The following is a 57,671-nucleotide window of genomic DNA, read 5'->3' as shown; positions in this document are numbered from 1 at the left end:
TTATGCAGGCAAAAAAACTGGCCCTGTGGCAACGTCCTGAATGCACCCTGAGCGGCGCGAAATGAAGTTTTAAAATTAACAAAGGGCGGGAAGTTGCTCAATCAATAAACCGTAAAACAACAACTTTAAGAGAATCCGCAGAAACCGGCGCGGATGGCTCACGCGTGCGGGTAGCCGGACTGCTAATCTGCTATTATCGCCAGGTTTTTTACTCCGCCGATCCTGTGACACTATGTTAAAAATGAAATTTCTGCTGCCGGTGCTGATTTTGCTGAGCGCAGCCGTATGGTGGCTGATGCCACATTATGATGATGAAGATAAAGCTTATTATATTGCTGTATTCTGTACGCTGACCCACGACGGGCGCGATAACAGCCCGCAGGCGATGCAACAGATTATTGAAGGCGGTAACTCCGATTACGCGCTGCAGAAAATCCGCTTCCAGCCTGGCCTGGCAACCCATCTACAGCAGGTGTGGCAGGATCTGGCCTTGCCGCAGCAGCAGCAGGCGCGTCAGGAGGCGCTGCGCTGCCGGCAGATCATGTCAGCCGTGATGCTGCCGGGTAAGCCAGTGGCATAAAAGCGATTGCGCTTCTCTGCGGCCGGCGCGAAGCGTATTGCCGGCCGATCACAGCGGGTCTTCATCCGGAGAGCCCGGTTTACCCTCCATACGCCGGCAAATCGCACAGGGGTCGTCACTGTTGCGGATATGCGCTTCCGCTTCGTGACTCAACCTGCGCCTGCGGCACTGCAGCGGCGTGCAACCCAGCGTCTGCTTAAACGAACGGGTCAGCGACTGCTGGCTTTCAAAATGGTATTTCAGCGCCAGGCGAATAATCGGCGTGTCGCTGTATTTAAGATCCGCAATACAGTGGGTCAGTTTTTTCCGGCGAATATAACGCGCCAGCGTTTCACTATAATAGCGGGCAAATAATTTCTGCAGATACCATTTCGAATATCCTGATTTCTGTGCAATATCGTCGATGCTCAGGCGCTGCTCCAGATTATCGGTGATCCACTCTTTTATTATGGCGATAACTTGCTGATTATATTTCTGCTTCATGCCGATGTTTTCCCTTCACTCGTTATTATGAAGGTTAATTAAACGGCATAAAATAGCGGCATGCTAAATTATTTTTCTGCTTTTGATTAATATATTCTCATATCAAGAATGGTCTTGTTTTTATATAAATACTTTACCGTTATTTCTGGAAATAACAGAATAAAAGCAGCGTTATTTATTTAAATTTCGATCAGAAAAAGCGGTTCACGTGCTCACGATTATTGTGTAAATCAGCAGCCCGGCGATAGCGACCGCCAGGCTGAAGAGTGCTTATCAGAGCACTTTCTGCTCGGCGAGATCCAGCGCAAAGTAGCTGAATATCAGGTCGGCACCGGCACGCTTAATGGCGCCCAGACTTTCCAGTACGACATTACGCTCGTCAATCGCACCCGCCTGCGCGGCGAACTTGATCATCGCATATTCACCGCTCACCTGGTAGGCAGCCAGCGGCAGCGTGGTGCGTTCGCGAATATCACGCAGAATGTCGAGATAGGCGCCGGCAGGTTTAACCATCAGCGAATCCGCCCCTTCGGCTTCATCCAGCAGGGATTCGCGGATCGCTTCACGCCGGTTCATCGGGTTCATCTGATAGGTCTTGCGATCGCCTTTCAGCGCCGTGCCAGCGGCCTCACGGAACGGGCCGTAGAACGAAGAGGCAAACTTAGTGGAGTAGGACATAATCGCCGTATCCGTAAAGCCCGCCCCATCCAGCGCCTGACGAATCGCCTTAACCTGACCATCCATTGCCGCTGAAGGGGCAATGAAGTCAGCACCCGCCTGCGCGGCTACTACCGCCTGCCTGCCCAGATTGATCAGCGTCTGGTCATTATCCACGCCGTGATCGCACAGCACACCGCAGTGGCCGTGGCTGGTGTATTCACAGAAGCAGGTGTCGGACATCACGATCATCTCCGGCACGGTATCTTTACAGATACGCGCCATACGCGCGACCAGGCCATTCTCCTGCCATGCATCGCTGCCGGTGGCGTCGGTATGATGCGAAATACCGAAGGTCATTACCGAGCGGATACCCGCTTTGGCAATACGCTCAATTTCATACGCGAGACGTTTTTCCGGAATTCGCATCACGCCTGGCATAGCGTTGATCGGCACATAGTCATCCACCTCTTCTTCAACAAAGATCGGCAGCGCCAGATCGTTGATGCTAAGGCCGGATTCCTGGAACATTGCGCGCATAGAGGCGCTTTTACGCAGCCTTCTCGGGCGCTGGATCAGATTAAATTCAGACATGTTCACACAACTTTTTTGGATGAAAATAGTGACTACAGTTTACTCTTTTTCACGTCGGGTAATGAAGAATGTGTGCTGCTGAGAGGCGGAGACGGGAGATAAAAAAGTCCCGCCGGGCGGCGGGACTGGTGAATATTACTCTTTAATAACCGGATGCTGATCGACCAGGTTGCGGCGTTTAGCCTCAAGGCGTGCGATCTCGGCATCAATATCTTCAATCTTCTGTTCGATGTTGTCGTGATGCTCCTGCAGGATCTCACGGGCTTCATCCAGGTCAGATGCCGCAGGCGTGGCGCCACGCAGCGGTTTGTTCGCCGTCTCTTTCATATAGAGACCGGTGATCAGACCCACGACAGCAACCACCATCAGATAGTAGGCAGGCATATAGAGGTTATTGCTGGCTTCTACTGCCCAGGCGGTAATAGTTGGCGTCAGACCGGCCACCAGAACCGAGATGTTGAATGCACTGGCCAGCGCGCTGTAGCGGATATGCGTCGGGAACATCGCCGGCAGCGAAGAGGCCATCACGCCGGTAAAGGCGTTGAGGATCACCGCCAGCAGCAGCAGGCCGGCAAAAATCAGGCCCAGCACGTTACTGTTAATCAGCGTAAACGCCGGGATCGCACAGAAGAACAGCGCAATACTGCCGAGGATAACAAACGGACGACGGCCGAAGCGGTCGCTCAGCATGCCCATGATCGGCTGTACAAACAGCATACCCATCATGATGGCGATGATAATCAGCACCCCATGATCTTCTGAGTAGTGCAGGTTATGTGACAGGTAGCTCGGCATGTAAGTCAGCAGCATGTAGTAGGTCACGTTGGTGGCAAGCACCAGACCGATACAGGCCAGCAGGCTTTTCCAGTGTTTGGTGGCGATCTCTTTGAACGACACTTTCGGGCCATCGCGCAGGCCGTCACGGTCACCCTGCTCCAGACCATCAACGTGCTGCTGGAAAGCCGGGGTCTCTTCCAGCGCATGGCGCAGATAGAGGCCAATCAGGCCCAGCGGCAGCGCCAGGAAGAACGGCACGCGCCAGCCCCACTCAAGGAAGTTAGCTTCGCCGACGATAGTCGAGAGCAGCACCACAACGCCTGCACCCAGCACGAAACCGGCGATAGAGCCGAAGTCGAGCCAGCTGCCCATAAAGCCGCGTTTACGGTCCGGGGAGTACTCTGCGACAAAAATCGATGCGCCGGTATACTCGCCGCCGACCGAGAAGCCCTGGGCCATTTTGGCCAGCAGCAGCAGAATCGGTGCCCAGATGCCGATAGAGGCGTAAGAGGGGATCAGGCCGATACAGAAGGTACTGACCGACATAATAACAATGGTGATAGAGAGAATTTTCTGGCGGCCATACTTATCGCCCAGCATGCCGAAGAACAGACCACCCAGCGGACGGATCAGGAACGGAACCGAAAAGGTACCCAGCGCCGCGATCATCTGCACGCCCGGAGAGGCATCCGGGAAAAAGACTTTACCCAGCGCATAGGCAACAAAGCCATAGACACCAAAGTCGAACCACTCCATCGCATTACCCAGCGATGCCGCAGTAATAGCCTTGCGTAAGCGGGCGTCATCGATAATGGTGACGTCATCCAGCCCGATAGGTTTTACACGCTTCCTACGTAATTTCATGATGTTACCCTGTATTGGAATTCGAAAAATCCTCAACGCCGCCGGCTGTCTGCTATCAACTCAGTCCGCGGCGTTGAGAAAATTAAAGCATAGCCGTGAAAACGGGTTTTTCCCTGGCCAGCCATAGCAATAATTACACGGGTAATTATTGCGACCCGCGACAGAGTATACCGTTTTTGTGTGATATTTGTCATGTTTTAGCCAGTAAGTGGTTACTTTTTAGCTAATTATATGGTCGTAAAGCGGTGTCAGAGAGGTAAAAAATATTTTACTTTTTTTGACATAACCCGCATGTCATGCGGGCTGTGGTGAGGTCAGCGCGGTGCAGAGACGATACCGGTCAGCGGCTCACTGCCATGCTCTTCCAGCCAGCGCAGAAAGGTCTGACTGGCGACAGGACGGGCATAATAATAGCCCTGAATAAACGTGACCTGACGCTGCTGCAGATAGGCGAGCTGCAGCGCGGTTTCCACCCCTTCGCCCAGCACCTCCAGCTTCAGTTTATGGCAGAGATTAATAATTGCATCCAGCACCGGCGTTTCGATCTCCAGCCCTTCAATGGCATTGATAAAGCCGCGATCGATCTTCAGGTAGTCGAGCGGGAAGGTCATCAGATAAGAGAGGGAGCAGTGCCCGGTGCCGAAATCGTCAATGGCAACTTTCATGCCCTGCGCCTGCAGAAAACGCAGCTTGCGCGCCACCGCTTCGCCATCCTGGATCAGGCTGCGCTCGGTAAGTTCAAGCGTGAGCAGCATCTGATTATCTTGGATAGCGTGCGCAAATTGCATGATATCCTCAGTAAACTCTGCATGTTGCAGATGATCTGCCGCCAGATTAAACCCGAGATGAAAGCCTGGCATTACCGGCCAGCGGGCGATATCTTCACTCATCAGATCCAGCAGATGGCGGGTCAGTTCCACAATTACCCCTTCCGACTCCGCATGAGCAATAAAGATATCGGGCCGCACCATTTCACCGTTAGGCAGCTGCCAGCGCAGCAGCGCTTCCGCGCCGGAACAGCGCGCCAGAGTGTTGCTGTAGACCGGCTGATAGTGAACCGAAAACTGACGATTACGCATAGCACGGCGGATCTCATCTGCCCAGGAGATACGCCGGCGCAGCCAGTTTGCCGTCAGTATCATCAGCATGATTGAGAAGATGGCGGCCATCGGCAGAAAGATAAACAGTGCCTGACGCCAGGCGGCGATCAGCTCTGCCGGTGGCACCGTTACGCTGACGCGGATAGGGTAACGCTGCGACTCACTCTGCAGCAGGGTGCTCTGCATATAGTGTTCAGCTGGCGTTTTATGGTTGCCGCTGGCGATAATCGCGCCTTCGCTGAACTGCAGGCTCATCTGATAGCCGCGGGATGCTCCGATGGCATGCATAAAGTCCATCAGATACTGGCCATCAATAACGGCCCAGAAGCCGCTGCTGTCCGGTAGCTGACGCGCGAAAATCACCGCCGGACGATGCGGTACGCCCGAGGTACCTGGCAGCGAGAGGCTCCATGCAGCTTTACCGGTTACCGGCAGCGTACGCATCATCATCGTTTCAAGCGTACTGTTGTGTGTGCCGTAAGCTGAGGAGCAGGTAATCGTATTACCCTGTGACGTTCCCACCGAGCGAAAATAGGCGTTGAGCGTGCCGATACGCTGCAGGTGTTTTTCAATATCCCCGCAGGGAAGCTGATGATATTGCTGCAGTTCAGCGATTATATTCCAGGCGTTGTCGCTCATTTTCTCGGCCTGAGCCAGCAGAATATTGGCTGTTGCCTCCTGCTGCTGCCTGACCATGTGGCGCGCTTCAATCGCCGTGCAGACGATGCCCAGCACCAGCGGCAGCAGTCCGGCGCAGATAATATAGAGCCAGCCAAAATCACGACGTTTTCTTCGCAGAGGCACCAGACTCTCCTCGGTGGGGTTAGGCATTCATCAGCCGCGCCAGCAGCATAGCATCTTCTTTACGCTCTGCAGGGCTGCGAATCGTCCGCGATGCCGCCCGCTGGCGTTAACGCTCGCTGTCCGTTGCGCTTATCGCCTGCTTTTCCCCGCTCAATTTGCGTTTATCCAGCGGATAAATCGTTTTTTTGCGGTTAAAAGCAGCGATAAAGAGGTATTGATCGCTAATAGCAAACGGTGGCGAGACCGGATGCTATTTGATCTGCCGCTGCGGCTCGCGTCGTTTCAGGCGCGGCCTGCCGGTACCAAGCATGATCGCCAGCCGGCTGCCGCCTGGCGTAGTTTCCATCAGAATTTTTGTGACGCTGGTCAGCGGCACCGACAGCAGCATGCCGACCGGCCCCAGCAGCCAGCCCCAGAAAATCAGCGACAGAAAAACCACCAGTGTGGACAGGCCCAGCCCGCGCCCCATGAGACGCGGTTCCAGCATATTGCCAAATACCATATGGATTGCGCTGAACAAAAACGCGACCAGCATCGCATCGTAAATATCATTCAGCACCAGCGCCTGAATAAACGGCGGGATGCCGGCGATAATCGGGCCGATATTGGGGATAAAATTAAGTATGAAAGCCACCACGCCCCAGAAGAGCGCAAACTTCACGTCCAGCAGCAGCAGAACCAGCCATACAGAAAAACCGGTTATCAGGCTTACCAGCGTTTTCAGAGCCAGATAATGGGTGACGCCTTTTAGCGCTTTATGCAGGCCCGCAATACGGATCTGCGGGTTTGTCAGGGCGTTACGCATTTTATAGGGCAGATGGTGCACTTCAAACAGCATAAATACTACCGTCAGGATCAGCAGCACAATATTGGTCATCGCGCCGGAAAACTGCGCCAGTACCGTGGTCGCCATGTTCATGATCAGATTCGGGTCAAAGTGCTGCGCCAGCGTTTCGGTTGAAATATTAATATGAAAACCCGCCGCCAGATGCTGGATAACTGTCAGCTTCTGCTCCAGCATGGTGCGGATCTGCGGATAGGTATCGCTGAATTCACCGACTGAGCTTGCCAGCACAGCGACCAGCAGCAGCATCATAATAAAGATAACGGTAATCACCAGTGAGATAGCTACGCCGCGGCGTAACCCACGCCGCATCAGCGAGCTGACCAGCGGGTTCAGCACGATGGCCAGAAAACTGGCGAGCAGAAAGGGGACGAGTATGTCTGACGCAGCGCGGATGCCTGCCAGAATAATGACTAACATCGCCAGCTTGACCAGAATGTTCTGGCCAATTCTCTCCTGTGGCTTTTCGTTCATTGCTGCTCCTGCGGGGAATTTTTCTGATCCAAGTGTAGCTGAAGGCGGGTAAGAGATTGTTTATACACGTGCAGGCCGGGCTGGCGCCAGGGCACAGCGCCAGAAACCGGGCCGCGATCCAGGGCGTTCAGCAGATGCATGCCCTCTGAAAAGGCGTATAGTTAATTTTCTGTTATCAAATGCCTGTTGTGAGCGCGTTTATCTATGCCTGACCTGCCTGCTGCTGCGGAACAGAGCCGTCTCCGGCTGAATCTGCAGATTCTTTCTATTGTGAAGTTTAATTTTGCCACCTATCTGACCATCGGGCTGCCGCTGGCGGTGCTGCCTGGGTTCGTTCATGACAATCTGGGGTATAGCGCTTTCTGGGCCGGGGTGGTGATCAGCCTGCAGTATATCGCCACGCTGCTCAGCCGGCCGTATGCCGGACGTTTTGCCGATAGCTGGGGGCCCAAGCGCGTGGTGGTGGTGGGGCTGGCAGGCAGCCTGCTGAGCGGTCTCTGTATGCTCTTCTCCGCTCTGGCGCAGGAGCAGGCGCTACTTAGCCTGACGCTGCTCTGCCTGGGGCGCATAATTCTTGGCGTCGGTCAGAGCTTTTGCGGCACCGGGACGTCGCTGTGGGGCGTGGCGAAAGCGGGTTCTCTGCATATCGGACGCGTCATCTCCTGGAACGGCATTGTCACCTACGGTGCCATGGCGCTGGGTGCGCCGCTGGGCGTTGCGCTGTTTCGCAGCGGCGGGCTGCTGCAGCTTTCGGGGGTTATTGTGGCCATTAGTCTGCTGGCGATGGTGATGGCGCTGCCGCGTGCGGCGGTTAAAGGCAGTAAAGCGCGCCCGCTGCCGTTCCGTGCGGTCCTGGGAAAAATATATGGCTATGGTGTGCTGCTGGCGATGGGGTCAGCCGGATTTGGCGTGATTGCGACCTTTATTACCCTGTTCTACCGTGAACGTGGCTGGGAAGGGGCCGCTTTTGCCCTGACGCTGTTCAGCAGCGCGTTCGTGGGCATGCGCCTGCTGTTTCCGGATGCGATTAACAAATGGGGTGGGTTGCGCGTCGCCAGCGTCTGCTTTGCCATTGAAGCGGCGGGCCTGTTTCTGGTCGCAGGTGCGGTTGAACCGTGGATGGCGAAACTGGGGGCCTTTCTGACCGGCGCAGGCTTTTCTCTGGTATTTCCGGCTATCGGCGTCGTTGCGGTCAAAGCGGTGCCGCAGCAGAATCAGGGCAGTGCGCTGGCAACCTATACCGCCTTTATGGATCTGGCGCTGGGCATCACGGGGCCCCTTGCTGGCCTGATTATGAGCTATGCCGGCGTGTCGCTGGTCTATCTGCTGACGGCGCTGCTGGTCTGTGTCGCGCTGGGCTGCACGCTGTATATGCTGAAATCCCGTCAGCCGGACAGCGCGGACACGCCATAAAAAAAAGGCCCCGACCGGGGCCAGCAACGGCAAAAGTATCCCTGAGGGACACGGATAAGGATCGCTGAGCACCTCGTGCAGGCAGAGATACTGATGGAAAAGAGGAGAACATTTGTTTCAAAATAAGTAAATAATGAAATGTAAAACAGTAGATCTGCCTCGCAAAAATGTGCCAGCAATGTTATCTGCAGTATGCAAAAATTTGGCTGATGAGACTAATCAGCGCCGCGTCAGCCAGAAAAAATGCGATCCAGCCCGCTAAAAGAAAATCTTCCAAAAAAGATTATTTGAAAAATTTATTTCATTGTAATAGCTTCATAGCACGCTTTTCATCTCACCTGCCCGGGTAGCCTGACGCAAACCCTTTGCTGCCTGCAGGGCTCTTTACATCAATGAGGCATCGACATGACTATTATTGGAAACTTTATCGGTGGCAGCATCACGCACAGCGCCAGTAATGAAACCATCCCGGTTTACGATCCGGCAACCGGCAAAGTGGTGCGTGAGCTGACGCAAAGCACCGCTGCAGAAGTTGAGCAGGCGATTGCGGTCGCGCACGCTGCCTTTCCGGAATGGTCGAAAACCGCGCCGTTGCGTCGTGCGCGCGTCATGTTTAATTTCAAAGCGCTGATGGAAAAGCACCGTGATGAGCTGGCAGCGCTGATCGTCTCAGAACATGGCAAGGTCTGGTCAGATGCGCTTGGTGAGCTGACGCGCGGTATTGAGGTGATTGAGTTTGCCTGCGGCATTCCGCACCTGCTGAAAGGCGAAAATTCGCCGGGCGTAGGCACCGGCGTTGACAGCTACTCACTGATGCAACCGGTGGGCGTGGTGGCAGGCATTACACCATTTAACTTCCCGGCGATGGTGCCGCTCTGGATGTTCCCGATCGCACTGGCGTGCGGAAATACCTTTATTCTCAAACCACCGGCTCTGGATCCGTCCGCATCGGTGCGTATGGCGGAGCTGCTGAAAGAAGCGGGCCTGCCGGATGGCGTATTCAACGTTGTGCACTCATCTAATGATGACGCAGAGCAGCTGTATAAAGATCCGCGCATCGCGGCCGTCAGCTTTGTCGGCTCGTCCGGCGTTGCGGAGCACATCTATAAAACGGCCAGCGCGCACGGCAAACGCGTACAGGCGTTTGGCGCAGCGAAAAACCACGCTATCGTCATGCCGGATGCCGATCTGGATGCCACCGTCAATGCCATCATGGGCGGTGCGTTTGGCTCAGCGGGCGAGCGCTGCATGGCGCTGCCGGTGGTGGTTGCCGTCGGCGATGATACCGCGGACAAACTGATCGCCCGCCTGATGCCGCTGATCAAAGCGCTGCGCGTGGGGCCCGGCATACAGCAGGGCGCAGAAGAGAATGAGATGGGACCGGTGGTCTCTGCCGCGCATCAGAAAAAAGTGCTCGGCTACATTGATAAAGGTGAGCAGGAGGGAGCGAAGCTGGTGGTCGATGGCCGGACTATCCGGGTCGCGGGTCATGAAGAGGGCTACTATGTTGGCGGCACGCTGTTCGATAATGTCACCTCCGATATGGTGATCTGGCGTGAGGAGATCTTCGGCCCGGTGCTGAGCATTATGCGCGCCAGCGACTTCAGCAGCGCACTGCAGCTGGTTAACAGCCATGAGTTTGGCAACGGCAGCGCCATCTTTACCAGCAATGGCCACACCGCGCGCGAGTTTATTCAGAATGTCGAGGCAGGCATGGTGGGCGTTAACGTTCCGGTGCCGGTCCCTATGGCCTTCCACAGCTTTGGCGGCTGGAAACGTTCCGTGTTTGGTGCGCTGAATGTGCACGGCCCGGATGGCGTACGCTTCTATACGCGGATGAAAACCGCCACCGTACGCTGGCCCAGCGGTCAGCAGACCGTATCGGAATTCAGTATGCCGACGCTGGGTTAAGGCGGTCACAGGAGGAAAGCATGTCCCTGATTTCAAAAGCACAGCAGCCTGACAGCAGCGGTCGTATTCAGCACGTCACGCCACAGAGCGCGGGCTGGGAATATGTTGGCTTTGCGGCTTACCTGCTAAAGCAGGGCGAGACGCTGACGCTGCAGAGCGGTGAGAAAGAGCTCTGCCTGGTGCTGGTCGCCGGGCGGGCGTCGGTTAAAACCCGTCACGCTGCCTTTGCCGGTATCGGCAAGCGCATGTCGCCGTTTGAGCGCATTCCCCCGTGGTCAGTCTATGTGCCGCACCACGATCGGGCGGAGATCACCGCAGAAACCGATCTCGAACTGGCCGTATGCAGCGCACCGGGGCATGGCGATCTGCCGGCCCGGCTTATCCCGCCAGAAGAGGTAGGAATAGAGCATCGCGGCAAAGGACGTAACCAGCGCCTGGTGCACAATATTTTGCCGGATAACAAAGCGGCGGACAGCCTGCTGGTGGTGGAGGTCTATACCGGTGAAGGGGCGACCAGCTCCTGGCCAAGCCATAAGCATGATGATAAAGCGAGCCCGGATGAGACCTATCTGGAGGAGACCTACTACCATCGCTTTGATCCGGAACCCGGCTTTGCTATGCAGCGGGTCTACACCGACGATCGCTCGCTGGATGTCTGTGTGGCGCCCGGCAATCGCGATGTGGTCATGGTGCCACGCGGTTACCACCCGGTCGCCACGCTGGCGGGCTATGACAACTACTACCTTAACGTGATGGCGGGGCCGGTACGGCAGTGGAAATTTACCTGGGAGAAAGATCACGCCTGGGTAAACAGCGATAGCTATCCACGCAGCCGCTGAGTCGCGGTATGGAGGGTAAGAGGGCAGCCAGCGCGCTGCCCTTTTTTACGGGTGCAGTTATTCCGGTTCGCTGCTGTTAGTCAGCGCCAGCGACACGGCCAGCGTCTGCGCCAGGCAGAGTGAGGCAACCTGAGAACGGAATCCATCAACCTGCGCTTCACGTACCACAAAGCAGACGTCGCTGAAGGCGGCCAGCGGGCTAACCTGACTGTCGGTGATGGCGATCTGATGCGCGCCGCGTCGGGCACCCAGCTCGACCAGCTCAACGGCTTCGCGGGCGTATGGCGAGTAGCTGATAGCGATAACCACATCTTTGGGATTCACCATGCTCAGCTGCTCGGCAAACATGCCGCCGAGACCGTCAATCAGGAACGCGCGGCGCTCAAGGTGTCGCAGCGCATACACCAGATAGGAAGCCACGCTGAAGGAGCGACGCAGGCCAATAATGTAGATATTCTCCGCCTCATTCAGCATCTGTACCGCTTTGTTGAGCTGTTCAGGGTTAATCTGCATCGCCAGCTGCTGCAACGCCTGACTGTTAACCATGGTGAAGACGTTGAGGATCTCCATCGGGCTTTCCGGCGAGCTGGCGCTGTCATCGGTAGCCGTCTGGCGAAACAGGCGCGCGCGCTCGGTATAATTAACGGTCTCTTCCATCAGATGCTGACGAAACACCTGTTTCATTTCATTGAAGCCGCTAAAGCCAAAAGCGTTGGCAAAACGGATCAGCGTGGAGGGCGGGACATCAGCCTGCTGAGCGATTGAGGCAACGGTATCAAAGGCAATACTGTTGCTGTTATCGAGAATATAACGAGCCACCTGCTTCAGACGCTTGCTCAGTGTCTCGTAGCGACGACGAATATCGTCCTGTAGCAGAGTGAGCTGGGTTGGATTATTGGTCATTGCTTCGGCCCGTTTACAAAAGAAAAATGGCTGGATAATGAGCGCTATAGTACCAGATGGATGGAAAATTTCATTCAATTGTCATCAACAGCGCATCTATTTCATTGGATTATGCAATACCTCACAAAACCGCGTGGCGGCAGTGTGGTTTGCGGTGAGGTTATCGGGTCCGGAAAGAGATGCAGGGGGAAACAGCGGAAGCAGAGGGGGACACCCTCTCCGCCAGGGGAGAGGGTGTGCGGAAACCGCGCGCGCCGGACCTACCCGCGCGCCGCGCGCCAGTAGCCGATCAGGCGCAGATAGTTGCCTTTTACCGTCGCAATCAGCGTCTGGTCATCCAGCTCACCTTTCAGCCACTGACGTGACGGCTGACCAAAGATGGTGCGCCCGACGGCAAATCCTTTTACCCACTCCGCCTGCGCCGCTGCGGCAAAGCCCGCTTTGAGCTTATCTTCCGGCGCGTCCAGGCCAAGCAGCAGTATGCCGCGACAGTATGGATCCTGCTGTTCAATCAGTGCACCTATTGCCTGCCAGCTCTCTGCAGAGAGCGGCGGCAGTTTCCACCAGTCGGGCTGAATGCCGAGGCTGTAGAAGTGGCTCAGCATCTCATGATAGTAAGACTCGTTATGATCCGGATTGCTCTCCGGCAGGATCACTTCTACCAGCAGCTCATGCCCGCTCTTGTTACAGCCGCGCCAGACATCCAGCAGCAGCGCATCCTGCTCATCGCGCAGTGCAGCGCTGTCGTGCGGATGGTAAAACACCAGGCACTTCACCACGTGCTCCGCCGGCCAGTCGATCAGCTGCGAGCCGATATTGCCATGCTCCAGGCGCAGCGGGCGCGATCCGGGTTGCTCAATTGGACGACCAATCCACCACTTTTTGCCGGTGATCGCGTTCAGCGCTTTCTGCCCGTAGGTGGTATCGGCCAGAATGCCGCTCTTTTCGTTCAGGCCCGCTTCTGCCGCCGCCTCCTGCGCCGCCTGCAGCAGCAGCAGTTTTAACTGCGGAATACGCGCCTCGCTGACGCCCGCTTCCTGTGCCATATCAGCCAGCTGTTTACGGTGGTCGAAGGCGAACACATTCAGCTCCGGCCACTGCTGCCGGCGCGTGGTGACCCGGTGCAGGTGAGTAAGGTGCGTATCGCGATCCGGTCGTTTAACCTCACGATCGCGGCAGAGGAAATCATCCAGCTCCGCTTTAGTCGGCATTGCCGGCGCGCAGCCGTGCCGCGACACCACCAGCGCGCCACAGGCATTCGCGTAGCGACACGCCTGCTCCCAGCTCTCATCGTTCAGCCAGCCGCGCAGCAGACCAGACATAAATGCGTCGCCCGCACCCAGTACGTTCAGCACTTCAACCTGCACGCCGCTCTGCAGCCGGGTCTGTTCCCAGCTGTCCGGAATATCGCCCTCAAACACCACGCAGCCCAGCGGACCGCGCTTGCACACCAGCGTGGCCTGGCTTGCCTGGCGCACATTTTTCAGTGCCGTCAGCGTATCGGTACTGCCGCCGGCAATGTGAAACTCCTCTTCAGTGCCGACGATAAGGTCAAAATAGTGCAGCACCTCCTGCAGCTGGCGGGTGACCTGGCCCGACTCAATAAAGCGCGTCTCACCGTCGCCCAGTGAGGTCAGGCCCCACAATACCGGCCGATAGTCGATATCCAGCGCGGTACGCAGCCCGTTACGGCGGGCAATATCAAGCGCTTTCAGCACGGCGGCGCGGGTATCCGGATGGGAAAGGTGCGTGCCGGTAATCGCCACCGCGCGTGAAGAGGTAATGAACGCCTCCTGAATATCATCGGGCACCAGTCCCATATCCGCGCAGTTATCGCGATAAAAGATCAGCGGAAAGGTCTCTTCATCTTTAATGCCGAGGATCACCAGTCCGGTCAGACGCGTTTTATCGGTGATCAGGCCGTCAGTATTACAGCCAACGCGCTGCAGCTCTTCACGTAAAAAACGGCCGTTATGTTCATCGCCGACGCGCGCCAGCATCGCAGATTTCAGCCCCTGAATGGCCGTGCCATACGCCACGTTGCCTGAGGATCCACCCAGATATTTATTAAAGCTGGTCATATCCTCTAAGCGCGAACCGATTTGCTGACCATAGAGATCAACGGCGATGCGTCCGATACAAATCACATCAAGCCGCTTCTGTTGTGTACTCATACCTATAGTTTCCTTCTGTGATAAGCAGGCACGAACATCATCACCCGTGTCGGGTGCGCTGCTGTCGGGTTCTCAGAATGCCTGACTGGCTGGAAAATCAGTATGAGGAATGAATATTTCATAAACAACATAAAATGAAACATACGTCTTTATTTTGTGAGCCAGGTAAAATTACCGCTCTGCGCAACAGAGCAGAGGTAACGTCGTAAACAGGCACGGCATCTCCGGGCTGTGAAGCCGATCGCAGGAAATATCAGGTAAATAGCAGAAGCTTTCCGGGTGAAACAAAAATTCATAACCACGCCACGCTTTCTGGCTTCGTTCCACTTTAGCCCCGCAGAAACAGCTGCTCAGCCGCTTTACTCTGCTGAATTTGATCTCCATCGCAAAATGAAATGTTTCTTCTGTAATTGTATTTTATGGAAAAAATATTTGTTTATAATCGCCGCATGTTTCACTTATGCACGGGGCAGCCAGACAGCCTGCTCCGGGTCGCGAGGCTCCTCAGCGGATGCCGGCAAGTAAAGGAAAAGAGATATGGGCACGATCAGACTGACAACGGCACAGGCGCTGGTGAAGTTTCTCGATAATCAATATCTGAATGTCGATGGCGCAGAGAGCAAGTTTGTGAAAGGCGTGTTCGCCATTTTCGGCCACGGTAACGTACTCGGTATGGGTCAGGCGCTGGAGCAGGATAGCGGCGATCTGATTGTGTATCAGGGACGCAACGAGCAGGGTATGGCGCATGCTGCGACCGGCTTTGCCAAACAGTCGCTGCGCCGTCAGATTATCGCCTGTACCTCGTCGGTAGGCCCGGGCGCGGCCAACATGATTACCGCTGCGGCAACCGCCACGGCTAACCGTATTCCGCTGCTGCTGCTCCCCGGAGATGTGTTTGCGACCCGCCAGCCCGATCCGGTGCTGCAGCAGATTGAACAGAGCCACGATTTAAGTATCAGTACCAATGATGCTTTCCGCGCCGTCAGCAAATACTGGGATCGCATCAGCCGCCCGGAGCAGCTGATGTCCGCCTGTATTAACGCCATGCGCGTGCTGACCGATCCCGCCGAAACCGGTGCAGTGACGCTCGCCCTGCCGCAGGATGTACAGGGCGAAGCGTGGGATTTCCCGGACTACTTCTTTCAGAAGCGCGTGCATCGGCTCGATCGCCGCCTTCCTTCTCCTGCGCAGCTTGAGGCTGCGCTGGCGCTGATTGCGCGCAAGCACAAGCCGCTGATTGTCGTGGGCGGTGGCGTCAAATACTCCGGAGCGGGCGAGGCGCTGCTGAAATTTGCTGAGCGCTTCGCGATTCCGTTTGCGGAAACGCAGGCGGGTAAAGGCACGCTGAGTTCCGAACATCCGCTGAACCTGGGGGGCGTGGGGGAAACCGGCTCTCTGGCCGCTAACCTGCTGGCGAAAGAGGCCGATCTGGTTATCGGTATCGGCACCCGCTATACCGACTTCACCACCGCGTCAAAATGGATTTTCCGCCATCCGGAGGTCAGCTTCCTTAATCTTAACGTCAGCAACTTCGACAGCTACAAGCTCGATGGCGTGCAGCTGCTCGCCGATGCGCGCGAAGGGCTGACCGCGCTGGCGCAGCAGCTGCAGGGCTTTGAAAGCCACTGGGGCGATCAGATAGAAGAGGCGCAGCGTCAGCTGCGGCAGGAGACGCAGCGCGTCTATGCTGCTACCTGGAACAGCGATGATTTCGTTCCGGAAATTGCTGACCATATCGATCGCGACGCGCTGTTTGCCGAATTTCAGCGTCTTACTCAATCTGTGCTGACGCAGAGTAGCGTGCTCGGCACGCTGAACGAGCAGCTGCCGGATGACGCGGTCATTGTGGCCGCAGCGGGCAGCCTGCCGGGCGACCTGCAGCGCGTCTGGCGCACCCGCAGTTACAACGACTATCACGTGGAGTATGGCTACTCCTGCATGGGTTATGAAGTCAACGCCGCGCTGGGGGCAAAGCTGGCCCAGCCGCAGCGTGAGGTCTATGCCATGGTCGGTGATGGCTCTTTCATGATGCTGCACTCAGAGCTGGTGACGTCGATTCAGGAGGGCGCGAAGATCAACGTCATCCTGCTGGATAACATGACCAACGGCTGCATTAACAACCTGCAGATGGAACACGGTATGGACAGTTTTACGACCGAATTCCGCTTCCGTAATCCGGAAGGGGGGCGGCTCGATGGCGGCTTTGTGCCGGTGGACTTTGCGGCCATTGCCGCCGGATACGGCTGCAAAACCTACCGCGTCACCACGCTTGAGCAGCTGAAGGCGGCGCTGGCCGACGCACAGCAGCAAAGCGTCTCCACCCTGATTGATATCAAAGTGCTGCCAAAAACCATGGTGCACAAATATTTCAGCTGGTGGAACGTCGGCGTAGCGCAAACCTCTGAATCTGAGCGTACGCAGCAGGTCGCTGACAAGCTGAATCAGCACATTCAGCAGGCACGTAAATATTAACGCTTCTGGCCGGCACAGATCGGCCGTCTTATCTCTTATCTGACTCTACAGGTGTAATCATGACGCTCAAACTCGGGGTAATCGGGACCGGTGCAATTGGTCAGGAGCATATCCGTCGCTGTAACAACGTACTGCAGGGCGCAAAAGTGGTGGCGGTTTCCGACATCAACGTTGAGGGGGCCCGGGCGGCGCTGCAGCGGCTGAATATCAGCGCGGAGGTTTATCAGGATGGTCATCAGGTGATCGCCTCGCCGGAGGTTGACGCCATTCTGGTGACCTCCTGGGACCCGACGCATGAAGAGTTTACCCTGGCGGCTATCGCTGCCGGCAAGCCGGTATTCTGTGAAAAGCCGCTGGCGATGAGTGCGGAAGGCTGCCGCCGTATTGTGGATGCGGAAATTCAGCATGGCAAACGGCTGGTGCAGGTGGGCTTTATGCGCCCGTATGACGCGGGCTACCGCGCCCTGAAAAAAGTGATTACTGAAGGTGAAATTGGCGAACCGCTGATGCTGCACTGTGCGCACCGTAATCAGAGCGTGGGTGAGAACTACACCACCGACATGGCCATCACCAACACGCTGATCCACGAGCTGGATGTGCTGCGCTGGCTGACGGAGGATGACTATAAATCGGTGCAGGTGGTCTTTCCGCGCGTCACGTCAAAATCGCATGCGCAGCTGAAAGATCCGCAGATTGTGCTGTTTGAAACGCAGAAAGGGATCCGCATCGATGTGGAGATCTTCGTGAACTGCGCCTATGGCTACGATATCCAGTGTGAAGTGGTGGGAGAAGAGGGCATCGCCCGTCTGCCAGAACCGTCGGCGATCCAGACGCGTAAAAATGCGCGCCTCGGTACGCCGCTGCTGACCGACTGGAAAGATCGCTTTATCGACGCCTATGACGTCGAGCTGCAGGCGTTTATCAACGATGTTAAAGCCGGTGAGCTTACCGGACCTTCCGCATGGGATGGCTTTGCCGCTTCAGTAGCAGCTGACGCCTGCCTGAAAGCACAGAACAGCGGCGCGATTGAGCCGGTTGAAATGCCACCGCGTCCGGCATTCTACAGCAAATAACCTGCTACTTTTTTTGCGGCGGCGCGGCTGCTCCGCCGCCCTGATTCCGGGATCTGAAGATGAACAAAGAGAATGTAAAGCTGGCGATAGCGCCGATCGGCTGGACCAATGACGACATGCCCGATCTGGGCAAAGAGAACACATTCCAGCAGACGGTCAGTGAAATGGCGCTGGCCGGTTTTACCGGCAGCGAAGTCGGCAGTAAATACCCGCGCGATCCGGCGATTCTGAAACCGATGCTCGATATCCGCGGCATTGAGATCTGCAACGCGTGGTTCAGCACCTTTTTTGCTAACGGCGATAAGGCGAAGACCATCGATGAGTTCATCAACCATATGAACTTCCTGCATGCGATGGGCGCGCGCGTTATCGGCTGTTCAGAGCAGAGCAAAAGTATTCAGGGTACCACGCTGGCCGTGTTTGAGCAGAAACCGGTGTTCAGTGACGAAGAGTGGCGCCTGACGGCGGAAGGCTATAACGAACTGGCGCAGCTTGCCGCAGAAAAGGGCATGCGCGTGACGCTGCACCACCATATGGGAACCGGGATCCAGACGCCGGAAGAGATTGACCGTTTTATGGCGCTGACCCACGACAGCGTAGGCCTGCTCTATGATACCGGCCATATTTACTACTCTGAAGGAGCGCAGCAGGCGATGCTGGACGTACTGACCACGCATCTGCCGCGTATTTTCCACGTGCATCTGAAAGATGTGCGCGACGAAGTGGTGGCTGAAGTGCGCGGGAAATCCCTGTCGTTTCTTGATGGCGTGAAGAAAGGCACCTTCACCGTGCCGGGAGATGGTGCGATCGATTTCGCGCCGGTGTTTAAAATTCTCGACGAGGCAGGCTATAAAGGCTGGATGGTGGTAGAGGCGGAGCAGGATCCGGCTATCGCCAACCCGTTTGAATATGCGGTAAAAGCGCGCAAATATATCCGCGAACACGCCGGACTCTGATTGCTGCTCTGTGCCAGCGCCGCTGCCGCTTCTGTGGGGCAGCGGCGCTGTTCTGTTATCCCTGCACGCTCTTCCTGAATCGGTTATCCGGCGACATAAAAAACCCCGCAGCGGGTGCGGGGTCGGTAAAGCGGATAACAGACCTTACGATGCGAGCGAAAGCGCCGGCTTCTGGCTGTTGCGCGCCAGCCACTCGCTGATGCGCGCCTGCTGGGCCGTGTTCAGCCACATACCCTGCTTGGTACGGCGCCAGATAGCATCATCCAGTTCACGTACCCACTCGTTTTTGACCAGATAACGCAGTTCAGCTTCATAGAACTCATGACCAAAATTCTCGCCCAGATCGGTCAGGCTGGTGGCACCCTCAAGCAGCATTTCGGTGCGACTGCCGTAGGTGCGGGCATAGTGCCGCGCCATGTTTTCGCTGATAAAGGGATAGCGGCGCCGCAGACCGGCAGCGTAGTCCTCACGCGTACCGGAGAAATCACCACCCGGCAGCACGGCATTTTTTGTCCAGGCCGGGCCGGCGTTCGGGTAGTACTTCGCCAGTTTCTCCATCGCATGCTCTGCCAGCTTGCGATAGGTAGTCAGCTTGCCGCCAAACACCGACAGCAGCGGCGCCCCGCCGTTATCATCACGCACGTCCAGCGTATAGTCACGGGTGATCGCCTGCGGTGAATCTGACTCATCATCACACAGCGGACGCACGCCGGAGTAGCTCCAGACGATATCATCTGAGGTCAGCTGCTTTTTGAAGTGCGCGTTAAACACCTTCAGCAGATAGCGCGTCTCTTCCTCATCAATTTTAACGTTTTTCGGATCGCCTTTGTACTCAACGTCGGTGGTACCGATGATAGAGAACTCATCCATCCACGGAATAACAAACACGATACGGTTATCTTCGTTCTGCAGAATATAAGCCTGCTTTTCGGTGTGCACGCGCGGCACCACGATATGGCTGCCTTTAATAAGGCGAATGCCATAAGGGGATTTCAGCTTCAGGCCGTCGTCAAACAGCTGTTTAACCCACGGGCCGGCCGCATTAACCAGGCCTTTAGCGCGCCAGGTCAGAATTTTGCCGGTATCGACCTCTTCTGCCTCAACCATCCACATGCCGCCTTCACGCCATGCGCGGTTAACGCGGGTACGGGTGCGCACTTCGCCACCTTTACGCTCAACTTCCTGCGCGTTCAGCACCACCATGCGGGCATCATCCACCCAGCAGTCGGAATATTCAAAACCGCGCGTAATTTCCGGCTTCAGCGCCGACTCCGCGCCAAAGCGCAGACCTTTACTGCCCGGCAGCGTAGTGCGCTTGCCGAGGCGGTCATACATAAACAGGCCCATACGGATCATCCACGCCGGACGCAGGTGCGGGCGGTGCGGCAGGCGGAAGCGCATCGGGAAAGCGATATGCGGCGCCATTTTTAACAGCACTTCACGCTCGGCCAGCGCTTCGCCAACCAGACGAAACTCGTAGTGTTCAAGGTAGCGCAGGCCGCCGTGAATCAGTTTGGAACTGGCGGAGGAGGTGGCACACGCCAGATCCCGCGCCTCCAGCATCAGCACAGACAGTCCGCGTCCTGCAGCGTCCACTGCAATGCCGGCTCCGTTGATGCCGCCGCCGATCACGATCAGGTCTTTGGTTTCCACGTCATCTCCTCCGATGTTCGGAATAGTTCTAAAATGTTCGTTTTCGAGCGTAATAATAATCGGAAACCAACATTTTCGCCAGTCTTTAACGCAATAAAAACATTCCTGCGTGATGCAGCTAACATTCCGGCAGGAAAAAAAACAGATAACCCTTTTCTTTATCAGGTAATGGCACCTGTTTCTCAGGGTAAACTAGGCGCAAACAGAACAGCTAAATGAGAGATAACGATGGAAACCTTCGAGTGTATTAACGTTCAGCAGGCAAACACGCAGCTGGCGCAGGGCGCGCAGTTGGTCGATATTCGCGATCCACAGAGTTTCGCCCTGGGACATGCCGCTGGCGCGCAGCATCTCTCCAATGACAACCTGGCGGACTTTATCGCGCAGGCGCGCCGCGATCTGCCGGTGCTGGTGATGTGTTATCACGGCAACAGCAGCAAAGGCGCCGCGCAGTTTCTGCTGGGGCAGGGTTTCAGTGAGGTGTACAGCATTGATGGCGGGTTTGACGCCTGGCGTGCAGCGTTTCCTGCGCAGACCGCGACCGGTAGTCTCTGACCCGCCACCTTAAGGAGAGCGCAGCATGATGCGTATTACCCGGTTCAGCCACGCCCGCACCGCGCAGGCGTTTGTGGATTATATGGCGACGCGCGGTGTGACGCTGCGCATAGAGCAGGAAAGTCACTTTGTGATCGTGCTGGATGATGAGAGCCAGCTGCAGATGGTCGAAAACGAACTTGCGCAATTCGTTCGCGACCCTAATCACCCGCGCTATCAGGCGGCCAGCTGGCGCAGCGGCAGCACCCGCAGCGGGCTGCACTATGAGCGCAGCAACGTCTGGGCCACGATTCGCGAACGCGCCGGACCGCTGACGCTTTCGGTGATGGCGCTCTGCGTCGCAGTGTTTATTCTGATGCAGATTGCGGGTGATGATGTCGCGCTGGCCTGGCTGGGCTGGCCGGCTGACGCCTCGCAATATTTTCAGGTCTGGCGCTGGTTCAGCCATGCGCTGCTGCACTTTTCGTTGCTGCATATCCTGTTTAACCTGATGTGGTGGTGGTATCTCGGCGGAGCGGTCGAGAAGCGACTCGGCAGCGGCAAGCTGTTTGTGATTATGCTGATCTCTGCGCTGCTCAGCGGCTGGATGCAGGCCAAATTCAGCGGCGTGCTGTTTGGCGGTCTTTCGGGTGTGGTCTATGCGCTGATGGGCTATTGCTGGCTGCGCGGCGAGCGCGATCCCGAAAGCGGTATTTATCTGGAGCGCGGACTGATTGGTTTCGCTATTGTATGGCTGGTAATTGGCTGGTACGGCGCATTTGGTCTGGCAATTGCTAATGCCGCGCACGTGACCGGCCTGCTGGTCGGGCTGGCTATGGCGTTTGTGGATACGCGCCACGCTGCCCGTCATCAGAGATAAAAAGAATACGGCTGCAAGCCGAGGAGAGAGATGTGAAGCAGACGCAACGTCATGACGCCATTATCGATCTGGTCCGGCGTCAGGGGTATGTCAGTACGGAAGAGCTGGTTGAGCATTTTGCGGTCAGTCCGCAGACCATCCGCCGGGATTTAAACGATCTGGCCGATCAGAATAAAATTCAGCGCCATCACGGCGGCGCGGCGCTGCCCTCCAGTTCGGAAAATACCGCCTGGCAGGATCGTAAAATGATGTGGTCGGCAGAAAAGGCACGCATCGCCGCACGCGTGGCCAGTCAGATCCCGGATGGCGCAACGCTGTTTATTGATATCGGTACTACACCCGAAGCGGTTGCCCATGCGCTGCTGAACCATAACGATCTGCGGATTGTCACGAACAACCTTAACGTTGCCATTCTGCTGATGGGCAAGCCCGATTTCCGGGTGATCATCGCCGGCGGAGAAGTGCGCACGCGTGACGGCGGGATCATGGGCGAAGCCACGCTCGACTTTATCTCGCAGTTCCGCCTCGACTACGGCATTCTCGGTATCAGCGGCATCGATATGGATGGCTCGCTGCTGGAGTTTGACTACCATGAAGTCCGGACCAAACGAGCCATCATCGACAATTCGCGCTGCGTAATGCTGGTTGTGGATCACTCAAAGTTCGGGCGTAACGCTATGGTCAATCTGGGCAATATGGGACTGATTGATTACATGTTTACCGATCAGAAGCCTCCCGCCAGCGTGCTTAAAGTGATTGAGCAGCATGAGGTTCATCTCGAACTCTGCTGATCCTGCGCCGGGCCACGCGCCCGGCAGCTATTTTTTCCCTCTCCCTTCCGATCCGGTCGCTTTTTTCACCAGGCGCGACTTTACTTATCCTTTTGATCTCTATCCGCCAGCCCGGACGCGAAAGGAGCGTTGATGTCTCTCAATAAACTGGATCAGGCCGCAGAAGCGGCGGGAATTGCCTTGCGTTTTGTGAATGCCAGAGGGGAAAAGGAAACCATCAGCGATGAGACCAAAGAGGCGCTGCTGGCGGTAATGGAGGCGCCGGCAGGTAAAGCGCCGCCGGTGCCGCCGGTGCAGGTCTTTGTGGCACGCGCCCGGCGCGAGCTTGCGGTGGGTGGCAAAGGTGAATTTACCTGGCAGCTGACCACTGAGCAGGGCAAAAGCCACAGCGGCACGGTACAGGGTGGCGAGATGCTGACGCTGCCGCCGCGTCTGACGCAGGGCTATCATCAGCTCAGCCTGCGTAAAGGGCGTCAGGAGTGGCAGTCGCGCCTGATTATTGCGCCGCGTCGCTGCTACCTGCCTGAACCGCTGGCACAGGGAGAAAAACGCTGGGGTGCGCTGGTGCAGCTTTATACGCTGCGCTCAGAGCAGAACTGGGGTATCGGTGACTTTGGCGATTTAAAACGGATGCTGGAGCAGGTAGCGGCGCACGGCGGCGACTTTATTGGCCTTAACCCGCTGCATGCGCTCTATCCGGCTCAGCCCGATCTCGCCAGCCCCTACAGCCCGGCGTCGCGCCGCTGGCTGAATATTCTCTATATTGACGTCAGCCAGGTGGCAGCATTTCAGCAGAGCGCCGCGGCACAGCGCTGGTGGAAGAGTGCGAAAACCCGCAAGGCGCTGGAGAAGGCGCGCGCGGTGGAGGCAGTTGACTATGCGGCAGTGGCGGCACTCAAGCTGGAGGCGCTGCGTCTGGCCTGGCAGCAGTATCAGCCGCAGGCGGCAGAGGAAGCGGATTACCAGGCGTTTCTGACGGCGGGCGGCGACGCGTTGCGTTATCAGGCCGCGTTTGATGGCATTCTGGCTGAGCGCAGCGGGCAGGATGAGCAGGGGTGGGGCTGGGAAACCTGGCCGGAGGGTTTACGCAGTGCCGCGCAGCCGGAAGTCCAGGCCTGGTGCGCGCAGCATGAAGAGGAGATTGGCTTCTGGAGCTGGCTGCAGTGGCTGGCGCATCAGCAGTTCAGTGACTGCTGGCAGCGCAGTCAGGAGCTGGGTATGGCGGTGGGGCTTTACCGCGACCTGGCGGTAGGTGTGGCTGAACATAGTGCCGAAACCTGGCAGGATCCGCAGCTATATAAACTTGGCGCTTCGGTCGGCGCGCCGCCCGATCCGCTGGGACCGCTGGGACAAAACTGGGGGCTGCCGCCGCTCGATCCGCACGTGCTGCGCGCGCGTGGCTATCAGCCGTTTATCGACCTGCTGCGCGCGAATATGCGCGACTGCGGCGCGCTGCGCATCGACCATGTGATGTCGCTGCTGCGACTGTGGTGGATCCCGCATGGGGAAGGTGCGGATAAAGGCGCCTACGTCTCCTATCCGGTAGAGGATCTGCTGGCGGTTCTGGCGCTGGAGAGCCAGCGGATGCGCTGCATGGTGATTGGCGAAGATCTCGGCACCGTGCCGCAGGAAATTGTCAAACTGCTGCGCGACAGCGGGGTTTTCTCCTGGAAAGTACTGTTCTTCGAGCAGGAAAAAGAGGGGCGCTATCGCCTGCCCGACAGCTATCCGCCGCAGTCCATCGCCAGTGCCAGCACGCACGATCTGCCGACGCTGAGCGGCTTCTGGCAGGCGGAGGATCTGGCACTGGGCGAGAAGCTGGGTATGTATAAAGGCAGTACGCTGCAGTCGCTGCAGGCGCAGCGCGTGGAACAGAAACAGGCGCTGCTGGATGCGCTGCATCAGGCCGGGGCCATGCCGGCGCGCAGTGCAAAGCAGGCGGAAAAACAGGCGCTGACGCCAGCCTTTAATCAGGCTATCCATCGCTTTCTGGCGCTTACCCGCAGCACGCTGCTGGGCCTGCAGCCGGAGGACTGGATGGGCATGACAACGCCGGTTAACGTGCCGGGCACAACAGATGAGTATCCTAACTGGCGACGCAAGTGGAGCTTTACGCTGGAAGAGGCGTTTGCGGATAAGGGCGTGAAGAAACTGCTGAAAACGGTAAGCGAGGCGCGTAAAGCGTAGTAAAACCGCGGCAGCGCAGGGCGCTGCCGCATAAACTATCAGTAGTAGGAGTGTTCGCCGCGCTGGTGTTCAGTGAGATCGCGAACCCCTTTCAGCTCCGGGAAGGCAGCCAGCAGCTCTTTCTCAATGCCATCTTTCAGCGTGACATCAATCATCGAGCAGCCGTTACAGCCGCCGCCAAACTGCAGCACGGCGATGCCATCATCGGTGATCTCCATCAGCGACACGCGGCCACCGTGGCTGGCCAGCTGCGGATTGATCTGCGCCTGCAGCAGATATTCGACCCGCTCTGCCATCGGCGCATCGTCAGAGACTTTACGCATTTTCGCGTTTGGCGCTTTCAGGGTCAGCTGAGAGCCGAGATTATCCGTAACGAAGTCAATCTCTGCATCTTCAAGATAGGGTGCGCTCAGCTCATCCACATAGGCAGAGAGTTTATCGAACTTCAGTTCGGTATCCGTTGCTTCTACCGCGTCAGGCGGGCAGTAGGAGACGCCGCACTCGGCGGTTGGCGTACCCGGGTTAATAACGAATACGCGGATCTGGGTGCCATCTTCCTGTTTTGACAGCAGTTTTGCGAAATGCTCTTGCGCAGTATCAGTAATACGGATCATGGCGATTGCTCAATAGTTGACTAAATTACCTGGTTATAATACGCCCAACACCGACGCTCTACAAGGTACGGCACAGGCAGCCAATATGGATGCTGGCGGCGCCCTCAGCCTGCAGCAGGCGGCTGATCTCCGCTACGGTGCTGCCGGTGGTGACCACATCATCAATCAGCAGGATATGGCGATCCTGCACCGGCATTTCAAGGCGGAACGCGCTGCGCAGATTATGACGGCGCGCGCGGGCATTAAGCTGATGCTGGGTGCTGCCGCGACGTATCCGGCTGACACCTTCACGATACTCACACCTCAGCCAGCGTGCGAGCGGCTGCGCAAGCAGCGCTGACTGATTAAAGCCGCGCTGCCAAGCGCGCTGATGATGCAGCGGCACGCTCAGCACCAGATCGAACGCCGTAGCGGGTTCATTCCGGCGCGTTGTTAACAATTTTAACAAAAGCAGCCGCGCCAGCATCACCCTGAGTGCGATCGCGCCGGAAAATTTCAGCTGCTGTACCCAGTCACTCAGCGGCGGAGTGTAATCGCTGACGCAGGTTAAGCGATGCCACGGCGGCGGCTGACGCAGGCAGCGACCGCAGCGCTGCGCTGCAGTGGCTGGCAGGCCGCAGCAGGGGCAGAGCGCCGGCAGGAGCGGCAGCTGATGCAGACAGAGAGTGCACAAGCCGTGGTGTGCAATCTGCAGCGGAAGATGGCATAGCCAGCAGCGGGCCGGGGTTGATAGCATAGCGACCTCTTTTTCACTTTTCGGGAGTGTAACCGATGAGTTCGCTTTACTGGCACACCACGGGCGCGGGCGATCGCGATCTTGTGCTGCTGCACGGCTGGGGACTGAATGCCGAAGTGTGGCAACACATTGTTCCGCGACTCAGTCCCCATTTTCGCCTGCATCTGGTGGATCTGCCCGGATTTGGCCGCAGCGCAGCGGCCGGTCCGCTGACGCTGATACAGATGGCGCAACAGCTGCTGCCGCAGCTGCCTGAACGCGCCACGCTGCTGGGCTGGTCACTGGGCGGGCTGGTTGCCAGCCAGCTGGCGCTGCTGCAGCCGGCGCGCGTTTCTGCATTGATCAGCGTAGCCTCCTCGCCCTGTTTTACCGCGCAGGCGGAGTGGCCGGGGATTAAGCCCGACACCCTGACCGGTTTTCAGCAGCAGCTCAGTGACGATTTCCGGCGCACCGTTGAGCGCTTTCTGGCATTACAGACCATGGGGACAGAAAATGCGCGTCAGGATGCGCGTCAGCTGAAAGAGGTGGTGCTGTCGCAGCCGATGCCGTCAGTTGCGGCGCTGCAGAGCGGGCTGGAGATTCTGCGGCAGAGCGATTTGCGCCCGACGCTGGACACTCTTAGCGTGCCGTTTCTGCGCCTCTATGGGGCGCTGGATGGGCTGGTACCGCGACGTATTGCCGCCGAGCTGGATGCGCGCTGGCCCGGCTCCCCGTCAGTGGTCATGGAAAAGGCAGCGCATGCGCCGTTTATCTCACATCCTGAGGCGTTCTGCGGGCACGTGACGCAGTTTATCCACGCAGCCACATAAACTGCCAGGCAGCGAGCGTCACCGGCGCGCTGCCGTCCACCTTTTGCCCGCTGACGATATCCTGGTAGTGGCGCGCCTGCGGCAGCGTGGCGGTAATTTCACGGCTGCTCAGGTTAAACAGGCACAGCAGCCCCTCTTCATCTGGCGCGTGGCGGCGAAACAGCAGGACTGCATTGTCGCTCTCCAGCAGAGTCATGGCGTTATCGGGATGAAAAGCGGGCTGGCGGGTGCGCAGCTGGATCAGCGCACTCAGCCGTTCAAACACCTGCTGACGCAGCCAGTCGCCGCCGCTGATCCACTGCTCCATTTCACGCAGGCTATATTTTTCGCGATTGATGGCGCGGTTGTGGCCGGCAGCGCGCACCCCTTCGTTATCGTTACGCGAGCCGAGGATGCTCTGAATATAAATCGCGGGCACGCCCGGAAACGCCAGCAGAATGGCGTGCGCCAGCAGGAAACGGCGCAGGCGCGTCTCATCATCATCGGTCTGATGGTTAAGCGCATCGAGATAGGTAACGTTGATTTCATAGGGGCTGGTGGTGCCGTCGGGGTTGTTTTTATATGACACCAGCGCGCCTTCCAGCGCCAGCTCACGCACCAGGGCAACAATTTCAGGCTCTGACAGAATGCCACGCGCCGGATTCAGGCCGATACCGTCATGCGAGGCGAGAAAGTTAAAAAAGGTGGTGCTGCCGCTGCCGGGCGTCAGCGAGGCGGCCCACTGACGCAGCGCGCGCGCTGAACCGGCATGGATCGCCTGCAGCACCAGCGGCGGCAGAGAAAACTGATATACCATCTGCGCTTCATCATCCCCGCGGCCAAAATAGCTGATGTTATCCTGGTGCGGCACGTTGGTTTCCGTGATGATCACCGTGCCCGGCGCAACAACATCGGCGACGGCGCGGAACAGCTTCACCAGCAAATGGGTTTTATGCAGGTGAATGCAGCGCGTGCCCGGCGTTTTCCACATATAGCCAACCGCATCCAGCCGCACATAATCCGCACCTTTTTTCAGGTAGTCGAGCAGCACGCCGATCATACGGATCAGCACATCCGGGCTGGCGAAGTTAAGATCGATCTGATCGGCGCTGAAGGTGGTCCAGATATAGCGCGTGCTGCCGTCGGCCAGGGTAAAAGGCGTAAGCAGCGGCGAAGTGCGCGGGCGGGTCACGGCGCTGAGATCGGTGGCCGGCGGCATACTGATAAAAAAATCATCCCAGCCCGGGTCCTGCGCCAGATAGTGACGAAACCAGGCGCTGTGCGCCGAGATATGGTTGCAGACAAAGTCGAACATCAGCCGCGTCTGGCTGTGCAGCGCCGCAATCTGCTGCCAGTCACCGCAGATCGGATTGACTTTGTGGTAGTCGATAACCGAAAAGCCATCATCGGACGAGTAGGGAAAGAATGGCAGCAGGTGCACCAGGTTAAAAGCAGACTGCAGGTGCTGCTGATAAAAGCGTGTAAAGCTGGCGAGGGTGGGCTGCTCCGGCTCACGAAACTGATCGGCGTAGGTGATGAGCACCACATCTTTCTCATCCCAGTGCGCTTTGCGTGGCATTTTCACGCTGTCGCGCGCGGCACGAATATGTGACAGCAGACGCTCGCGCGCGATGGCGGGCAGGTCTCCTTCATAGATCTCATCGAGCAGGGCGTTGATTTTATCCATCAGATTGTCAGGCCACGCGGAAGGTCAGTGGATCACACAGATTTTTTCAGCGTAGCCTGACGGGACAATTTCGCAACCTGTTACCTGCAGCCATTTGCCGGCTGCAGGCAGATTAGCAGGCTGAAATCAGCGCTTTTTACCAAAAGCCGCAGCCAGCGCATCACCCATGGCACTGTTGCCTGCAGGCGCAGGCTTGCCGCGCCCTTTGGCCGGATTTGCGGCGCGCGCCGGTTCTCTGGCAGCAGGTCGGCTACCGCTGCGTGCATTGCTCTCACCCGGCTGTTCATCCAGACGCATAGTGAGCGCAATACGTTTACGCTGCAGATCCACTTCCATGACTTTGACCTTCACGATATCGCCTGCTTTCACCACCTGATGCGGATCTTCCACGAAGCGATCGGAGAGAGAGGAGATATGCACCAGTCCATCCTGATGCACGCCGATATCCACAAAGGCACCAAAGTTAGTCACGTTGGTCACGGCGCCTTCCAGAATCATGCCGGGCAGCAGATCGTTCATGGTTTCCACGCCTTCGGCAAACTGCGCGGTTTTGAACTCAGGACGCGGATCGCGGCCCGGCTTTTCCAGCTCTTTGATGATATCGGTCACGGTAGGCAGACCAAAGCGTTCATCGGTAAAGTCGCGCGCGTTCAGATTGCGCAGGCTGCCGGGATTTCCCATCAGCGCATCCAGCGCCTGCTCAGTGGCAGAGAGAATACGCTCCACCAGCGGATACGCTTCCGGATGCACCGTAGAGGCATCCAGCGGATTGTCACCGTGATTGATGCGCAGAAAGCCGGCGCACTGTTCAAACGCTTTTGGTCCGAGGCGGCTCACTTTCAGCAGCTGCTGACGGTTCTGAAAACGTCCGTTTTCATCACGCCAGCCCACAATATTCTGCGCCATCATGCGCGTCAGACCCGCTACGCGCGTAAGCAGGGCGACCGAGGCGGTGTTGAGATCGACGCCAACGGCGTTAACGCAATCTTCAACCACGGCATCCAGCTTTTTCGCCAGCTGACTCTGACTGACATCATGCTGATACTGGCCCACACCAATCGATTTAGGGTCAATTTTGACCAGCTCGGCCAGCGGATCCTGCAGGCGACGGGCAATAGAGACCGCACCGCGCAACGATACGTCGAGGTCAGGAAACTCCAGCGCCGCCAGTTCCGAAGCGGAGTAGACGGAGGCGCCCGCTTCACTGACGATCACTTTTTGTGCGCTGACCTGCGGAAACTGTTTCTGCACATCGAGGAAAAAGCGCTCGGTTTCGCGCGAAGCGGTGCCGTTACCAATCGCCACCAGCTCAACCTGATGCTTTATACAGAGCGCCGCGACGGCCGCCGCCGCTTTCGCCGCCTGACCGGTGTGCGGGTAGACCGTATCAGTGGCCACCAGTTTGCCGGTCGCATCAACTACGGCAACCTTCACACCGGTGCGCAGGCCAGGGTCAAGCCCCATTGTGGCGCGCATACCGGCCGGAGCGGCCATCAGCAGATCGTGCAGATTGCGGGCAAAGACGTTAATCGCTTCATCTTCGGCCCGTTCACGGATGGTGCCCATCAGTTCGGTTTCGAGATGCAGCAGCACCTTGATGCGCCATGTCCAGCTCACCACCGCTTTACGCCAGCTGTCAGCCGGCGCATTATTCAGGCGCAGACCCAGGTGATCGGCAATCAGCGTTTCGCCATAGCTTTCACGCGGCGCCTCTTCAGACTGCGGATCGGCATTCAGCGACAGCTGCAGTACGCCTTCGTTGCGGCCGCGAAACATCGCCAGTGCGCGGTGCGAAGGCACGCTGCTCAGCGCTTCGTGATGATCAAAATAGTCGCGGAATTTAGCGCCCGCCTCTTCTTTGCCCTCAACGACACGTGCTACCAGATGGGCGTTTTTCCACAGATAGTCGCGCACTTTTGCCAGCAGCGCGGCGTCTTCGGCAAACCGCTCCATCAGGATATAGCGTGCGCCATCGAGCGCGGCGCGCGTATCCGCCACGCCTTTATCCGCATCCACAAAGCCTGCAGCTACCGCTTCCGGCTGCTGCGAGGGATCGTTCCACAATGTGTCAGCCAGCGGTTCGAGGCCCGCTTCAATGGCGATCTGGCCACGCGTACGGCGCTTCTGCTTGTAAGGCAGATAGAGATCTTCCAGCTCGGTTTTACTCAGCGTGCTGTTGATAGCCTGCGCCAGTTCCGGCGAGAGTTTGCCCTGATCGTCAATCGATTTCAGAATCGACTGGCGGCGATCGTCCAGCTCGCGCAGATAGCTCAGGCGGCTCTCCAGCGCGCGCAGCTGGGTATCATCCAGCCCGCCGGTGACTTCCTTACGGTAACGTGCAATAAAGGGGACGGTATTCCCTTCATCCAGCAGGCGTACGGCGGCATCAACCTGTTCGGCGCGTGCCTGCAGCTCACCTGCGATAATCTGGCTCAGCGAATCTTTCATCATCAGTAACGATCTTGCTTATCCGGGGTTAAAAACAGGGGACAGTTATACGGACTGAGGGCGTAAATTGCCAGCCAGCCGGGCGGCAATCCATCTTTTTCTGAATCGCGCCCGCATCTTGCTGCCTGCGGCAGCGTCGCTTATTGTACGCAGCTGGCGACCTGCAAAACTGACATAAATGAGCCGATGTAATGAAAACTCAACTGATTACCCGCGAAGGCTACAACAAGCTGCGCGCCGAGCACGATCATCTGTGGAATGAGAAGCGTCCGGAGATCACCCGTATCGTCTCCTGGGCCGCCAGCCTCGGCGATCGGTCAGAAAACGCGGACTATACCTACAATAAACGGCTGCTGCGGCAGATTGACCGGCGGGTACGCTACCTGCGCAAATGCCTCGCTGAGCTGAAAATTGTTGATTACGCCCCGCAGCAGGAGGGCAAAGTCTTTTTCGGCGCGTGGGTAGAAGTGGAGAATGAGCAGGGGGAACAAAAGCGTTTTCGCATCGTCGGACCAGATGAAATCTATGGCGATAATGTGAAAGAGTACATCTCGATCGATTCACCTATGGCGCGGGCGCTGATCAAAAAAGAGGTCGATGATGAGGTCACCGTTAACACGCCTGAAGGACAAAAGATCTGGTTTGTGAATCAGATTACCTATCACGACAAGGCGTAAGTGAACTGCACTGCGCGTGGTGAGCCACAGGCAGCGCAGTCCCGGTATAGCGCTTACTTGCCCGGCACCGTTGCGGTAGTGGTTGAGGTGCTGCTGCCATTGCCATCGCCACCGCCACCGCCCATGGTAGCCAGCGCCACGCCCAGCAGTGCTGCTACTGCGCCCACGCCAATTGCATCCGAGTTGCCTTTTGCTGTCGTTGACGCCTGCGCACCGGCGGCTTCACCGACTGACGTTGCCGCCTGAACCTGGGTAAGGCTGGAGAGAACCAGCGCGCTCAGCAGAACAACTTTTTTCATTTTTCTTCTCCACATGACACCGATCGGGTCGATACAGCAGAAGTGTCGGAGATCATCGGGCCGGGCGAAAGTGGTGTTTACTCGCTGATTTAACTGTCTTTATTTATAAATGGTCTTGGATTGTGCCGCCGCTGACACTCTTCCGAGAGCGTTATGAGGCGCTAACCAGAATCTGCGCAGTTTTGTGCTGCCGGCGGTCTGCTATCCCGCTGAATTGATGTGAAAGCGCAGGGCAGGCTCTGGCAGAGCGGGAAAAGTGCGGTCGAGCCACGCGCAGTGAGAAAAAGTGCCGTTTTTTCAGACAAGCGCTAATCAGGGTAAAATCGGGTGGCAAAAGCGGGAGCGGAGCCGCATTTCAGGCAAGAAATTAAATATAAGCTCCTGTTTAATATGCTTTGTAACAATTTCGCTTAGAATATAAACCATAAATATCTGTCACAGACAGGTCCCTTATCCTCACAATATTGCTTCAGGCAATGGCGCCTTTGGGAGTTGAACATGCAAGAGAACTACAAAATTCTGGTCGTTGATGACGATATGCGTCTGCGCGCGCTGCTGGAACGCTATCTCACCGAACAGGGCTTTCAGGTGCGCAGTGTCGCTAATGCTGAACAGATGGATCGCCTGCTGACGCGTGAATCGTTTCATCTGATGGTGCTGGATTTAATGCTGCCAGGCGAAGATGGCCTCTCTATCTGTCGCCGTCTGCGCAGCCAGAGTAACCCGATGCCGATTATCATGGTGACAGCTAAGGGTGAAGAGGTTGACCGCATTGTCGGGCTGGAAATCGGGGCGGATGACTATATTCCCAAACCGTTTAACCCGCGTGAACTGCTGGCGCGGATCCGCGCGGTGCTGCGTCGTCAGGCCAACGAGCTGCCGGGTGCGCCTTCACAGGAAGAGGCGGTTATCGCCTTCGGCAAATTCAAACTGAACCTCGGCACGCGTGAAATGTTCCGTGAAGATGAGCCTATGCCGCTCACCAGCGGTGAATTTGCCGTGCTGAAAGCGCTGGTAAGTCATCCGCGTGAGCCGCTTTCGCGTGACAAGCTGATGAACCTGGCGCGCGGACGTGAATACAGCGCCATGGAACGCTCAATCGACGTGCAGATTTCGCGCCTGCGCCGCATGGTGGAAGAAGATCCCGCGCATCCGCGCTATATCCAGACCGTCTGGGGTCTGGGCTACGTTTTTGTGCCGGACGGCAGTAAAGCATGAGGCGACTGCGCTTCTCGCCCCGCAGCTCCTTTGCCCGCACCCTGCTGCTGATCGTTACCCTGCTGTTTGTCAGCCTGGTAACGACGTATCTGGTGGTGCTGAACTTCGCTATTCTTCCCAGCCTGCAGCAGTTTAATAAGGTGCTGGCCTACGAAGTGCGTATGCTGATGACCGATCGGCTGCAGCTGGAAGATGGGACACAGCTGGAAGTGCCACCCGCCTTCCGGCGCGAAATTTACCGCGAGCTGGGGATTTCGCTTTATACCAACGCGGCGGCAGAAGAGAGCGGGCTGCGCTGGGCGCAGCACTATGAGTTTCTGAGTGAGCAGATGGCGCAGCAGCTGGGCGGCCCGACCGATGTGCGCGTCGAGGTCAATAAAAACTCGCCGGTTGTCTGGCTGAAAACCTGGCTTTCGCCCGATATCTGGGTGCGGGTGCCGCTGACGGAAATTCATCAGGGTGACTTCTCGCCGCTGTTCCGCTACACGCTGGCGATTATGCTGCTGGCGATTGGCGGAGCCTGGCTGTTTATCCGGATGCAAAACCGGCCGCTGGTGGATCTGGAGCACGCGGCACTGCAGGTGGGCAAAGGCATTATTCCGCCGCCGCTGCGTGAATACGGAGCCTCTGAAGTGCGTTCGGTGACGCGCGCCTTCAATCAGATGGCGGCTGGCGTCAAGCAGCTGGCTGACGATCGCACCCTGCTGATGGCGGGCGTCAGTCACGATCTGCGCACGCCGCTGACGCGCATCCGTCTGGCGACCGAGATGATGGGTGAGCAGGATGGCTATCTGGCGGAGTCAATTAATAAAGATATCGAAGAGTGCAACGCTATCATTGAGCAGTTCATCGATTATCTGCGTACGGGTCAGGAGATGCAGACCGAGCGGGCCGATCTCAATAGCGTGCTGGGAGAAGTGGTCGCGGCCGAGAGCGGCTATGAACGCGAGATTGAGAATGCGGTGATGACCGATGAGCTGATGCTGAATATCAATCCGCTCTCGATTAAACGCGCGGTGGCAAATCTGGTGGTAAATGCTGCGCGTTATGGTAACGGCTGGATCAAAGTCAGCAGCGGCCAGGAGCTTAACCGCGCCTGGTTCCAGGTTGATGATGATGGTCCCGGTATTAAACCCGATCAGCTGCAGCATCTGTTTCAGCCGTTTGTGCGCGGCGACAGCGCCCGCAGTACCAGCGGCACCGGGCTGGGGCTGGCGATTGTGCAGCGCATAATCGATGCGCATGAAGGATCGCTGGAGATTGGTGCCAGCGAGCGCGGCGGATTACGTATCCGCGCCTGGCTGCCGATGCCGGAAAACAGCACCGCGCTGGCCAGCGTCGCGCACAGCACCTGAGCAGACAGAAAAAAGGGCGGCAGTGATGCCGCCCGCTGCAGTGGTTCAGCCGTGCTTACAGCTGTGGACCCGCCTGTACCAGCGCTTTACCCGCGTCGTTGTCGGTATACTTCTCAAAGTTAGTAATAAAACGCTGTGCCAGATCCTGCGCGGCCTGCTGCCACTCCGCTTCGCTCTGCCAGCTGCGGCGCGGATCCAGCGTGGCGGCGTCCACCCCGGCCAGCTGCGTCGGGATCTGCAGATTGAACACCGGCAGGGTCACGGTCGCGGCGTTATCCAGCTCGCCTGCCAGAATCGCGTTGATAATCGCCCGGGTATCTTTCAGTGAGTTGCGCTTGCCGCTGCCGTTCCAGCCGGTGTTAACCAGATAAGCCTGCGCGCCCGCCGCTTCCATGCGCTTAACCAGCACTTCAGCATATTGCGTCGGATGCAGGGTCAGAAATGCGGCGCCAAAGCAGGCAGAGAAGGTTGGCGTTGGCTGCGTGACGCCGCGTTCAGTGCCGGCCAGTTTGGCTGTGAAGCCGGAAAGGAAGTGATACTGCGTCTGCTCTGGCGTCAGCCGCGAAACCGGCGGCAGCACGCCAAACGCATCAGCCGTAAGGAAAATGACCTTTTTCGCATGACCCGCTTTGGAAACCGGCTGCACAATGTTTTCAATGTGATTGATCGGATAGGAGACGCGGGTGTTTTCTGTTTTGCTGCCATCGGCGTAATCCACGCTGCCGTCGGCACGCACCACCACATTTTCCAGCAGCGCATCGCGGCGGATAGCGCGATAGATTTCCGGCTCTGCCTGTTCAGACAGGTTGATGGTTTTTGCATAGCAGCCGCCTTCAAAATTGAAGACGCCGTCGTCATCCCAGCCGTGCTCATCATCGCCAATCAGCTGCCGCTCAGGATCGGTGGAGAGCGTGGTCTTACCGGTGCCGGAGAGGCCAAAGAACACGGCCACGTCGCCCGCTTTACCCACATTTGCGGAGCAGTGCATGGAGGCGATGCCTTTCAGCGGCAGCAGATAGTTCATGATGGCGAAGAGGCCCTTCTTCATTTCGCCGCCGTACCAGGTACCGCCAATCAGCTGCATGCGTTCTGTCAGGTTAAATGCAACAAAATTTTCTGAGTTCAGCCCCTGCGCCTGCCAGTCCGGATTGGTACACTGCGCCGCGTTCATCACCACAAAATCAGGCGTGAAGCTGGCCAGCTCTTCATCGCTCGGGCGGATAAACATGTTTTTCACAAAGTGTGCCTGCCAGGCCACTTCCATCACAAAGCGTACGCTCAGGCGGGAGTCAGGATTGGCACCGCAAAAGGCATCCACCACAAACAGGCGTTTGCCTGAAAGCTGCTGGGTACAGCGATCCTTCAGCGCCTGCCAGGTCTCCTGCGAAAGCGGCTGATTATCGTTTTTACCGTTGCCGGTGCCATTCCACCACAGCGTATCGCGCGTCGTGTCATCGCGGACAATATATTTATCTTTCGGTGAGCGGCCGGTAAAAATGCCGGTATCCACGGCGATTGCGCCGCTCTGCGTCAGGGTGCCTCGCGCATAACCCTCCAGCTCCGGGCGGGTTTCTTCCTGAAACAGCGTGTCATAGTCAGGGTTATACACCACTTCGGTAGTGCCGCTGATGCCCAGGTCGGCGAGGTCTTGCGATGTCAGGCCGTTAACGCGCATGTGACTGCTCCTTAAATCGGTACTTCATTGCATTTTTAGGGGGTGTCTGCCGCGTGGCGCACTCGGTTGCGCAGGACAGATCGCGCGCAGTGTACACATCTGAGCAGAAGCGGAAAGTGAAGATAGTTAAAAATGCGAACTGGAACGTGACAAGCGGAGAAATCGGCTACTTATAAAAGTAAAGTTAGTGAAAATTAGTTAATTTCCGTGAAAAAACATGGGGGTATAGTTTTACGCGAAACGGGCGGCGTGGCCGCCCGCAGCGGAATCAGTGCAGCTGGTCGCTGTCGCTGACAGATTCGTTCCGGATGGCAGCAATATCGACCGCGTCATAAACATAGTGCGTGCCGCAATAGTCGCAGTGCATATCGATTTTGCCATCTTCTTCGAGGATCTCATCCACTTCGCTCTCTGGCAGCGTTTTAAGCACTTCACCGCAGCGCTGGCGCGAGCAGGTGCACTTAAACATAACGGGCAGCGGATCGTAAACGGTAGCTTCTTCCTGATGGTAGAGACGCCACAGCACATCGTTTGCCGGCAGCGTGATCAGCTCTTCCGCTTTCACCGTCTCCGTCAGCATGGCCAGATGATTGAAATCATCCTGACTGGTCTCCTGCGCGGGCAGCACCTGCAGTAAAATACCGGCTGCGCCCTGCTCAGTAGTACGGATAAACAGGCGGGTAGGCAGCTGCTCAGAACGCATGAAGTAGTCTTCCAGACAGCCTGCCAGCGTATCCGCTTCCAGACCTACCACGCCCTGATAACGTTCGCCTTTTTCTGGTGTAATGGTGATAACCAGATAGCCGTTACCTGTCATCTCTTTCAGCGTGCTGCCGGGCGCAATCTCTGCACCTTCTTTCACGCGCGCCACGCCACGCAGCTCCTGACGGTTATTACCGTTGATCACTGCCAGCGTCAGCGGACCGTCACCCTGCAGCTGCACCGTGATATCACCGTCAAATTTCAGCGTGGCGGTCAGCAGACTGGTCGCAACCAGCAGCTCGCCCAGCAGCGTTTTTACCGGCTCTGCGTAGTCATGATTGCGGATAATGTCCTGCCAGGTGTGGGAGACATTGACCAGCTCGCCGCGCACGGCAACGTTTTCGAACAGGTAACGGTGTAATTGATCTTGAACAGACATAAGTTTTCTCTCGCAGGGGTGGAAACTATTCATCACCCGACAGTTTAAATTTCATCAGATCGCGGCGCTCTTTTTTATCAGGCCGGCGATCCGGATGTGGCATAGTCAGCGCGTTGAGCTTGCGCGCCAGCGCCGTTTTTTCCCGTTTTTCCACGCTGGCGGCGGTTTCGCTATACATCAGTTGCGCTTCGCTGGCGGGGCGGCGCTGATCGCTGATGGCGTTAACGATCACCGTCCGCTCATCGTTTCCCTGTCGCAGCGTTAACTCCGCGCCAGATTCAACCAGCTTGCTGGGTTTGCTGCGCTGACCGTTATAGTGAACCTTGCCGCCTTCGATCATTTCACGTGCCAGCGCGCGGGTTTTATAGAAGCGCGCGGCCCACAGCCATTTATCAAGGCGTACGCCGTCGCTGATTTTCTCTTTCATTGTGGCTCCTGCTTTAACGCAGCGTTTCACCTTTACCGGTAAACGGGTCCGGCAGGGCGGCGCTGAAAAAGGGTGGCGGCCAGTCGGCGTCGGAAGCGGCTGACGTCCGGGCCTCTGCACCAGACGCTGGCCGGGCTCTCATCACCGCGTCGCGCTATATGCAACCGGCTCTGACGCGAACTTCGCAGAGGAAAAGCTGCAGATACCCGGAGATATGGGCAGAAAGTGATAAATCAAGGTGCGACGCGATGCCGCACCCTATCAGTTTAGCGTAAATGCCGGCCCCGACAGCCGTCGCAAAAAAATGCGCGTCAGGGTAGCACAGAAGGGCGGAGGGTCAGAACAGCGAGCGCACACTCTGCATAGTGCTGAGATTGTGGTTAAAGCATTTATCGTAATATTGCTGAATTTCAGCCATGCGCAGCCGGTTACGATGGATGCGACGCAGCGTCAGTAACCCGTTCACCAGCGCGGAAATCAGCAGTATCAGCATCAGCACAACGCTGCCGATGTAGCGCCATTGCGCCATGGCATCCGGTTCGTTATGCAGCATGATATGGCGTGTCCCGTTAGCGTCGGTACTCATACTGGTAATGATGCCGCTGGCGCTGAACGGCGTATGCAGCAGCATGCCCGCGATACGCTGCAGCTCGCGCCACTGTGAAGGCGCGTCCAGATCAAACAGGGAGACGGCAGGCTGCGGCTGCGTCACCAGCTGCCGGCCTTCATCGCTGATGATAAGAAAGCCGCCCGGCGGCGGGCTGTTAAGCGTTTCCGCCGCACGACGGGTTTCACGGGAAAAGAAGGTCGACGTCGCGGTATTCACCAGATTCTCCAGCGCCTCGGCACTGACAGGCCTTAACAGCACATTCATGCCGCTGAGTTTGCCGGTGTCCGCGCGGTGGATCAGCGAATCCCAGTCTTTTGCATTGCCCAGGTTAACCAGCGCATTTTTCAGCCGGACGCAATCCTGCTGCTGGCTGCAGAGATCCTGCGTCCTTAGCACCAGCTCGGAAAAATCATCCAGCAAAATCATGCCTGACTTCTGAATTGCTGAGGCGAGCTGCGGATTAAGCTTGGGATCGGTACTGGTTTCCGGATGCAGCTGGCGCAGGGTGGTATCCAGCAGCGCAGCGGCCTTGTCAATAATGTCAGACTGCGGCTGAGGCAGCGGAGCAGCTTTGTTCCAGTAGATAGCAGAGCAGTCAAAAGGCATGTAAGCGTAGGTGCGATTGCTCTGGTAATTGCCTGGCACCGAGCACATACCGGTTCCCGTCACCCTGAGCACATCGCCGACGTGCAGCGGCAGGGCAGAGAGCTTATCCACGCTGTCGACCTCAAGACTTTCCGTGCCTTTGACCCAGGCCAGGCTCAGCTTGAGCGGCATACTGAGCGGGATCCAGGTCAGCAGCATTGCCAGTACCAGCAGTGAACCGCAGGCCAGTACCAGATTCTTGCGCCACCGCTGGACCGGGAAATTCCTGACTTCATCCTGCAGCGACAAAAAACGCCCCTGACGCACAACCTGGCGGTTCAGATAGATATCCACTTCGGTGATCTGTCCCAGATCGTGAGCGATATAAGGCTGCCAGTGCGGCGGGTAGATGAGATCGATAATGCCCAGCGAAATGTTGCTCTGCTCCTGGTTCGATTCACCAAACAGGCCCCAGCGTTTCGGCGCACCGCGCAGGCAGTGAATATCACGCAGTCTTTTCTCACCGGGAAAACGACAGAGGAACCAGAGGCTGACGGCGATCATTACGCAGCCAGGCACCACCAGCCAGAGCAGGAGATTGCCCGGCAGCACCAGACCGAGAAAAAACAGCAAAAAAGCGCAGCTGATAACGACCGCTTCACGCGTACCGTCAGGCCGCGAAAGCTGGTACTCCTCGTGCGACTCTTTGCGCACCCGCAGTAACTCAACGTTTTCACTCTCTGCTTTACGGATAGAGGCGTTGGTACTGGCAGGCTGGATCAGCGGCGGCAGGGCGGGTTGCTCAATGGCGTAGTTAACCAGCGAGTGACCATTCAGAGAGATGACCAGCGGCAGCGTCTGCGTGCGGATCAGCTCAACGTAATTTTCATCGGCAATATACTGTTCCCAGAGCGGTGGCAGATGCACTTCCACTTCATCCAGGTAGTAGCGCCATTTATGCGGATCGTCGGTTGAGAGACCGTAGCGGGTGATGGAACGGGTAACCGGGTAGACATGATTGCTCTGAGCCGTCAGCGTCAGCGCTTCCGCTTCCGTAGCAAAGCGGGCGCGGGTGCGCGGCGGCTGACGTTTTGCCAGCGCAGCCAGATACTTTTCTACTGCGATGCGCTCATCATCAGAGAGTTTGCGGCAGGGCGGACTGATAAACGGCAGAGGTCGCGCTAACGGCGGACAATGCCGCATAGCGTACCAGTAAGTGATACCTGCTAATGATGAGCCGATCAGCATCACTGTCAGGATGACAATAAAAGTGCTCATGCTCAGCTCATTCCAGCCAACGAAATGCCTTCACGTTAACGTTCTACTCCCGGCGAAAATCGTAAGATGTGTCAATTCTGGCGAGCAGAAGAGGTTCTGACAAGAAGAAACACAGATAAAATAATGCGCTAAATCATCGGATTATAAATTATTAGATTAATCCCTGATAGGATGTTAACCAGGCAATACTCAATTAAATATCGGTATTTTCTGAATTTCGCGCTGAGGCGTTGACTTATGCTTAAAGCGAGCGAGCGCATAGCGCGCCATACGGCGGGCCGCGCAATCCGGCAGCGGCTTAGCCTGCGTTGCCTGTCGCACATTTGCGCGGCCTTCGGTATGCTGGCGCTATCGCATTTCACAAGGTTGTGCAACGTCTGAGGCTGATATGACCACTCCATTGAAAAAACCTGACATCCTCAAGGTAGAAGCGGTGGCCCGCTCCCGCCTGTTTACCATTGAAGCCGTCGATCTCGCTTTCAGCAATGGTGCACGCCGTGTTTATGAGCGCATGAAGCCTTCTGAACGCGAAGCGGTAATGATTGTGCCGATTCTCGGCGACGACGTTATCCTGATTCAGGAATATGGGGTGGGGCTGGAAAGCTATGAGCTTGGTTTTCCAAAAGGGCTAATCGATCCGGGCGAAAGCGCCTTTGAAGCGGCCGACCGGGAACTCAAAGAAGAGGCTGGCTACGGCGCGACCCGTCTTGAAGCCCTTGGCAAGCTCACCATGGCACCCTCTTACTTCTCCAGCAAAATGAATATCGTGGTGGCTGAAGGGCTCTATGAAGAGAAGCTGGAAGGGGATGAGCCGGAGCCGCTGGTGGTACGGCGCTGGCCGCTGAAGAACCTGCTGGCGCTGCTGGAAGAACCCGACTTCAGCGAAGCGCGTAACGTCAGTGCGCTGTTTCTGGTGCGCGAATGGCTGGTAAAACAGGGCCGGCTTGATTACTGAATAAAAAAGGCGCCCGCAGGCGCCTGTTTATCAGAACAGTTCGTGGCTTTCGCCATTGTCCATAATGGTTGTGCCGACGTCGTGCACGCTATATTCCACCGGCTGCGTGCCGTCGATGAAATACTCCTGACGCGTATTGCCACCACCGTTAGCCAGTTTGCCGGTTGCCCGGTCAATAGTCACGGTGACCACGCCTTCCGGCGGCGTCAGCGGCTGCACCGGTACGCCCTCCAGCGCAGATTTCATATAGTCATCCCACGCCGGCTGCGCGCTCTTGGCTCCGCCCTCGTAACCGGAAATCTGATCCGGAATCGCACCTGATACGGTTGAACGTCCCAGCGCGCGTGAATCATCAAAGCCAATCCAGACCGACGTCACCACACCCGGGCCATAGCCGGAGAACCAGGCATCTTTAGAGCTGTTTGTCGTACCGGTTTTTCCGCCAATATCATTTCGCTTCAGATCGCGTCCGGCACGCCAGCCGGTACCCATCCAGCCCGGCTCGCCAAAGATATTGGAGTTAAGCGCGCTTTTGATCAGGAAAGAGAGCGGGGTATTAATCACGTGCGGCGCATACTGCTGATCGCCTGCTGGCTGCGGCTGTGCCGGAACCTGCTCCAGCGCTGGCTGTGGCACCGTCTGATTCTTCGACTCATCAGAGGTGGCGACGTTCTCCACGCTCTCTTCATTCAGGGCAACTGACTTCTTCGTATCACCATAGATCACCGGCAGATTACACTGCGGACAGGCAATCTTAGGCTTTGTTTCAAAAATCACGCCTCCCTGCTCATCCTCAATGCGGGTGATGAAATAGGGGTCAACCAGGAAACCGCCGTTTGCCATGACCGCATAGCCACGCGCCACTTGCAGTGGGGTGAATGAAGCCGCACCCAGCGCCAGCGACTCGGTATGAATAATATTTTGCGCCGGGAAGCCAAAGCGCTGCAGATATTCCGCAGCATAATCGACGCCCATCGCGCGCATGGCGCGTACCATCACCACGTTTTTAGACTCTCCCAGCCCCTGCCGTAAACGGATAGGACCAGCATAGGTTGGCGGCGAGTTTTTAGGCCGCCAGTCTGCGCCTGCGCCGGCGTCCCAGCGGGAAATCGGCACATCGTTGAGGATAGAAGCCAGCGTCAGACCACGATCCATAGCGGCGGTATAGAGGAAAGGCTTGATGTTCGATCCCACCTGGCGCAGCGCCTGGGTGGCACGGTTAAACATGCTCTGATTGAAATCGAATCCGCCCACCAGCGCGCGCACTGCGCCATCTTCCGGATTCAGCGACACCAGCGCAGAGTTCACCAGCGGTACCTGACCCAGCCACCACTCATCGCCCACTTTACGTACCCAGATCTGCTGACCAGCCTGCAGCACCTGCGTGATACTGCGCGGCGTCGGGCCCTGCAGCGTGTCTGATTTATAAGGGCGCGCCCAGCGCACGCCGGAGAGTTTCAGCGCGACCGTGCTGCCATCTTTCAGTAAGGCCGTGGCCTCCTGAGCGCTGGCGCTGGTCACCACTGCGGCATTCAGCGGTCCGTAGGCGGGCAGTGTTTTCAGCGTTTTAAGAATACGCGGCTGATCCCAGCTGGTCTCGCCCACTTTCCATAACACGGCGGTCGGGCCGCGATAGCCGTGGCGCATATCATAAGCCATAACGTTATTACGCACCGCCTGCTGCGCCGCCTCCTGCAGGCGACGGGTTACGGTGGTATACACCTTGTAGCCGTCGTCATAGGCGCGATCGCCGTAACGTTTCACCATCTCCTGACGCACCATTTCACTGAGATAAGGGGCAGAAAAGGCGATCTCAGGACCGTGATAGCTGGCGGTCAGCGGCGTATTACGGGCCTCTTCATACTGCTGCTGTGTGATGTCGTTCTGATCCAGCATGCGCGCCAGCACCACATTACGACGCGCCAGTGCCCGGCTGTGCGAATAGAGCGGGTTGAAGGTTGAGGGCGCTTTCGGCAGGCCAGCGATCATCGCCATTTCACTCAGCGACAGCTGATCGACCGTTTTACCGAAATAGACCTGCGCCGCCGCGCCAACGCCATACGCGCGATAGCCGAGATAGATTTTATTGAGGTAAAGCTCAAGGATCTCATCTTTGCTCAGCAGCTGCTCAATGCGGATGGCCAGGAACGCTTCCTTGATTTTACGCATCAGCGTACGTTCAGGGCTCAGAAAGAAGTTACGCGCCAGCTGCTGAGTAATCGTACTGGCACCCTGCGACGCATGGCCTGACATCAGCGCGATGCTGGCGGCACGGAAAATCCCCACCGGATCGACGCCGTGATGCTCATAAAAGCGGCTATCTTCGGTCGCGATAAATGCTTTGATCAGCTCTGGCGGCATCTGCTTCAGCGTCAGCGGTACGCGGCGTTTTTCACCATACTGGGCGATCAGCTCGCCATCGGCGCTGTAAACCTGCATCGGCGTCTGCAAACGCACATCTTTCAATGTGTTCACATCGGGCAGCTGCGGCTCTATATACTTGTACAAGCCATAAACCGTACCGGCTCCCAGCAAAATGCAACACACTGCAAGAATCAATAAATACTTTACGAACTTCACCTGAGAATTCCCATCTGTTGGCGTTTGGGCAGTTTATAAACAATCGCGCGGTAGTATAAAGGCAAGCCTGACGCTTTGATATACCCGTCATTTGCCTGTCATTCAGCATAGCCGGGTTTAGCGTTTACCTTTGATGATAAGGAGATCGCGCGTATGGCTTTTCAGCGCTGGCAAATTGGACTGGATATTCAGAACAGGCACCTGTGTGCGCTGGGTATTGAACGCCGTCGTCATGGCTGGCAGCTGCGACACTGGTGGCAGCAAGCGCTGCCGCACGATACGTTACGCAACGGCGTGTTGCAAAGCTCGCCGCTGTTACAGGAGATGTTAGCGTCGTGGCGGCGGCAGCTGCCGGCGCAGTTTTCCCTGCGCGTTGGCCTGCCGCCACAGCTGGTTCTGCAGCGGACCTTGCCGCTGCCCGACACCTCGCTGCGCGAACCCGCTTTAAATCGTTATGTCACTGCCGCCGCCCGTACCCTCTTTCCGGTGGAAACCGCGCTGCTGGCGTTTGACTATCAGTGTGACGCGGCTGAAAACAGGCTGCAGGTTACGGCGGCACGGCGGGACGTAATGGCGCAATGGCTGCAGCCGCTGCAGCAGGCGGGTCTGGAGCCTGACATCTTTGAACTGAGCACGCAGGCCCTGATGCAGGTCGCACAGCAGCTGCCGCTTGCCCCCCATACGCTGCTGATCCACCCGGCAGGCGAGCACGGGTTCTGGGTGTTTAATGATGGCGCGCTGCGCTGCGGGAGCGTCACAGGCGCGCTCGATGCAGACACTGTTACACAGCTCTTTCCGCAGGTATCGGACTCGCTTTGTACCTCTTCGTCAGCCCTGACCACACTACAGGCGAAGCTGTGCCTGCCGCTCTCATTATTACGCTACCAGCAGCCGCCTCTGCCCGCACAGCAGGGCGACTTTACGCTGGCGCTGGGACTGGCGCTGCGTCCCGGAGACAGCTCATGCTAAGGGTTAATCTGCTGCCGTGGCGTGAGCGGCAGTGGCAGAAGTGCTGCCGGCAGACGAAATATCTGCTGATTACCGCGTTAACGCTGCCGCTGCTCGTTGCGCTGGTGCTGGGAGGATATAGCAGACAGCAGCTGACTCAGGCTGAAAGCGCGACAGAACAGGCCCGGCAGCGACTGCTCGCGCTGCGGCACCTGCGCACGCAACAGCAATCACTGCTGCAGGCGCGCGACAGGCTGCTGGACTTACAGCAGCAGCGTCAGCAGGTGGCGCTGCAGTATCAGCACTGGCAACGTTTCTGGCAGCAGCTGCCGGGGTTGCTGCCGGATGCATTGTGGCTGGAGCGTATCGATCGTCAGCAGCAGCTGCTGCGCGTCGAAGGGTGGAGTGACAGCGTGGCTGCGGTGAGCGAGCTGCGCCATCGATTGCTGGCACAGCCGCTGTTTGCCGCCGTCAGGCAGAGGGCGATAACCCGGCAGTCCGATGGCCGATACCGCTTCACGCTGCAGGCGCGGATGCGGGAGCCGCGCAATGAATGAGCTGATGTGGCGCTATGCGCTGTGGCCTTTTGCCTGGCGTGCCGGTTGCAGCACGCTGGTTGCCGCAGCCGTGCTGCTGCTGCTCTGGCTGCTGCTGCTGCAACCCCAGCAAAGCCAGCTGCAGCAGGCGCTGCAGCCGTCAGTCGCCACGCTTACGCAGGAGATCGCTATGTTACAGATGCCGCAGCGCGGCAGCGCGGCCAGCGCATCGCTGGAGCAGCTGGTGAACACGCGTGGCGCGCAGCTGCAAAACTGGCAGCCGCAGGCTCAGCCATCAGAACTGGTGCTGCAGCTGGAGTGGCGTGAATTTATGCCGCTGTTCAGTGAGCTGGCCGGAACCGCTCAGCCGGTACCGCAGCGTTTTTCACTGCGGTCCGGCGCGCGTCTGCTGACGGCAGAGCTGTGGCTGGAGCAATCCGATGCGGAGTAGCGCGCTGCTGTGCCTGCTGCTCTGGGTCGGTGCCGTCGCAGCACGCAATCCTTTCGTCCCTCTGACCACCCGCGCCTGCGAACCGCCTGCCGCCACGCCGCAGAACTGGCGTCTGCAGGGCGTGGCAGGTCGCGCACCCCACTTTGTCGCCTGGGTAATATCGCCCGAGGGGAAAAGCTACCGGCTGGAGCCATCCATTCCTTTTCCGGTTTATCCCTGGCAGGTCGCGGGGATAACCGCGCGCACGCTGACGTTAACCGCGCCGCGCCGCTGTGTGAAGCAACAGATCGTTTGGGTAATTAAAGGAGGCTTTTATGAAACGGATCGTGATGCTGCTGGGGCTTATGTTAAGCACCCCGCTGCAGGCGCAGACCAGCACGCTGAGCCTGGTATTTGACGATGCGCCGGTAGAGCGCATTCTGCAGGCGCTGGCGGATTATCAGCAGACTAATCTGCTGATTGCGCCCGGGGTTGAGGGACGACTGTCGCTGCGCCTGGAGAAGGTAAGCGCAGAGCATGCCCTGTCGCTGATTTCCCGCCTGACCGATCTTGTTCTGATAGAAGAGGAGGGGGTGCTGCTGGTCTATCCGCAAAGCTGGCAGCAGCGTCAGATGCAGCGGGTCCGGCAGGAGCAGGAAGATAAACAGGCGCAGCGGACGCTGGAGCAGCGCACCGTTACGCTTCATTATGCCAGCGCCAGCGATATTCACCGCAGCCTGCAGGGAGAGCCTTCACTGATGTCAGCACGCGGGAGCGTCACGGTCGATAGCCGTACTAACTCACTGCTGCTGCGCGACACGGCACCGGCTCTGGAAAGCACGACGCGCTGGATCAAAGCCCTCGACCGGCCGCTGGAGCAGGTGGAGCTGCAGGCGCATATCGTGACGCTTAACGAAGAGCATCTGCGTGAACTGGGCGTCAGCTGGCAGCTCTCTCCGGCAGATGCGGTAGCGGCGACGCTGCGCAATCCGCAGCTTAGCCTGCCGCTGGCGGTCAGTACGCCAGCACTGCGCGCCGGGGTGACGCTGGGTAAAATGAGCGGTGAATTGCTGAATCTTGAGCTGAGCGCGCTGGAGCAGGAGAATCAGATCGATATCATCGCCAGCCCGCGGCTCTTTACTGCGCATCAGCAGACGGCCACCATCAAACAGGGCACCGAAATTCCGTACGAGGTGAAGTCAGGCAACAGCGGTGCGACGGCAATCGAGTTCAAAGAGGCGGTGCTGGGTATGGAGGTCACTCCCACGGTTCTGGGCAACGGTCGCATTCAGCTGCGGCTGCGGCTGAGCCAGAACATGCCTGGCCGCAGCCTGACGCTGGGAGAGAACCAGGTGCTGAGCATTGAAAAGCAGGAAATTGAGACGCAGGTGACGCTGCGTGATGGCGAAACGCTGGCGCTGGGCGGCATTTTTCAGCAGCAGCGCACGCAGAGTGAAAAGCGCGTGCCGTGGCTGGGAGAAGTGCCGCTGCTGGGCGCGCTGTTCCGGCAGCAGCTGCAGGAGCAGAAAAAACGTGAGCTGGTTATCTTTATTACCCCCAGACTGGTCAGGGAAGCAGCGCTTTCTGCCGGATAAAGCGGAAAATTCGTTCTGTAGTGCCGTGCGCGTTGACGCCAGAGAGGAATTAGCTTACAAGGTTTAGCGATTTTAAAACGGTGTAGCGGTACGCGGCAGGATAATCTTCCGACGGGCGTCAGTCACAAGCGATACTGGCGTCAAAAAAGAAATATGCCAGCATAAAGTGGGCAGCAGCAAGCAGATAAAGGGCCGTTTTCAGCGCTAATATCAGCCGATGATAAGCACCGGCAACCCCCGGCCTGCGCAGCTGTAGCCCGTTTAATGAAGGCACGTAAGGAAGAGCGTTACCGTCTCGCGAACCAAAGACCATACCTGTGTGCAGGTTGCCGGAGGCGATTTATTCGGTTGCCAAACGGCCATGAGTGTTGAGATAATTTTCTATCTGACTCTTGCTAATGCTTATGAGGTCTCAGTTCCTGTCCCGCCAGCAACGCGCTGAACGCGGGGTATCATCAACGAATTCTTAGTAATACCGACAAAATGGCAGAGAAACGCAATATCTTTCTGGTTGGGCCGATGGGTGCCGGCAAAAGCACTATTGGTCGTCAGTTAGCTCAGCAACTCAATATGGAATTTTTCGATTCCGATCAGGAAATTGAGCGACGTACCGGAGCGGATGTAGGCTGGGTATTTGATGTGGAAGGCGAAGCTGGTTTCCGCGATCGCGAAGAAAAAATCATTAACGAGCTGACCGAGAAACAAGGCATCGTACTGGCGACCGGCGGCGGTTCCGTCAAATCCCGTGAAACGCGCAATCGTCTCTCCGCCCGCGGCGTGGTTGTCTATCTGGAAACCACCATCGAAAAGCAGCTTGCCCGCACGCAGCGCGATAAAAAGCGCCCGCTGCTGCAGGTTGATGAACCGCCTCGTGAAGTGCTCGAAGCACTGGCAGATGAACGCAATCCGCTTTATGAAGAGATCGCTGACGTCACTATTCGCACTGATGATCAAAGTGCCAAAGTGGTCGCCAATCAGATCATCAACATGCTGGAAAAAAATTAATCCAGCATCCTGAGGGCTCAGCAACAGGTATCGGTCATCATGGAGAAGATCACTGTCTCACTGGGGGATCGTAGTTACCCCATTACCATTGCTGCCGGATTGTTTAAGGATCCGGCTTCTTTTTGGCCGCTGAAGGCAGGCGATCGCGCCATGCTGGTAACCAACCAGACGCTGGCCCCGCTCTATCTCGGGAAAGTCGCAACGCTGCTGACCCAGGCGGGCATCCATGTTGATCAGGTGATTTTGCCTGACGGTGAGCAGTATAAAACGCTGACCGTCATGGATGAGGTCTTTACCGCGCTGCTGCAGAAGCCGCACGGCCGCGACACCACGCTGATTGCGCTGGGTGGTGGCGTGATTGGCGATCTCACCGGATTTGCCGCTGCCAGCTATCAGCGCGGCGTCCGATTTATTCAGGTGCCCACCACGCTGCTGGCGCAGGTTGACTCGTCAGTAGGCGGAAAAACCGCCGTCAATCATCCGCTCGGTAAAAACATGATTGGCGCGTTTTATCAGCCCGCCTCGGTGGTCATCGACACGGATTGTCTCTCCACGCTACCGCCGCGCGAGCTGGCGTCTGGCCTGGCAGAGGTGATCAAATACGGCATTATTCTGGACGGTGAATTCTTCCACTGGCTGGAGCAAAATCTTGATGCGCTGCTGGCGCTGGATGCGCGCGCAATCGCCTGGTGTATTCGCCGCTGCTGCGAGCTGAAAGCGGAAGTGGTTGCTGCCGACGAGCGTGAAAACGGCCAGCGTGCGCTGCTCAATCTGGGCCATACGTTTGGTCATGCGATTGAAGCGCATATGGGCTATGGCAACTGGCTACATGGCGAAGCCGTGGCCGCAGGTATGGTGATGGCCGCGCGTACGGCGCAACGGCTGGGGCAATTTACCGCAGCAGAGAGCGAACGCGTGATTGCGCTGCTGCAGCGTGCTGGCTTGCCGGTAACCGGTCCCGCTGAGATGACAGCTGAAGCGTATCTGCCGCACATGATGCGCGACAAAAAAGTGATCGGGGGCGAGCTGCGTCTGGTGCTGCCTCTCGCTATTGGTCGCTCTGAAGTGCGTGCCGGTGTTGCACATGATATGGTGCTGGCTGCAATTAACGATTGTCGCAGTAACTGAGCGCGAATGTAGCGTTCTGACAGCAGACCGTCATATAACGCTGCGGCAGGCAAGTTCAGGCTGAAGAAGAACGTTGTGATACGGTGTGTCGGAGACGCACCGTTTTACGGAGGAGGCGAGATGGATGAGTTCAAACCGGAAGATGAGTTAAAACCTGATGCCAGCGATCGCCGTCCCGCGCGATCCCGTAAAGCGTCTTCTGCGCCAAAGGCCAAAGCGCCGGTCTCCCGTCAGCATATGATGATGGGGATTGGCATTCTGGTGTTGCTGGTTCTGGTGCTGGGCATTGGTTCAGCGCTGACCGGGCCGGATGATAAACCCGCGGCTAACCGCAGCAGCGGCAGTGCGTCGACATCTGGCGGCAGTGAAAAACATATCGATCTCTCTGACTCCACCTCCATGAGCGGCCAGCAGGCAGCGGCCCCAACGGCTGAAGGCAGCGCGCCACAGGATACGACGCAGCCGGCAGCCGGCAGTGAAGGGCAGGCGATCTCAATGCCTTCCGTGTCATCCACGCCAACGCAGGCGCAGGTAACAGAGGCGCCTGCGAATCAGCAGCGCGTCACGCTGCCAGGCGATCTCAACAGCGCGCTGAGTAATCAGCAGGGCTCGGTAGATGCTGCCGCCCAGGGTGCGCAGGGCGGCTCTTCTCTGCCCACCGCGCCGGCTACCGTAAGCGGTAATGCTGGCAGCACAGCAGGAAAAGCGGTTACGCCGCCAGCTGTGCGGGCGGATAATGCGCCGCGTGCCAGCAGCAATAATTCACGCTCCACCGCATCCGGTACCAGCCATAAACCAGCGGCTGCGGCAAAACCGTCTGCGACCCGCGAGAGCCAGACCCACACCACGGCGGCGCACAACCCGCCTGCCAGCAGCGCCAGCAAGTCTCTGCCTTCGGGTGGCAACTATACGCTGCAGCTGAGCGGAGCGTCGAAGCAGGAGAGCCTGACGGCGTGGGCAAAAAAACAGAATCTGAGCGGCTATCACGTGTATAAAACCACACGTAACGGTCAGCCCTGGTACGTGCTGGTCAGTGGCGCTTACGCGACGCCTGCCGAAGCGAAACGGGCTGCGGCTGCGCTGCCTGCAGAAGTACGTGCGGTTAATCCGTGGGTAAAACCGCTGAGCCAGGTTAAGAAAGAGAGTCAGTAAATTGATGTGGGGCCCGCTGCTGCGGCCCCGTTTAAGCGCAGATCTGCTGTCGGTTTCACCACAGCTACAATGAAGATGTAATAACCACGACAGCATGAAAAAAAATCGCGCTTTCCTGAAATGGGCCGGTGGGAAATACCCACTGCTTGACGATATTCGTCGTCACCTGCCACAAGGCGACTGCTTAGTTGAGCCTTTTGTGGGCGCCGGTTCCGTATTTCTCAATACCGATTATGACCGCTACCATCTGGCGGACATCAACGGCGATCTCATTAACCTCTACAACATTGTCAAAACGCGTACGCAGACATTTATTGCGGATGCGCGTCAGCTGTTTACGCCGGAAGGAAACAGCGCTGAGCACTATTATGCGCAGCGGCTGGCATTTAACGCCAGCCGCGATCCCTACCAGCGCGCCGTGCTGTTCCTCTATCTGAATCGTCACGGCTATAACGGCCTGTGTCGCTACAACCTGCGCGGTGAATTTAACGTGCCTTTTGGCCGCTACCGCAAACCCTACTTTCCGGAAGCTGAACTACTCTGGTTTGCAGAGCGCGCGCAGAAAGCGACCTTTGTCTGCGAATCGTACGATGTTACCCTGAACAGCGCTGCTGCAGGCTCGGTGGTCTATTGCGATCCGCCCTATGCACCGCTGTCGGCAACGGCCAACTTCACGGCCTATCACACCAACAGTTTCAGCCTGCGCGAGCAGCAGCATCTCGCGGAGCTGGCCGGGAAGCTGGCTAAGAGCCAGATACCGGTCCTGATTTCCAATCACGATACGCTGCTGACCCGGGAGTGGTATCAGAACGCGGATTTACATGTAGTAAAAGCCCGGCGTTCTATCAGCCGAAGCATAAGTGGTCGTACGCAGGTGGACGAACTGCTGGCGCTTTTCCGCTAGCCTGTTTCGTCCGCGACCAACGCATTACGTCAGCTGAGACTGGCGCACAACATTGGGAGAATCGGATGAAACAATTTTTACTGGCCCCTTCAATTCTTGCCGCTGACTTTGCCCGTCTGGGTGAAGATACCGCCAAAGCACTGGCGGCAGGCGGCGATGTCGTGCATTTCGATGTGATGGATAATCACTATGTGCCCAATCTGACGATGGGACCTATGGTGCTGAAAGCGCTGCGTGACTACGGCATTACGGCACCGATTGATGTGCACCTGATGGTCAAGCCAGTGGATGCGCTTATCCCGGAGTTTGCGAAAGCGGGTGCCAGCTATATCACATTCCACCCGGAAGCCAGTGACCACGTGGATCGCACGCTGCAGCTCATCAAAGAGCATGGCTGTAAGGCGGGCCTGGTGTTTAATCCGGCAACGCCGCTGAGCTACCTTGATTACGTGATGGATAAGCTGGATATCATTCTGCTGATGTCGGTCAATCCCGGCTTTGGCGGCCAGTCATTCATACCGGGCACGCTGGATAAACTGCGCGAGGCGCGCCGGCTGATCGATCAGAGCGGCTATGACATCCGGCTCGAAGTGGATGGCGGTGTAAAAATCGACAATATCGGACAGATTGCTGCCGCCGGCGCAGATATGTTTGTCGCCGGTTCGGCCATCTTCGGTCATCCCGATTACAAAAAAGTTATCGATGAAATGCGCACGGAACTGGAGAAAGTTAATGGCTCATTTCACTGATATCCGCGCGCTGGCCTTTGACCTTGACGGAACGCTGGTGCATAGCGCACCGGGCCTGTCACAGGCGATCGATCGGGCGCTGGGCGATCTGCAGCTGCCGGCGCCGGGCATTGAGCGGGCATCAGCCTGGATAGGTAACGGTGCCGATATTATGATGGCGCGCGCCCTGACCTGGGCGCTGGGCCGCGAGCCGCATGCGGAAGAGCAGCGTGACGCACGCGCCTGTTTTGACCGGCACTACGCTGACACGGTTGAGTCAGGCAGCACGCTGTTTCCGCAGGTAAAAGAGACGCTGCTCGCGCTGCGCGACCAGGGATTACCTCTCGCTATCGTTACCAATAAACCAACGCCGTTTGTCGCTCCGCTGCTGGCCTCTCTCGGCATCAGCGACTCTTTTTCACTGATTATCGGCGGTGATGACGTAGCGGTGAAAAAACCGCATCCGGCCGGCATCTTCCTGGTGCTGGGCCATTTCGGCGTACTGCCGGAACAATTGCTGTTTGTCGGGGATTCACGCAATGATATCCTCGCGGCACAGGCTGCCGGTGTACCGAATGTCGGTATGACGTTTGGCTACAACTACGGTGAGTCTATTACCACCAGCCGGCCCGATTTAACTCTCGACACTTTTGGCGAACTTCTGCCCGCACTCGGGCTGTGATTATCAGGATATAACATGAGCAAACCCATCGTTTTCAGCGGCGCCCAGCCTTCAGGTGAACTGACCATTGGCAACTATATGGGTGCGCTGCGTCAGTGGGTGCAGATGCAGGATGACTATCACTGCATTTACTGCATCGTCGATCTGCACGCGATCACCGTGCGTCAGGACCCGGCCACGCTGCGTAAAGCGACGCTGGATACGCTGGCGCTCTATCTGGCCTGCGGCATTGACCCGGAAAAAAGCACTATTTTTGTTCAGTCGCACGTGCCGGAGCATACGCAGCTGAGCTGGATCCTGAACTGCTACGCCTACTTTGGCGAGCTGAGCCGTATGACACAATTCAAGGATAAATCTGCCCGCTATGAAGAGAATATCAACGCCGGTCTGTTTGACTACCCGGTGCTGATGGCGGCCGATATTCTGCTGTATCAGACCAATCAGGTTCCGGTAGGCGAAGATCAGAAGCAGCATCTGGAGCTGAGCCGCGATATCGCTGCCCGTTTCAACGCGCTTTATGGTGACGTGTTTAAGGTTCCGGAGCCGTTTATTCCGAAATCGGGCGCGCGCGTAATGTCGCTGCTGGAGCCGACGAAAAAGATGTCCAAGTCGGATGACAACCGCAACAACGTTATCGGCCTGCTGGAAGATACCAAATCGGTCGTGAAGAAGATCAAGCGTGCGGTTACTGACTCCGAAGAGCCGCCGGTGGTGCGCTATGATGTCAAAGAGAAGGCGGGCGTCTCCAACCTGCTGGATATTCTCTCAGGCGTTACCGGCAAATCGATTGCGGAGCTTGAACAGCAGTTTGAGGGAAAAATGTACGGGCACCTCAAGGGCGACGTTGCCGAGGCGGTATCCGGCATGCTGACCGAGCTGCAGGCGCGCTATCACCACTTCCGCAATGATGAAGAGCTGCTCAACCAGGTAATGCGTGACGGCGCAGCTAAAGCGCGCGCGCACGCGCAGGAAACGCTGAAGAAAGTGTACGACGCCGTCGGGTTCGTCGCACAGCCGTAAACCGGCGCGGATGACGTAAAAAAAGGCGAGCCTTCCGGCTCGCCTTTTTATTGGGTCGCATCTGCCGCGCAAGGCGGCAGTGCCGGTATCATCAGTGGGTCACATGACCGTGCTGACGGTGCTTAGTGACAAAGCCGAGCAGCACGCACATGATAAACACCACGGCATAAAGGCCGTTGGCAGTAGAGAGCGCCGCATGCGCGCCACCTTTAGCCACTATCGGTCCGGTAACCACAAAGGTCAGCATGGTGCCCACGGTGCCGCAGGTCAGAATAAAGTTAACCAGCTTAGGCGAGGCCGCTTTGGTCTGCAGCGATCCCAGCGTAATGATGGTGGTATAAATCGCGCTGGAGAAGAAGCCCAGTGCCATAATGATCCAGTGCAGCATGCCCGCCTCCTGAGAGGAGACAAACCAGTACATCAGGCCGGTGGCCAGCGCAGCCAGCACCATCAGGATGCGCTGCAGGTCAAAGAAGCGCAGCAGGAAGCTAAACGCCCACATACCGACCATGTAAGCGGTCCAGAAGTTGCCGACCAGCTGCCCGGCAGAGGCGATATCCATGCCCATCGATTTGGTTGCATACTCCGGCACCCAGGAGATAAAGCCCAGCTGACCCAGGATATAACAGAGCGCGGCGATGGAGAGGAACAGCACGCCCACGCCCCATTTCTCTTTTTCCCCACCCTGAACGGCCGCTTCACTTTTGAGAACCGGAAACTCCACCATCAGCGTCAGAACAAAAATAGCCAGATAGATAACGCCGATACAGGCATATACCCAGTACCACGGCAGCGCCCGCGCCAGCAGTACGCCAGCAATAATCGGGAAAATCGTGCCGGCCATGCTGAAAAATGAATCAGTAAACAGCAGGCGTGAACCGCGCTGGCGACCGTCATAGATATGGGTGATCAGGAAGGTACCAATTGACATGGTAATGCCGCTAACCACGCCCAGAATAAACATGCAGAGTGAAAAGACCTGCAGGTTATGGCTGGTCATCAGGCCCGCTACCGCCAGAATCATCAGCACAAAGCCGAAAATCAGCTGGCGTTTCAGCGGCACAATCACCATCAGCCAGGCGTTCAGGAAAACGGCAACCAGAATGCCGGCGTTAAGGAAAGTAAAAGTGTTACTCATCTCTGAGATGGGTAGCTGGAAATATTGCGCGATATTATCCAGCACCATACCGGTCACAATCACCAGTGCGCCAGTGAGCGCATAAGAGAAAAAGCTGATCCAGGTAAGGCCGATGCGATTACGGTTTGTCATGTTCATAACCTGTGGGGGGACGATGAGGCAAAAGTGTCATGAATTGTAAATGGAACTGTGATCTTAATAAACAAGCAGTGAAATAAGCTACGCAAATTTCATGATATGTGTGATTTCAGTCACGCAAATGATTGCGCGGCGGCAAAAGTATGACGTTTGCAACATTCCGGTAAATATAGGTAAAACGCTGGCTCTTGTATTACATGCTCTTTACAATCAATTCTGTTTTTTAAGCCGATCTCCAGGGTAAGGACTCTTTCATGCTTAAACGTACTTTGACAGCGGCGATCGCCCTGTTAGCACTCTCTTCCGTATCTGCTTCTGCACTGGCTGCAAAAGGGGATACACATGTCCTGCTCACCACGTCAGCAGGCAACATTGAACTTGAACTGGATAACCAGAAAGCGCCGGTTTCAGTAAAAAACTTTGTGGATTACGTTAATAACGGCTTCTACAACAACACCATTTTTCATCGCGTGATCCCGGGTTTTATGATCCAGGGCGGCGGTTTTACCACGGATATGCAGCAGAAGCAGACCAGCGCGCCAGTCAAAAACGAAGCTGACAACGGACTGCGTAATCTGCGCGGTACCATCTCTATGGCGCGTACCGCTGAGAAAGACAGCGCAACCAGCCAGTTCTTCCTGAATGTGGCAGATAACGCTTTCCTGGATCACGGACAGCGCGACTTCGGTTATGCGGTATTTGGTAAAGTTGTGAAAGGGATGGATGTGATCGACAAAATCGCCCAGGTCCCGACTAAAGATGTGGGCCCGTACCAGAATGTCCCGGCAAAACCGGTTGTTATTACCTCCGCGAAAATCCTGCCTTAATCTGTTTCCGCGTCACCTGTAGCGTGACGTCGCTGACCGCGCTCCGGCAAAGCCAGAATTTGCTCTTATACTTAGGGCAAATCTTGTCAGCCGGAGGCGCTATGCCGCAAAAACTCACTGAAAAACAGAAAGCCACTTTGTGGCTGCAGCGTCGTGCTGCCAGCTATCAGGCCAGCTGCAGGCTGTCTGGTTATACCCTGACTGAGCCTGCGGTCACCGCTGAGCAGGCGGAAGATCGGCTTGCTTCGCTGAGGAGGCAGTATGGCGGATAATTCACTGGCGGTACGCGATCCCTACCTGTGGCACAACGATGATGTGCTGAAAAACCGGCTGGAAATTCATGATGCCGCGCAGCTGCGCAAGGCGGAGCTGGCGTTCAGTGCCGCGCGGCTGGCGACGCTGGATCCAGGTCCGCGTACACCGGGTCTGCCGCGTTTACGCCATATTCATCGCACGCTGTTTCAGGATCTCTACAGCTGGGCGGGCGAACTCCGCACCATCGATATCTGGCGCGACGAGACCCCTTACTGCCACTGCGAATACATTGAGAAAGAGGGCAATGCGCTGATGAGCGCGCTGGAGGAGGAGCAGGGGCTGACCGAACTTGATACAGACGCCTTTGTGGCCCGTCTGGCACATTACTACTGTGAACTCTATGTACTGCATCCGTTCCGGGCGGGCAACGGACGCGCTCAGCGCATCTTTTTTGAGCAGCTGGCGCTGCACGCCGGCTATCTGCTGGAGTGGGATCGGCTGGAGCCGGAGCCGTGGCAGAAGGCAATTCGCGAAGCGGTCGCGGGCGATCTCGCCGCGCTGACCGCGCAGCTGACAAAAGTGGTAAGCCCGGCGCGATAAAGTGCGTAGAATAGCGGCGGTTTGATCGACCTGAGGTCATGATGCTGCTGCTGCTTGATAACTACGACTCTTTTACCTGGAACCTTTACCAGTATTTTTGCGAGCTGGGCGCGCAGGTGCGCGTGGTGCGTAATGACGCTATCTCGCTGGCTGAGATGGCGGCATTGCCGCTAAGCCATCTGGTTATCTCCCCTGGGCCCTGCACGCCCGACCAGGCGGGTATTTCTCTGGATGCCATTCGCTATTTTGCCGGGCGGCTGCCGGTGCTGGGGGTGTGCCTCGGACATCAGGCCATCGCTCAGGCCTTTGGCGGAAAGGTGGTACGTGCGCGTCAGGTCATGCACGGGAAAACCTCGCCGGTACGCCACACTGGCGAAGGCGTGTTTCGCAACCTCGCTAATCCACTCACCGTAACGCGCTATCACTCACTGATTGTGGCGGATGGATCGCTGCCTGACGCGTTTGAGATCACCGCCTGGAGCCTGCGTGATAATCAGCCCGATGAAATCATGGGCTTTCGTCACCGCACGCTACCGCTGGAAGGCGTGC

General features: G+C 57.2%; 51 protein-coding genes (1 of these 51 running past the window's edge). 32 read left to right on the top strand and 19 right to left on the bottom strand.

The window, feature by feature from the left end; genetic code table 11:
- Positions 1-232 precede the first annotated feature (232 nt).
- Positions 233-580, top strand: a complete 348-nt coding sequence (locus LAC65_RS15015) for a hypothetical protein (RefSeq protein WP_039381011.1) — start codon at positions 233-235, stop codon at positions 578-580.
- A gap of 48 nt (positions 581-628) precedes the next feature.
- Here the strand turns inward: LAC65_RS15015 and LAC65_RS15010 are convergent, their stop codons facing one another.
- The 5 genes from LAC65_RS15010 to LAC65_RS14990 all read right to left on the bottom strand — a co-directional run bounded on the left by LAC65_RS15010 (position 629) and on the right by LAC65_RS14990 (position 7,177).
- The gene (locus LAC65_RS15010) at positions 629-1,063 is read right to left on the bottom strand and encodes a helix-turn-helix domain-containing protein (RefSeq protein ID WP_052246457.1); all 435 of its coding nucleotides are present in this window, start codon (positions 1,061-1,063) and stop codon (positions 629-631) included.
- 273 nt (positions 1,064-1,336) lie between these two features.
- Positions 1,337-2,314, bottom strand: coding sequence for a porphobilinogen synthase (hemB, locus tag LAC65_RS15005; RefSeq protein WP_039381009.1), 978 nt, complete (start codon positions 2,312-2,314; stop codon positions 1,337-1,339).
- 135 nt (positions 2,315-2,449) lie between these two features.
- A complete protein-coding gene (gene proP, locus LAC65_RS15000; RefSeq protein ID WP_039381007.1) occupies positions 2,450-3,955 on the bottom strand; it encodes a glycine betaine/L-proline transporter ProP in 1,506 nt (501 codons plus the stop codon).
- 314 nt (positions 3,956-4,269) lie between these two features.
- Positions 4,270-5,859: an EAL domain-containing protein gene (locus LAC65_RS14995; RefSeq protein ID WP_039385661.1), complete on the bottom strand. Its 1,590-nt coding sequence runs from the start codon at positions 5,857-5,859 to the stop codon at positions 4,270-4,272.
- 250 nt (positions 5,860-6,109) lie between these two features.
- Positions 6,110-7,177 carry an AI-2E family transporter gene (locus LAC65_RS14990; RefSeq protein WP_039381005.1) on the bottom strand — a complete coding sequence of 356 codons (1,068 nt, stop codon included), beginning with the start codon at positions 7,175-7,177 and terminating at the stop codon, positions 6,110-6,112.
- A gap of 204 nt (positions 7,178-7,381) precedes the next feature.
- Here LAC65_RS14990 and LAC65_RS14985 point away from each other — a divergent pair, with 204 nt between their 5' ends.
- The 3 genes from LAC65_RS14985 to iolB all read left to right on the top strand — a co-directional run bounded on the left by LAC65_RS14985 (position 7,382) and on the right by iolB (position 11,340).
- The gene (locus LAC65_RS14985) at positions 7,382-8,590 is read left to right on the top strand and encodes an MFS transporter (RefSeq protein ID WP_039381002.1); all 1,209 of its coding nucleotides are present in this window, start codon (positions 7,382-7,384) and stop codon (positions 8,588-8,590) included.
- A 405-nt stretch (positions 8,591-8,995) separates the two neighbouring features.
- Positions 8,996-10,501 (top strand): CoA-acylating methylmalonate-semialdehyde dehydrogenase, encoded by a 1,506-nt coding sequence (locus LAC65_RS14980; protein WP_039381000.1) that lies wholly within the window; start codon positions 8,996-8,998, stop codon positions 10,499-10,501.
- A 20-nt stretch (positions 10,502-10,521) separates the two neighbouring features.
- Positions 10,522-11,340, top strand: coding sequence for a 5-deoxy-glucuronate isomerase (gene iolB, locus LAC65_RS14975; protein WP_039380998.1), 819 nt, complete (start codon positions 10,522-10,524; stop codon positions 11,338-11,340).
- A gap of 57 nt (positions 11,341-11,397) precedes the next feature.
- Here the strand turns inward: iolB and LAC65_RS14970 are convergent, their stop codons facing one another.
- Positions 11,398-12,243 (bottom strand): MurR/RpiR family transcriptional regulator, encoded by an 846-nt coding sequence (locus LAC65_RS14970; RefSeq protein ID WP_039380996.1) that lies wholly within the window; start codon positions 12,241-12,243, stop codon positions 11,398-11,400.
- A gap of 260 nt (positions 12,244-12,503) precedes the next feature.
- A complete protein-coding gene (locus tag LAC65_RS14965; protein WP_039380993.1) occupies positions 12,504-14,417 on the bottom strand; it encodes a bifunctional 5-dehydro-2-deoxygluconokinase/5-dehydro-2-deoxyphosphogluconate aldolase in 1,914 nt (637 codons plus the stop codon).
- A gap of 537 nt (positions 14,418-14,954) precedes the next feature.
- Here LAC65_RS14965 and iolD point away from each other — a divergent pair.
- Genes iolD through iolE form a run of 3 tightly spaced genes read left to right on the top strand, consistent with a single transcriptional unit; the run spans position 14,955 to position 18,918 of the window.
- On the top strand, positions 14,955-16,889 hold the full coding sequence (gene iolD, locus LAC65_RS14960; protein ID WP_039380990.1) for a 3D-(3,5/4)-trihydroxycyclohexane-1,2-dione acylhydrolase (decyclizing): 1,935 nt from the start codon (positions 14,955-14,957) through the stop codon (positions 16,887-16,889).
- 59 nt (positions 16,890-16,948) lie between these two features.
- Entirely contained in the window at positions 16,949-17,962 is a 1,014-nt protein-coding gene (iolG, locus tag LAC65_RS14955; protein ID WP_039380988.1) for a bifunctional inositol 2-dehydrogenase/D-chiro-inositol 1-dehydrogenase, read from the top strand.
- Between the two features lie 59 nt (positions 17,963-18,021).
- A complete protein-coding gene (iolE, locus tag LAC65_RS14950; protein WP_039380985.1) occupies positions 18,022-18,918 on the top strand; it encodes a myo-inosose-2 dehydratase in 897 nt (298 codons plus the stop codon).
- 144 nt (positions 18,919-19,062) lie between these two features.
- On the opposite strand, the gene glpD is transcribed toward iolE, so the two are convergent.
- Positions 19,063-20,571: a glycerol-3-phosphate dehydrogenase gene (gene glpD, locus LAC65_RS14945; RefSeq protein WP_039380983.1), complete on the bottom strand. Its 1,509-nt coding sequence runs from the start codon at positions 20,569-20,571 to the stop codon at positions 19,063-19,065.
- Between the two features lie 228 nt (positions 20,572-20,799).
- Between glpD and glpE the strand changes: the two genes are divergently transcribed.
- From glpE to malQ, 4 genes are all read left to right on the top strand, one after another.
- Positions 20,800-21,126, top strand: coding sequence for a thiosulfate sulfurtransferase GlpE (gene glpE / locus LAC65_RS14940; RefSeq protein ID WP_039380980.1), 327 nt, complete (start codon positions 20,800-20,802; stop codon positions 21,124-21,126).
- 28 nt (positions 21,127-21,154) lie between these two features.
- On the top strand, positions 21,155-21,985 hold the full coding sequence (gene glpG, locus LAC65_RS14935) for a rhomboid family intramembrane serine protease GlpG (protein ID WP_039385660.1): 831 nt from the start codon (positions 21,155-21,157) through the stop codon (positions 21,983-21,985).
- Positions 21,986-22,017: 32 nt separating this feature from the next.
- The gene (locus LAC65_RS14930) at positions 22,018-22,776 is read left to right on the top strand and encodes a DeoR/GlpR family transcriptional regulator (protein WP_039380978.1); all 759 of its coding nucleotides are present in this window, start codon (positions 22,018-22,020) and stop codon (positions 22,774-22,776) included.
- A gap of 132 nt (positions 22,777-22,908) precedes the next feature.
- On the top strand, positions 22,909-24,963 hold the full coding sequence (malQ, locus tag LAC65_RS14925) for a 4-alpha-glucanotransferase (protein WP_039380975.1): 2,055 nt from the start codon (positions 22,909-22,911) through the stop codon (positions 24,961-24,963).
- A 38-nt stretch (positions 24,964-25,001) separates the two neighbouring features.
- Here the strand turns inward: malQ and nfuA are convergent, their stop codons facing one another.
- Both nfuA and gntX read right to left on the bottom strand, forming a co-directional pair.
- On the bottom strand, positions 25,002-25,577 hold the full coding sequence (gene nfuA, locus LAC65_RS14920) for a Fe-S biogenesis protein NfuA (RefSeq protein ID WP_039380973.1): 576 nt from the start codon (positions 25,575-25,577) through the stop codon (positions 25,002-25,004).
- Between the two features lie 58 nt (positions 25,578-25,635).
- Positions 25,636-26,313, bottom strand: coding sequence for a DNA utilization protein GntX (gntX, locus tag LAC65_RS14915; RefSeq protein ID WP_039380970.1), 678 nt, complete (start codon positions 26,311-26,313; stop codon positions 25,636-25,638).
- Positions 26,314-26,348: 35 nt separating this feature from the next.
- On the opposite strand from gntX, the gene bioH reads away from it, so the two are divergent.
- A complete protein-coding gene (gene bioH, locus LAC65_RS14910; RefSeq protein WP_039380968.1) occupies positions 26,349-27,122 on the top strand; it encodes a pimeloyl-ACP methyl ester esterase BioH in 774 nt (257 codons plus the stop codon).
- On the opposite strand, the gene LAC65_RS14905 is transcribed toward bioH, so the two are convergent.
- On the bottom strand, positions 27,103-28,788 hold the full coding sequence (locus LAC65_RS14905) for an alpha-amylase family glycosyl hydrolase (RefSeq protein ID WP_039380965.1): 1,686 nt from the start codon (positions 28,786-28,788) through the stop codon (positions 27,103-27,105). The genes bioH and LAC65_RS14905 overlap by 20 nt on opposite strands.
- A gap of 126 nt (positions 28,789-28,914) precedes the next feature.
- Entirely contained in the window at positions 28,915-31,236 is a 2,322-nt protein-coding gene (locus tag LAC65_RS14900; RefSeq protein ID WP_039385659.1) for a Tex family protein, read from the bottom strand.
- Between the two features lie 191 nt (positions 31,237-31,427).
- On the opposite strand from LAC65_RS14900, the gene greB reads away from it, so the two are divergent.
- Positions 31,428-31,913, top strand: a complete 486-nt coding sequence (greB, locus tag LAC65_RS14895; RefSeq protein WP_039380962.1) for a transcription elongation factor GreB — start codon at positions 31,428-31,430, stop codon at positions 31,911-31,913.
- A 53-nt stretch (positions 31,914-31,966) separates the two neighbouring features.
- Here the strand turns inward: greB and yjbE are convergent, their stop codons facing one another.
- The gene (gene yjbE / locus LAC65_RS14890; protein WP_039380960.1) at positions 31,967-32,212 is read right to left on the bottom strand and encodes an exopolysaccharide production protein YjbE; all 246 of its coding nucleotides are present in this window, start codon (positions 32,210-32,212) and stop codon (positions 31,967-31,969) included.
- Positions 32,213-32,710: 498 nt separating this feature from the next.
- On the opposite strand from yjbE, the gene ompR reads away from it, so the two are divergent.
- A complete protein-coding gene (ompR, locus tag LAC65_RS14885; RefSeq protein ID WP_001157751.1) occupies positions 32,711-33,430 on the top strand; it encodes an osmolarity response regulator transcription factor OmpR in 720 nt (239 codons plus the stop codon).
- Positions 33,427-34,785 carry a two-component system sensor histidine kinase EnvZ gene (gene envZ / locus LAC65_RS14880; RefSeq protein WP_039380956.1) on the top strand — a complete coding sequence of 453 codons (1,359 nt, stop codon included), beginning with the start codon at positions 33,427-33,429 and terminating at the stop codon, positions 34,783-34,785. Before ompR ends, envZ begins: the two co-directional genes overlap by 4 nt.
- A gap of 55 nt (positions 34,786-34,840) precedes the next feature.
- Here envZ and pckA read toward each other — a convergent pair whose 3' ends face one another.
- The 4 genes from pckA to LAC65_RS14860 all read right to left on the bottom strand — a co-directional run bounded on the left by pckA (position 34,841) and on the right by LAC65_RS14860 (position 40,501).
- Complete coding sequence (gene pckA, locus LAC65_RS14875) at positions 34,841-36,460, bottom strand: phosphoenolpyruvate carboxykinase (ATP) (protein ID WP_039380954.1); 1,620 nt, start codon at positions 36,458-36,460, stop codon at positions 34,841-34,843.
- 268 nt (positions 36,461-36,728) lie between these two features.
- Entirely contained in the window at positions 36,729-37,601 is an 873-nt protein-coding gene (gene hslO / locus LAC65_RS14870) for an Hsp33 family molecular chaperone HslO (RefSeq protein ID WP_039380951.1), read from the bottom strand.
- A gap of 25 nt (positions 37,602-37,626) precedes the next feature.
- Positions 37,627-38,028 carry a ribosome-associated heat shock protein Hsp15 gene (hslR, locus tag LAC65_RS14865; RefSeq protein ID WP_039380949.1) on the bottom strand — a complete coding sequence of 134 codons (402 nt, stop codon included), beginning with the start codon at positions 38,026-38,028 and terminating at the stop codon, positions 37,627-37,629.
- 337 nt (positions 38,029-38,365) lie between these two features.
- Positions 38,366-40,501 (bottom strand): intracellular growth attenuator family protein, encoded by a 2,136-nt coding sequence (locus tag LAC65_RS14860; protein ID WP_039380945.1) that lies wholly within the window; start codon positions 40,499-40,501, stop codon positions 38,366-38,368.
- Between the two features lie 388 nt (positions 40,502-40,889).
- Here LAC65_RS14860 and nudE point away from each other — a divergent pair, with 388 nt between their 5' ends.
- Positions 40,890-41,456 (top strand): ADP compounds hydrolase NudE, encoded by a 567-nt coding sequence (gene nudE, locus LAC65_RS14855; RefSeq protein WP_039380943.1) that lies wholly within the window; start codon positions 40,890-40,892, stop codon positions 41,454-41,456.
- Between the two features lie 30 nt (positions 41,457-41,486).
- Here nudE and mrcA read toward each other — a convergent pair whose 3' ends face one another.
- Positions 41,487-44,036 carry a peptidoglycan glycosyltransferase/peptidoglycan DD-transpeptidase MrcA gene (gene mrcA, locus LAC65_RS14850; protein WP_039380941.1) on the bottom strand — a complete coding sequence of 850 codons (2,550 nt, stop codon included), beginning with the start codon at positions 44,034-44,036 and terminating at the stop codon, positions 41,487-41,489.
- 153 nt (positions 44,037-44,189) lie between these two features.
- Here mrcA and pilM point away from each other — a divergent pair, with 153 nt between their 5' ends.
- The 12 genes from pilM (at position 44,190) to trpS (ending at position 54,164) form a co-directional block, all read left to right on the top strand.
- Complete coding sequence (gene pilM / locus LAC65_RS14845; RefSeq protein ID WP_039380938.1) at positions 44,190-45,005, top strand: pilus assembly protein PilM; 816 nt, start codon at positions 44,190-44,192, stop codon at positions 45,003-45,005.
- Positions 44,999-45,541 carry a PilN domain-containing protein gene (locus LAC65_RS14840; protein WP_039380935.1) on the top strand — a complete coding sequence of 181 codons (543 nt, stop codon included), beginning with the start codon at positions 44,999-45,001 and terminating at the stop codon, positions 45,539-45,541. The genes pilM and LAC65_RS14840 overlap by 7 nt, the downstream gene beginning before the upstream one ends.
- A complete protein-coding gene (locus LAC65_RS14835) occupies positions 45,534-45,971 on the top strand; it encodes a HofO family protein (RefSeq protein ID WP_052246456.1) in 438 nt (145 codons plus the stop codon). The genes LAC65_RS14840 and LAC65_RS14835 overlap by 8 nt, the downstream gene beginning before the upstream one ends.
- Positions 45,961-46,368 carry a HofP DNA utilization family protein gene (locus LAC65_RS14830; RefSeq protein ID WP_039380932.1) on the top strand — a complete coding sequence of 136 codons (408 nt, stop codon included), beginning with the start codon at positions 45,961-45,963 and terminating at the stop codon, positions 46,366-46,368. Before LAC65_RS14835 ends, LAC65_RS14830 begins: the two co-directional genes overlap by 11 nt.
- Positions 46,286-47,545: a DNA uptake porin HofQ gene (hofQ, locus tag LAC65_RS14825; RefSeq protein WP_071669289.1), complete on the top strand. Its 1,260-nt coding sequence runs from the start codon at positions 46,286-46,288 to the stop codon at positions 47,543-47,545. The genes LAC65_RS14830 and hofQ overlap by 83 nt, the downstream gene beginning before the upstream one ends.
- A gap of 483 nt (positions 47,546-48,028) precedes the next feature.
- Positions 48,029-48,550 (top strand): shikimate kinase AroK, encoded by a 522-nt coding sequence (aroK, locus tag LAC65_RS14820; RefSeq protein WP_039380929.1) that lies wholly within the window; start codon positions 48,029-48,031, stop codon positions 48,548-48,550.
- A gap of 39 nt (positions 48,551-48,589) precedes the next feature.
- Entirely contained in the window at positions 48,590-49,678 is a 1,089-nt protein-coding gene (aroB, locus tag LAC65_RS14815) for a 3-dehydroquinate synthase (RefSeq protein WP_039380926.1), read from the top strand.
- Positions 49,679-49,798: 120 nt separating this feature from the next.
- Complete coding sequence (locus LAC65_RS14810) at positions 49,799-50,830, top strand: SPOR domain-containing protein (RefSeq protein WP_039380924.1); 1,032 nt, start codon at positions 49,799-49,801, stop codon at positions 50,828-50,830.
- 94 nt (positions 50,831-50,924) lie between these two features.
- Entirely contained in the window at positions 50,925-51,734 is an 810-nt protein-coding gene (gene dam, locus LAC65_RS14805) for an adenine-specific DNA-methyltransferase (RefSeq protein ID WP_039380921.1), read from the top strand.
- Positions 51,735-51,799: 65 nt separating this feature from the next.
- Positions 51,800-52,483, top strand: coding sequence for a ribulose-phosphate 3-epimerase (gene rpe / locus LAC65_RS14800; protein WP_039380919.1), 684 nt, complete (start codon positions 51,800-51,802; stop codon positions 52,481-52,483).
- Entirely contained in the window at positions 52,467-53,144 is a 678-nt protein-coding gene (locus LAC65_RS14795; protein WP_039380916.1) for a phosphoglycolate phosphatase, read from the top strand. Before rpe ends, LAC65_RS14795 begins: the two co-directional genes overlap by 17 nt.
- Before the next feature lie 15 nt (positions 53,145-53,159).
- Entirely contained in the window at positions 53,160-54,164 is a 1,005-nt protein-coding gene (trpS, locus tag LAC65_RS14790) for a tryptophan--tRNA ligase (protein WP_039380913.1), read from the top strand.
- A gap of 91 nt (positions 54,165-54,255) precedes the next feature.
- On the opposite strand, the gene tsgA is transcribed toward trpS, so the two are convergent.
- Positions 54,256-55,434, bottom strand: a complete 1,179-nt coding sequence (gene tsgA / locus LAC65_RS14785) for an MFS transporter TsgA (protein WP_039380910.1) — start codon at positions 55,432-55,434, stop codon at positions 54,256-54,258.
- A 260-nt stretch (positions 55,435-55,694) separates the two neighbouring features.
- Between tsgA and ppiA the strand changes: the two genes are divergently transcribed.
- From ppiA to pabA, 4 genes are all read left to right on the top strand, one after another.
- Complete coding sequence (gene ppiA / locus LAC65_RS14780) at positions 55,695-56,267, top strand: peptidylprolyl isomerase A (protein WP_039380907.1); 573 nt, start codon at positions 55,695-55,697, stop codon at positions 56,265-56,267.
- Positions 56,268-56,368: 101 nt separating this feature from the next.
- A complete protein-coding gene (locus LAC65_RS14775) occupies positions 56,369-56,539 on the top strand; it encodes a YhfG family protein (RefSeq protein WP_071669295.1) in 171 nt (56 codons plus the stop codon).
- Positions 56,529-57,122, top strand: coding sequence for a putative adenosine monophosphate-protein transferase Fic (locus LAC65_RS14770; protein WP_039380904.1), 594 nt, complete (start codon positions 56,529-56,531; stop codon positions 57,120-57,122). The genes LAC65_RS14775 and LAC65_RS14770 overlap by 11 nt, the downstream gene beginning before the upstream one ends.
- Positions 57,123-57,163: 41 nt before the next feature.
- On the top strand, positions 57,164-57,671 hold the 5' portion of the coding sequence (gene pabA, locus LAC65_RS14765; protein WP_039380901.1) for an aminodeoxychorismate synthase component 2. It continues 68 nt past the right edge of the window; the window shows 508 of its 576 coding nt (coding positions 1-508); the start codon lies at positions 57,164-57,166; the stop codon falls past the right edge of the window.

The organism is Pantoea eucrina (genome assembly GCF_020079945.1).
In the GTDB taxonomy this organism is placed as follows: Bacteria; Pseudomonadota; Gammaproteobacteria; order Enterobacterales; family Enterobacteriaceae; genus Pantoea; species Pantoea eucrina.
The sequence above is the reverse complement of the archived record's forward strand: the minus strand, read 5'-3'. Positions and strand labels throughout refer to the sequence as shown.

What these genes read in the sequence shown, in the direction of transcription:
- LAC65_RS15015 (WP_039381011.1), top strand. Translation starts at nt 233, where the DNA reads ATGTTAAAAATGAAATTTCTGCTGCCGGTGCTGATTTTGCTGAGCGCA.
- LAC65_RS15010 (WP_052246457.1), bottom strand. Translation starts at nt 1,063, where the DNA reads ATGAAGCAGAAATATAATCAGCAAGTTATCGCCATAATAAAAGAGTGG.
- hemB (WP_039381009.1), bottom strand. Translation starts at nt 2,314, where the DNA reads ATGTCTGAATTTAATCTGATCCAGCGCCCGAGAAGGCTGCGTAAAAGC.
- proP (WP_039381007.1), bottom strand. Translation starts at nt 3,955, where the DNA reads ATGAAATTACGTAGGAAGCGTGTAAAACCTATCGGGCTGGATGACGTC.
- LAC65_RS14990 (WP_039381005.1), bottom strand. Translation starts at nt 7,177, where the DNA reads ATGAACGAAAAGCCACAGGAGAGAATTGGCCAGAACATTCTGGTCAAG.
- LAC65_RS14985 (WP_039381002.1), top strand. Translation starts at nt 7,382, where the DNA reads ATGCCTGACCTGCCTGCTGCTGCGGAACAGAGCCGTCTCCGGCTGAAT.
- LAC65_RS14980 (WP_039381000.1), top strand. Translation starts at nt 8,996, where the DNA reads ATGACTATTATTGGAAACTTTATCGGTGGCAGCATCACGCACAGCGCC.
- iolB (WP_039380998.1), top strand. Translation starts at nt 10,522, where the DNA reads ATGTCCCTGATTTCAAAAGCACAGCAGCCTGACAGCAGCGGTCGTATT.
- LAC65_RS14970 (WP_039380996.1), bottom strand. Translation starts at nt 12,243, where the DNA reads ATGACCAATAATCCAACCCAGCTCACTCTGCTACAGGACGATATTCGT.
- LAC65_RS14965 (WP_039380993.1), bottom strand. Translation starts at nt 14,417, where the DNA reads ATGAGTACACAACAGAAGCGGCTTGATGTGATTTGTATCGGACGCATC.
- iolD (WP_039380990.1), top strand. Translation starts at nt 14,955, where the DNA reads ATGGGCACGATCAGACTGACAACGGCACAGGCGCTGGTGAAGTTTCTC.
- iolG (WP_039380988.1), top strand. Translation starts at nt 16,949, where the DNA reads ATGACGCTCAAACTCGGGGTAATCGGGACCGGTGCAATTGGTCAGGAG.
- iolE (WP_039380985.1), top strand. Translation starts at nt 18,022, where the DNA reads ATGAACAAAGAGAATGTAAAGCTGGCGATAGCGCCGATCGGCTGGACC.
- glpE (WP_039380980.1), top strand. Translation starts at nt 20,800, where the DNA reads ATGGAAACCTTCGAGTGTATTAACGTTCAGCAGGCAAACACGCAGCTG.
- glpG (WP_039385660.1), top strand. Translation starts at nt 21,155, where the DNA reads ATGCGTATTACCCGGTTCAGCCACGCCCGCACCGCGCAGGCGTTTGTG.
- malQ (WP_039380975.1), top strand. Translation starts at nt 22,909, where the DNA reads ATGTCTCTCAATAAACTGGATCAGGCCGCAGAAGCGGCGGGAATTGCC.
- nfuA (WP_039380973.1), bottom strand. Translation starts at nt 25,577, where the DNA reads ATGATCCGTATTACTGATACTGCGCAAGAGCATTTCGCAAAACTGCTG.
- gntX (WP_039380970.1), bottom strand. Translation starts at nt 26,313, where the DNA reads ATGCTATCAACCCCGGCCCGCTGCTGGCTATGCCATCTTCCGCTGCAG.
- bioH (WP_039380968.1), top strand. Translation starts at nt 26,349, where the DNA reads ATGAGTTCGCTTTACTGGCACACCACGGGCGCGGGCGATCGCGATCTT.
- LAC65_RS14905 (WP_039380965.1), bottom strand. Translation starts at nt 28,788, where the DNA reads ATGGATAAAATCAACGCCCTGCTCGATGAGATCTATGAAGGAGACCTG.
- LAC65_RS14900 (WP_039385659.1), bottom strand. Translation starts at nt 31,236, where the DNA reads ATGAAAGATTCGCTGAGCCAGATTATCGCAGGTGAGCTGCAGGCACGC.
- greB (WP_039380962.1), top strand. Translation starts at nt 31,428, where the DNA reads ATGAAAACTCAACTGATTACCCGCGAAGGCTACAACAAGCTGCGCGCC.
- yjbE (WP_039380960.1), bottom strand. Translation starts at nt 32,212, where the DNA reads ATGAAAAAAGTTGTTCTGCTGAGCGCGCTGGTTCTCTCCAGCCTTACC.
- ompR (WP_001157751.1), top strand. Translation starts at nt 32,711, where the DNA reads ATGCAAGAGAACTACAAAATTCTGGTCGTTGATGACGATATGCGTCTG.
- envZ (WP_039380956.1), top strand. Translation starts at nt 33,427, where the DNA reads ATGAGGCGACTGCGCTTCTCGCCCCGCAGCTCCTTTGCCCGCACCCTG.
- pckA (WP_039380954.1), bottom strand. Translation starts at nt 36,460, where the DNA reads ATGCGCGTTAACGGCCTGACATCGCAAGACCTCGCCGACCTGGGCATC.
- hslO (WP_039380951.1), bottom strand. Translation starts at nt 37,601, where the DNA reads ATGTCTGTTCAAGATCAATTACACCGTTACCTGTTCGAAAACGTTGCC.
- hslR (WP_039380949.1), bottom strand. Translation starts at nt 38,028, where the DNA reads ATGAAAGAGAAAATCAGCGACGGCGTACGCCTTGATAAATGGCTGTGG.
- LAC65_RS14860 (WP_039380945.1), bottom strand. Translation starts at nt 40,501, where the DNA reads ATGAGCACTTTTATTGTCATCCTGACAGTGATGCTGATCGGCTCATCA.
- nudE (WP_039380943.1), top strand. Translation starts at nt 40,890, where the DNA reads ATGACCACTCCATTGAAAAAACCTGACATCCTCAAGGTAGAAGCGGTG.
- pilM (WP_039380938.1), top strand. Translation starts at nt 44,190, where the DNA reads ATGGCTTTTCAGCGCTGGCAAATTGGACTGGATATTCAGAACAGGCAC.
- LAC65_RS14840 (WP_039380935.1), top strand. Translation starts at nt 44,999, where the DNA reads ATGCTAAGGGTTAATCTGCTGCCGTGGCGTGAGCGGCAGTGGCAGAAG.
- LAC65_RS14835 (WP_052246456.1), top strand. Translation starts at nt 45,534, where the DNA reads ATGAATGAGCTGATGTGGCGCTATGCGCTGTGGCCTTTTGCCTGGCGT.
- LAC65_RS14830 (WP_039380932.1), top strand. Translation starts at nt 45,961, where the DNA reads ATGCGGAGTAGCGCGCTGCTGTGCCTGCTGCTCTGGGTCGGTGCCGTC.
- hofQ (WP_071669289.1), top strand. Translation starts at nt 46,286, where the DNA reads ATGAAACGGATCGTGATGCTGCTGGGGCTTATGTTAAGCACCCCGCTG.
- aroK (WP_039380929.1), top strand. Translation starts at nt 48,029, where the DNA reads ATGGCAGAGAAACGCAATATCTTTCTGGTTGGGCCGATGGGTGCCGGC.
- aroB (WP_039380926.1), top strand. Translation starts at nt 48,590, where the DNA reads ATGGAGAAGATCACTGTCTCACTGGGGGATCGTAGTTACCCCATTACC.
- LAC65_RS14810 (WP_039380924.1), top strand. Translation starts at nt 49,799, where the DNA reads ATGGATGAGTTCAAACCGGAAGATGAGTTAAAACCTGATGCCAGCGAT.
- dam (WP_039380921.1), top strand. Translation starts at nt 50,925, where the DNA reads ATGAAAAAAAATCGCGCTTTCCTGAAATGGGCCGGTGGGAAATACCCA.
- rpe (WP_039380919.1), top strand. Translation starts at nt 51,800, where the DNA reads ATGAAACAATTTTTACTGGCCCCTTCAATTCTTGCCGCTGACTTTGCC.
- LAC65_RS14795 (WP_039380916.1), top strand. Translation starts at nt 52,467, where the DNA reads ATGGCTCATTTCACTGATATCCGCGCGCTGGCCTTTGACCTTGACGGA.
- trpS (WP_039380913.1), top strand. Translation starts at nt 53,160, where the DNA reads ATGAGCAAACCCATCGTTTTCAGCGGCGCCCAGCCTTCAGGTGAACTG.
- tsgA (WP_039380910.1), bottom strand. Translation starts at nt 55,434, where the DNA reads ATGACAAACCGTAATCGCATCGGCCTTACCTGGATCAGCTTTTTCTCT.
- ppiA (WP_039380907.1), top strand. Translation starts at nt 55,695, where the DNA reads ATGCTTAAACGTACTTTGACAGCGGCGATCGCCCTGTTAGCACTCTCT.
- LAC65_RS14775 (WP_071669295.1), top strand. Translation starts at nt 56,369, where the DNA reads ATGCCGCAAAAACTCACTGAAAAACAGAAAGCCACTTTGTGGCTGCAG.
- LAC65_RS14770 (WP_039380904.1), top strand. Translation starts at nt 56,529, where the DNA reads ATGGCGGATAATTCACTGGCGGTACGCGATCCCTACCTGTGGCACAAC.